Origin of the sequence: Flavobacterium sp., assembly GCF_043778725.1 — a bacterium.
GTDB lineage: Bacteria > Bacteroidota > Bacteroidia > Flavobacteriales > Flavobacteriaceae > Flavobacterium.
In genome coordinates this window covers 1-57,671 of record NZ_JAYWFT010000108.1, presented here as the reverse complement: position 1 = coordinate 57,671, position 57,671 = coordinate 1, and the positions used below count along the sequence as shown (strand labels likewise).

At 30.8% G+C, this 57,671-nt stretch carries 63 protein-coding genes (1 of these 63 running past the window's edge); 8 read left to right on the top strand and 55 right to left on the bottom strand.

Translation table 11 applies throughout. From position 1 onward, the window contains the following. The 23 genes from ACH2CG_RS10370 to recR all read right to left on the bottom strand — a co-directional run. Positions 1–772, bottom strand: partial view of an EpsG family protein gene (locus ACH2CG_RS10370; protein ID WP_395064869.1) — the 5' portion only. The gene continues 323 nt to the left of window position 1, outside the view; 772 of the gene's 1,095 nt are visible here — the first part of the coding sequence; its start codon is at positions 770–772; the stop codon falls past the left edge of the window. Beyond that, positions 772–1,341, bottom strand: coding sequence for a serine acetyltransferase (locus ACH2CG_RS10365; RefSeq protein ID WP_395064867.1), 570 nt, complete (start codon positions 1,339–1,341; stop codon positions 772–774). Before ACH2CG_RS10365 ends, ACH2CG_RS10370 begins: the two co-directional genes overlap by 1 nt. Continuing rightward, complete coding sequence (locus ACH2CG_RS10360) at positions 1,338–2,438, bottom strand: glycosyltransferase (RefSeq protein ID WP_395064865.1); 1,101 nt, start codon at positions 2,436–2,438, stop codon at positions 1,338–1,340. Before ACH2CG_RS10360 ends, ACH2CG_RS10365 begins: the two co-directional genes overlap by 4 nt. Next, positions 2,435–3,529: a glycosyltransferase family 4 protein gene (locus ACH2CG_RS10355; RefSeq protein WP_395064863.1), complete on the bottom strand. Its 1,095-nt coding sequence runs from the start codon at positions 3,527–3,529 to the stop codon at positions 2,435–2,437. Before ACH2CG_RS10355 ends, ACH2CG_RS10360 begins: the two co-directional genes overlap by 4 nt. 75 nt (positions 3,530–3,604) lie before the next feature. Next, positions 3,605–4,549: a glycosyltransferase family 2 protein gene (locus tag ACH2CG_RS10350; RefSeq protein ID WP_395064861.1), complete on the bottom strand. Its 945-nt coding sequence runs from the start codon at positions 4,547–4,549 to the stop codon at positions 3,605–3,607. A 1-nt stretch (position 4,550) separates the two neighbouring features. After that, complete coding sequence (locus ACH2CG_RS10345) at positions 4,551–5,198, bottom strand: acetyltransferase (RefSeq protein WP_395064859.1); 648 nt, start codon at positions 5,196–5,198, stop codon at positions 4,551–4,553. Next, entirely contained in the window at positions 5,192–6,268 is a 1,077-nt protein-coding gene (locus tag ACH2CG_RS10340; RefSeq protein WP_395064857.1) for a DegT/DnrJ/EryC1/StrS family aminotransferase, read from the bottom strand. The genes ACH2CG_RS10345 and ACH2CG_RS10340 overlap by 7 nt, the downstream gene beginning before the upstream one ends. 2 nt (positions 6,269–6,270) lie before the next feature. Further along, positions 6,271–7,536 carry an ABC transporter ATP-binding protein gene (locus ACH2CG_RS10335; RefSeq protein ID WP_395064855.1) on the bottom strand — a complete coding sequence of 422 codons (1,266 nt, stop codon included), beginning with the start codon at positions 7,534–7,536 and terminating at the stop codon, positions 6,271–6,273. Between the two features lie 4 nt (positions 7,537–7,540). After that, a complete protein-coding gene (locus tag ACH2CG_RS10330; protein WP_395064853.1) occupies positions 7,541–8,392 on the bottom strand; it encodes an ABC transporter permease in 852 nt (283 codons plus the stop codon). A gap of 196 nt (positions 8,393–8,588) precedes the next feature. Continuing rightward, positions 8,589–9,761, bottom strand: a complete 1,173-nt coding sequence (locus ACH2CG_RS10325) for a glycoside hydrolase family 88 protein (protein ID WP_395064851.1) — start codon at positions 9,759–9,761, stop codon at positions 8,589–8,591. Positions 9,762–9,766: 5 nt separating this feature from the next. Then, on the bottom strand, positions 9,767–10,333 hold the full coding sequence (locus ACH2CG_RS10320) for an acyltransferase (RefSeq protein ID WP_395064849.1): 567 nt from the start codon (positions 10,331–10,333) through the stop codon (positions 9,767–9,769). Beyond that, positions 10,330–11,235 carry a glycosyltransferase family 2 protein gene (locus ACH2CG_RS10315; protein WP_395064847.1) on the bottom strand — a complete coding sequence of 302 codons (906 nt, stop codon included), beginning with the start codon at positions 11,233–11,235 and terminating at the stop codon, positions 10,330–10,332. Before ACH2CG_RS10315 ends, ACH2CG_RS10320 begins: the two co-directional genes overlap by 4 nt. Beyond that, the gene (locus ACH2CG_RS10310; RefSeq protein WP_395064845.1) at positions 11,222–12,421 is read right to left on the bottom strand and encodes a glycosyltransferase; all 1,200 of its coding nucleotides are present in this window, start codon (positions 12,419–12,421) and stop codon (positions 11,222–11,224) included. The genes ACH2CG_RS10315 and ACH2CG_RS10310 overlap by 14 nt, the downstream gene beginning before the upstream one ends. Positions 12,422–12,427: 6 nt before the next feature. Beyond that, positions 12,428–13,606, bottom strand: a complete 1,179-nt coding sequence (locus ACH2CG_RS10305) for a glycosyltransferase (RefSeq protein WP_395064843.1) — start codon at positions 13,604–13,606, stop codon at positions 12,428–12,430. Continuing rightward, on the bottom strand, positions 13,607–14,764 hold the full coding sequence (locus ACH2CG_RS10300) for a polysaccharide pyruvyl transferase family protein (protein ID WP_395064841.1): 1,158 nt from the start codon (positions 14,762–14,764) through the stop codon (positions 13,607–13,609). A 97-nt stretch (positions 14,765–14,861) separates the two neighbouring features. Then, positions 14,862–15,893, bottom strand: coding sequence for a glycosyltransferase family 2 protein (locus tag ACH2CG_RS10295; RefSeq protein ID WP_395064839.1), 1,032 nt, complete (start codon positions 15,891–15,893; stop codon positions 14,862–14,864). A 191-nt stretch (positions 15,894–16,084) separates the two neighbouring features. Then, the gene (gene rfbB, locus ACH2CG_RS10290; protein ID WP_395064837.1) at positions 16,085–17,131 is read right to left on the bottom strand and encodes a dTDP-glucose 4,6-dehydratase; all 1,047 of its coding nucleotides are present in this window, start codon (positions 17,129–17,131) and stop codon (positions 16,085–16,087) included. A 3-nt stretch (positions 17,132–17,134) separates the two neighbouring features. Next, entirely contained in the window at positions 17,135–18,412 is a 1,278-nt protein-coding gene (locus tag ACH2CG_RS10285; protein WP_395064835.1) for a nucleotide sugar dehydrogenase, read from the bottom strand. Between the two features lie 32 nt (positions 18,413–18,444). Further along, on the bottom strand, positions 18,445–19,836 hold the full coding sequence (locus tag ACH2CG_RS10280) for a UDP-glucose 6-dehydrogenase (RefSeq protein ID WP_395064833.1): 1,392 nt from the start codon (positions 19,834–19,836) through the stop codon (positions 18,445–18,447). A gap of 7 nt (positions 19,837–19,843) precedes the next feature. Next, on the bottom strand, positions 19,844–20,824 hold the full coding sequence (locus ACH2CG_RS10275; protein WP_395064831.1) for an SDR family oxidoreductase: 981 nt from the start codon (positions 20,822–20,824) through the stop codon (positions 19,844–19,846). Positions 20,825–20,827: 3 nt separating this feature from the next. Further along, complete coding sequence (locus ACH2CG_RS10270; RefSeq protein ID WP_395064829.1) at positions 20,828–23,293, bottom strand: polysaccharide biosynthesis tyrosine autokinase; 2,466 nt, start codon at positions 23,291–23,293, stop codon at positions 20,828–20,830. Positions 23,294–23,305: 12 nt separating this feature from the next. Further along, positions 23,306–24,088 (bottom strand): polysaccharide biosynthesis/export family protein, encoded by a 783-nt coding sequence (locus ACH2CG_RS10265; RefSeq protein ID WP_395064827.1) that lies wholly within the window; start codon positions 24,086–24,088, stop codon positions 23,306–23,308. Positions 24,089–24,162: 74 nt separating this feature from the next. After that, positions 24,163–24,783 (bottom strand): recombination mediator RecR, encoded by a 621-nt coding sequence (gene recR, locus ACH2CG_RS10260; RefSeq protein ID WP_395064825.1) that lies wholly within the window; start codon positions 24,781–24,783, stop codon positions 24,163–24,165. Between the two features lie 142 nt (positions 24,784–24,925). Between recR and ACH2CG_RS10255 the strand changes: the two genes are divergently transcribed. Genes ACH2CG_RS10255 through ACH2CG_RS10240 form a run of 4 tightly spaced genes read left to right on the top strand, consistent with a single transcriptional unit; the run spans position 24,926 to position 28,489 of the window. Next, positions 24,926–25,819 (top strand): hypothetical protein, encoded by an 894-nt coding sequence (locus ACH2CG_RS10255; protein WP_395064823.1) that lies wholly within the window; start codon positions 24,926–24,928, stop codon positions 25,817–25,819. Between the two features lie 13 nt (positions 25,820–25,832). Then, positions 25,833–27,329 carry a sodium:solute symporter gene (locus ACH2CG_RS10250; protein WP_395064821.1) on the top strand — a complete coding sequence of 499 codons (1,497 nt, stop codon included), beginning with the start codon at positions 25,833–25,835 and terminating at the stop codon, positions 27,327–27,329. A gap of 17 nt (positions 27,330–27,346) precedes the next feature. Next, positions 27,347–27,991: an alpha/beta hydrolase gene (locus ACH2CG_RS10245; RefSeq protein ID WP_395064819.1), complete on the top strand. Its 645-nt coding sequence runs from the start codon at positions 27,347–27,349 to the stop codon at positions 27,989–27,991. A gap of 39 nt (positions 27,992–28,030) precedes the next feature. Further along, entirely contained in the window at positions 28,031–28,489 is a 459-nt protein-coding gene (locus ACH2CG_RS10240) for a VOC family protein (protein ID WP_395064817.1), read from the top strand. A 4-nt stretch (positions 28,490–28,493) separates the two neighbouring features. Here the strand turns inward: ACH2CG_RS10240 and ACH2CG_RS10235 are convergent, their stop codons facing one another. Beyond that, complete coding sequence (locus ACH2CG_RS10235) at positions 28,494–28,859, bottom strand: CoA-binding protein (protein ID WP_395064815.1); 366 nt, start codon at positions 28,857–28,859, stop codon at positions 28,494–28,496. 215 nt (positions 28,860–29,074) lie between these two features. On the opposite strand from ACH2CG_RS10235, the gene ACH2CG_RS10230 reads away from it, so the two are divergent. Beyond that, positions 29,075–29,698, top strand: a complete 624-nt coding sequence (locus tag ACH2CG_RS10230; RefSeq protein ID WP_395064814.1) for a MarC family NAAT transporter — start codon at positions 29,075–29,077, stop codon at positions 29,696–29,698. A gap of 46 nt (positions 29,699–29,744) precedes the next feature. Continuing rightward, a complete protein-coding gene (locus tag ACH2CG_RS10225; protein ID WP_395064813.1) occupies positions 29,745–31,181 on the top strand; it encodes an SDR family oxidoreductase in 1,437 nt (478 codons plus the stop codon). Between the two features lie 220 nt (positions 31,182–31,401). Here the strand turns inward: ACH2CG_RS10225 and ctlX are convergent, their stop codons facing one another. From ctlX to eno, 7 genes are all read right to left on the bottom strand, one after another. Further along, positions 31,402–32,340, bottom strand: coding sequence for a citrulline utilization hydrolase CtlX (gene ctlX / locus ACH2CG_RS10220; protein WP_395064811.1), 939 nt, complete (start codon positions 32,338–32,340; stop codon positions 31,402–31,404). 49 nt (positions 32,341–32,389) lie between these two features. Then, positions 32,390–33,304 (bottom strand): dimethylarginine dimethylaminohydrolase family protein, encoded by a 915-nt coding sequence (locus ACH2CG_RS10215; protein WP_395064809.1) that lies wholly within the window; start codon positions 33,302–33,304, stop codon positions 32,390–32,392. Between the two features lie 104 nt (positions 33,305–33,408). Further along, the gene (locus ACH2CG_RS10210) at positions 33,409–34,203 is read right to left on the bottom strand and encodes an FkbM family methyltransferase (RefSeq protein WP_395064807.1); all 795 of its coding nucleotides are present in this window, start codon (positions 34,201–34,203) and stop codon (positions 33,409–33,411) included. A gap of 71 nt (positions 34,204–34,274) precedes the next feature. After that, positions 34,275–35,558: a citrate synthase gene (locus tag ACH2CG_RS10205; RefSeq protein WP_395064805.1), complete on the bottom strand. Its 1,284-nt coding sequence runs from the start codon at positions 35,556–35,558 to the stop codon at positions 34,275–34,277. Between the two features lie 293 nt (positions 35,559–35,851). Next, positions 35,852–38,800, bottom strand: coding sequence for a type III restriction-modification system endonuclease (locus ACH2CG_RS10200; protein WP_395064803.1), 2,949 nt, complete (start codon positions 38,798–38,800; stop codon positions 35,852–35,854). Between the two features lie 2 nt (positions 38,801–38,802). Continuing rightward, positions 38,803–40,797, bottom strand: a complete 1,995-nt coding sequence (locus tag ACH2CG_RS10195) for a site-specific DNA-methyltransferase (protein WP_395064801.1) — start codon at positions 40,795–40,797, stop codon at positions 38,803–38,805. A 371-nt stretch (positions 40,798–41,168) separates the two neighbouring features. Continuing rightward, on the bottom strand, positions 41,169–42,461 hold the full coding sequence (gene eno, locus ACH2CG_RS10190; protein WP_395064799.1) for a phosphopyruvate hydratase: 1,293 nt from the start codon (positions 42,459–42,461) through the stop codon (positions 41,169–41,171). Positions 42,462–42,958: 497 nt separating this feature from the next. Here eno and ACH2CG_RS10185 point away from each other — a divergent pair, with 497 nt between their 5' ends. Continuing rightward, the gene (locus tag ACH2CG_RS10185; protein WP_395064797.1) at positions 42,959–43,855 is read left to right on the top strand and encodes a hypothetical protein; all 897 of its coding nucleotides are present in this window, start codon (positions 42,959–42,961) and stop codon (positions 43,853–43,855) included. Positions 43,856–44,102: 247 nt separating this feature from the next. Then, the gene (locus tag ACH2CG_RS10180) at positions 44,103–45,182 is read left to right on the top strand and encodes a hypothetical protein (RefSeq protein ID WP_395064795.1); all 1,080 of its coding nucleotides are present in this window, start codon (positions 44,103–44,105) and stop codon (positions 45,180–45,182) included. Between the two features lie 31 nt (positions 45,183–45,213). Here the strand turns inward: ACH2CG_RS10180 and carA are convergent, their stop codons facing one another. The 24 genes from carA to rplV all read right to left on the bottom strand — a co-directional run bounded on the left by carA (position 45,214) and on the right by rplV (position 57,601). After that, positions 45,214–46,332 carry a glutamine-hydrolyzing carbamoyl-phosphate synthase small subunit gene (gene carA, locus ACH2CG_RS10175; RefSeq protein ID WP_395064793.1) on the bottom strand — a complete coding sequence of 373 codons (1,119 nt, stop codon included), beginning with the start codon at positions 46,330–46,332 and terminating at the stop codon, positions 45,214–45,216. Positions 46,333–46,630: 298 nt separating this feature from the next. Next, positions 46,631–47,128 carry a 50S ribosomal protein L17 gene (gene rplQ / locus ACH2CG_RS10170; RefSeq protein ID WP_395064791.1) on the bottom strand — a complete coding sequence of 166 codons (498 nt, stop codon included), beginning with the start codon at positions 47,126–47,128 and terminating at the stop codon, positions 46,631–46,633. 29 nt (positions 47,129–47,157) lie between these two features. After that, entirely contained in the window at positions 47,158–48,150 is a 993-nt protein-coding gene (locus tag ACH2CG_RS10165) for a DNA-directed RNA polymerase subunit alpha (protein WP_395064789.1), read from the bottom strand. A 22-nt stretch (positions 48,151–48,172) separates the two neighbouring features. Then, positions 48,173–48,778, bottom strand: coding sequence for a 30S ribosomal protein S4 (rpsD, locus tag ACH2CG_RS10160; RefSeq protein ID WP_395064787.1), 606 nt, complete (start codon positions 48,776–48,778; stop codon positions 48,173–48,175). 82 nt (positions 48,779–48,860) lie between these two features. Beyond that, on the bottom strand, positions 48,861–49,244 hold the full coding sequence (rpsK, locus tag ACH2CG_RS10155; RefSeq protein WP_395064785.1) for a 30S ribosomal protein S11: 384 nt from the start codon (positions 49,242–49,244) through the stop codon (positions 48,861–48,863). Between the two features lie 8 nt (positions 49,245–49,252). Next, the gene (gene rpsM / locus ACH2CG_RS10150; RefSeq protein WP_395064783.1) at positions 49,253–49,627 is read right to left on the bottom strand and encodes a 30S ribosomal protein S13; all 375 of its coding nucleotides are present in this window, start codon (positions 49,625–49,627) and stop codon (positions 49,253–49,255) included. Positions 49,628–49,629: 2 nt separating this feature from the next. Beyond that, positions 49,630–49,746, bottom strand: coding sequence for a type B 50S ribosomal protein L36 (ykgO, locus tag ACH2CG_RS10145; protein WP_081932050.1), 117 nt, complete (start codon positions 49,744–49,746; stop codon positions 49,630–49,632). Between the two features lie 12 nt (positions 49,747–49,758). Beyond that, the gene (infA, locus tag ACH2CG_RS10140; protein WP_007136545.1) at positions 49,759–49,974 is read right to left on the bottom strand and encodes a translation initiation factor IF-1; all 216 of its coding nucleotides are present in this window, start codon (positions 49,972–49,974) and stop codon (positions 49,759–49,761) included. 6 nt (positions 49,975–49,980) lie between these two features. After that, positions 49,981–51,324, bottom strand: coding sequence for a preprotein translocase subunit SecY (gene secY / locus ACH2CG_RS10135; protein WP_395064781.1), 1,344 nt, complete (start codon positions 51,322–51,324; stop codon positions 49,981–49,983). 12 nt (positions 51,325–51,336) lie between these two features. Further along, on the bottom strand, positions 51,337–51,789 hold the full coding sequence (gene rplO / locus ACH2CG_RS10130) for a 50S ribosomal protein L15 (RefSeq protein ID WP_395064779.1): 453 nt from the start codon (positions 51,787–51,789) through the stop codon (positions 51,337–51,339). 11 nt (positions 51,790–51,800) lie between these two features. Further along, positions 51,801–51,983 (bottom strand): 50S ribosomal protein L30, encoded by a 183-nt coding sequence (rpmD, locus tag ACH2CG_RS10125; RefSeq protein WP_395064777.1) that lies wholly within the window; start codon positions 51,981–51,983, stop codon positions 51,801–51,803. Between the two features lie 12 nt (positions 51,984–51,995). Continuing rightward, positions 51,996–52,520 carry a 30S ribosomal protein S5 gene (gene rpsE / locus ACH2CG_RS10120; RefSeq protein WP_395064775.1) on the bottom strand — a complete coding sequence of 175 codons (525 nt, stop codon included), beginning with the start codon at positions 52,518–52,520 and terminating at the stop codon, positions 51,996–51,998. 6 nt (positions 52,521–52,526) lie between these two features. Continuing rightward, on the bottom strand, positions 52,527–52,880 hold the full coding sequence (gene rplR, locus ACH2CG_RS10115) for a 50S ribosomal protein L18 (RefSeq protein WP_395064773.1): 354 nt from the start codon (positions 52,878–52,880) through the stop codon (positions 52,527–52,529). Between the two features lie 11 nt (positions 52,881–52,891). Then, positions 52,892–53,434: a 50S ribosomal protein L6 gene (gene rplF / locus ACH2CG_RS10110; RefSeq protein WP_395064771.1), complete on the bottom strand. Its 543-nt coding sequence runs from the start codon at positions 53,432–53,434 to the stop codon at positions 52,892–52,894. A gap of 14 nt (positions 53,435–53,448) precedes the next feature. Continuing rightward, a complete protein-coding gene (rpsH, locus tag ACH2CG_RS10105) occupies positions 53,449–53,847 on the bottom strand; it encodes a 30S ribosomal protein S8 (protein ID WP_395064769.1) in 399 nt (132 codons plus the stop codon). 140 nt (positions 53,848–53,987) lie between these two features. Beyond that, entirely contained in the window at positions 53,988–54,257 is a 270-nt protein-coding gene (rpsN, locus tag ACH2CG_RS10100) for a 30S ribosomal protein S14 (RefSeq protein WP_035125659.1), read from the bottom strand. Positions 54,258–54,260: 3 nt separating this feature from the next. Further along, complete coding sequence (gene rplE / locus ACH2CG_RS10095) at positions 54,261–54,812, bottom strand: 50S ribosomal protein L5 (RefSeq protein ID WP_395064766.1); 552 nt, start codon at positions 54,810–54,812, stop codon at positions 54,261–54,263. Positions 54,813–54,814: 2 nt separating this feature from the next. Then, positions 54,815–55,129 (bottom strand): 50S ribosomal protein L24, encoded by a 315-nt coding sequence (gene rplX, locus ACH2CG_RS10090; protein WP_395064914.1) that lies wholly within the window; start codon positions 55,127–55,129, stop codon positions 54,815–54,817. A gap of 11 nt (positions 55,130–55,140) precedes the next feature. Continuing rightward, positions 55,141–55,509 carry a 50S ribosomal protein L14 gene (rplN, locus tag ACH2CG_RS10085; protein ID WP_007803649.1) on the bottom strand — a complete coding sequence of 123 codons (369 nt, stop codon included), beginning with the start codon at positions 55,507–55,509 and terminating at the stop codon, positions 55,141–55,143. 2 nt (positions 55,510–55,511) lie between these two features. Further along, on the bottom strand, positions 55,512–55,772 hold the full coding sequence (gene rpsQ, locus ACH2CG_RS10080; RefSeq protein ID WP_395064764.1) for a 30S ribosomal protein S17: 261 nt from the start codon (positions 55,770–55,772) through the stop codon (positions 55,512–55,514). 11 nt (positions 55,773–55,783) lie between these two features. Beyond that, positions 55,784–55,972, bottom strand: coding sequence for a 50S ribosomal protein L29 (rpmC, locus tag ACH2CG_RS10075; protein ID WP_395064762.1), 189 nt, complete (start codon positions 55,970–55,972; stop codon positions 55,784–55,786). 12 nt (positions 55,973–55,984) lie between these two features. Beyond that, positions 55,985–56,410, bottom strand: coding sequence for a 50S ribosomal protein L16 (gene rplP / locus ACH2CG_RS10070; protein ID WP_395064760.1), 426 nt, complete (start codon positions 56,408–56,410; stop codon positions 55,985–55,987). A gap of 19 nt (positions 56,411–56,429) precedes the next feature. Further along, positions 56,430–57,185 carry a 30S ribosomal protein S3 gene (gene rpsC, locus ACH2CG_RS10065; protein WP_395064758.1) on the bottom strand — a complete coding sequence of 252 codons (756 nt, stop codon included), beginning with the start codon at positions 57,183–57,185 and terminating at the stop codon, positions 56,430–56,432. A gap of 5 nt (positions 57,186–57,190) precedes the next feature. After that, the gene (gene rplV / locus ACH2CG_RS10060) at positions 57,191–57,601 is read right to left on the bottom strand and encodes a 50S ribosomal protein L22 (RefSeq protein ID WP_395064756.1); all 411 of its coding nucleotides are present in this window, start codon (positions 57,599–57,601) and stop codon (positions 57,191–57,193) included. Positions 57,602–57,671: the final 70 nt, after the last annotated feature.

Sequence of the window (57,671 nt, the reverse complement as noted above, 5' to 3'; positions counted from 1 at the left end):
CTTTTAACTCAACTCCCTCTGCAGCTTGATTAAATTCTCCCAAATATCCTGCTATTTCTTTCTCATCTATTATTCCTATTCCTAAGAAGAAACTTGTAAAAAAACCACCCAAGACCAGCGAAAGCGGAACTGACAGCATCCAGAAATAAATAAAAGATTTAGGTTTGTTATAAAAAAGAGTTACAATATAAGCGCCAAGTGGCAAGAACATTGACTTGTGCAAAAAGGTACTTGCTATTATTATTGCAAAAACGGTGGTTTTTCTTGTTCTAGTAATTCCGTAAAGGAATAAACTTGATGCCATTCCGTTTCGTATTCCATTTGTTCCATAAGACCAAAACGAGAAGGAAATAATTAGCATAAAAAAGCCATAAAACCAATAGTCTTTAAACATTTTTTTGGTGGCAAAATATAATGAACCAACATAAATTAAAGCACAGAAAAAGAAAAATACAGCCGAGGTAGCAAACCTAGAAAACATAAAAAGAAAAAATTCAAATAATACATCCTTGGTATAATGTGCTTCGCCTACATTTAAATAAGCTTGAAACATTCTATCATAAATTATCATGTCACCAAATCTATAATTTAATGGTCGCAAACCCATGTACAGAACAAGTAAAAATAAAACTATAACACCCAATACATTTTTACCTTTTAAGTTGGTAGTACTTTCAAGTTGTTGCTTGCTTCCCAATAAAACAAAAAGAGTTATTATCAAAATAAATTGATAATAAAAGGTGGTATAATATTGAATTGGTATTAAATTCATTATTTTTTTCTTTCTATTATTCTAGAAGGATTTCCTACAACTATTGAATTGGGCGGAACATCTTTTACAACAACTGCACCGGCACCAATTATAGCATCATCACCAATATTTATTCCACCAATAACCATACAAGCTGCATGCAATTGCACTCTATTTCCTATAGTTGGTCGAAGTCCGTTTTTTTCTCCTATAGTAACCAAATGATTTATATATACATTATCGCCAACAGCGTTAGCATTAATAATTGTAGCATAAGGATGTGCCAAATGCAAACCAGTTCCAATTGGTGTGGTATTATCAATGATAAAGGAATCATTTTTTGGATAGAAAACCCGAAGTACTTTTGACAAAAAACTATTTTTAGTTCTAAAATAAAACAACGTTCTAAAGTAGTTGCTCAATAACAAGCTACGTGTTAAATCATTTAATTGATTAATTGCACCTGTTTTAATAGTTTTTCCTGCATAGACATCGGTAATTATAATTTCTTTTTGTGATGTTGTTAAAAACAGAATTACATGAGGAATAAACAATAGCTGTCCAATAAAATAATATAATTTTCTTGTCATGATTTAGCAAATATAACATTATTCCAAAGACTCATCACTTTTTGAATGGTATAATTCTTTCCGTTTTTAATGGCATTTATTGAAAGAGACTTTAGAATTTCCTCCTTATTAGAGAGTTTTTCTAAATATGCTACAAAAGCATCTTCATCGGTCGGATTAACAAGAAAACCATCAATTTCATGATGTATAATATTTCTTGGACCAGTTGGACAATCAAAAGAAATGACTGGAATTCCTACAGCATTTGCTTCTAGAATAACCATGGGAAAACATTCTTGCTGTGATGTTATCAACAAAACTTTAGAATTCATCAATGCATTGGAAACGTCATTGGTTTGTCCTTTAAAAATAATGGAATTTTCTAATTGTTTGTCCTTAACTATATTTGAAATTTTAGTATAATAATCATTTCCTGTTGTTCCATAAATGTGCAATTTCCAAGAAGTATTAATTTTTGAAAATTTCTCCCAAATAGAAACCATAATTTCTAATCTTTTTACTGGTGCAAATCGTAAAACTGCTACTGCAATATTGGGTCTTTCTAGAATTGGAATAATAATTTCTACTTCTTTTTCGATAGGATTAGGAATAACAACTGTATTTGTAGAAGGATAAAAATTTTGTTCTTCTTGGCTCAAAACTACTAGAAAATTGTATTTAGATTCTATATAATTTAATATTTTATTTTTTATTCCCGAACTGGTATCATAGAATTTTGTAAAATGAAATTCTTTAATTGTTTTTGCTTTTTTTAATCTTAAGAAAGGTAAAACATAGGTCATAGGAATATGCGATGCCACTAAAATAAAGTCAGGTTTATTAGTAGAGATATTTGATTGAAGTTGAAAAATATTCTTTATTAATTTTTTTATATTTACAAAACTAAAATAGCTTATTTCTCTTTTATAATTTATGTCTAAATCTACAAATTTTACCTTTTTATCCAATTCATAAATTAACGTTTCATTATTTTGCTCAGTAGAAATAATAGTAACGTCATGTCCAAAAACAGTTGTCCAATAATTGGCTTTTAGTGCAACTAATTTCTCAATTCCGCCATGAGAATGAAGTTGATCAACAAGGATAACAATTTTCATTTTGTCATTGATTTAAAAAGGTCGTCCCATTGTTTACAAATAACTTCGGGCAAGAAACGTTTTACATTTTCTTTAGCATGATTTCCCATTTGTTTTCTTAAATTTTCATTTTCTATGATGGTTCTTATTTTATTTGCTAATTCATTTACATCACCATTTTCTACTAGAAAACCATCTTCCTTATTTTTTATTATATCACTTGGACCAAAAGGACAATTAAACGAAACACATGGCACGCCGCAGGCCATTGCTTCAATTAACACCATTCCGAAACCTTCATATCTTGATGACATTACATAAATTGAGGCTTCAAGATATTTTTCTTGAATGTTTTTTACTGGTTCAAAAAAATGTACGTTATTAGTAATATCTAAATCATTTGTGATTGCATTTAAATTTTCTTTTGCATCAAATTTTCCGTAAATTTCTAAATGCCAATCTTGATGCTTTTCTATTACTTTTTTCCAGGATTTCAATAGTAAATCATAGCCTTTTTGATGGCTTTGTTTTCCTACTGCAATTACTTTTTTATTGTCTAATGTTGCAACTTCTATTGGATAAAACGAAAGTGGATTGGAAAGTACTATTAAATTCTTAAGGCGCCATTCTTTGTGATTCTCTTGAGTTAGCACTACAAATTTATCATATTTTTTTGCTAAAATATCCATCAATAAAAACTGAAAATTAGCAATAATTTTCTTCAGTAAATTGGGGTTTTTTCCAATGGAGATTGTTTTAGAAACATGGCGTTCATAAATCATCTTTCCATATTTTTTTAGAAAAAAAGGCAGAAAAAAAGCTTTTAAACCATCGTCGCAAACTAAAATTATATCTGGTTTAACCTTTGCAACTACTTTCTTTAATCCAGAAATATATGCTTTTACATAAGAGAATGGATTTCCTGTAACCGCTATATCATGCAAGATTATATTAGCACTAAAATTATAAAATAAATTAGTACAAGAATTGTTTAATGAAACAATATGAACTTCATAATCTAATTTATCTGCAAGGAAACTCGCTTTTATAGAAAGTACACGTTCCAATCCGCCAGCACCATTCAATCCGTTAGTTATGTATAATAGTTTCATTTCTTTTATAAATGTTGTTAACTAAGTAAACTCTAATACATTTTAGCTTTTAACTTAAACAAGAATTTCATTATTTTAGAAATTTTTCGTTTTATTTTTAATTATAGTAAGGTAATATTTTAAAAAAAATATTCTAGCAAAAATTACTGATTTTAAAGGCGGTTTGTACTTTGCTAATATTTTAAAATAAATTTGTGTGGCTTGAACTGGTTTAGAAATAAATGAGAAATGTATGTCTTTTATAATCCTTAAGAAAAGTTGCTGTTTTAAAACATTAAACTCTTTTTCATCGTTGGCAATAATTTTATAAAATTTTAAAGATTCGTCAATATGTAAAAATTGTTTTTCAAAATAGTCTAATTTAGACCAAATACCTAATCCATTACTTCTATAAACTGCTGTAATATCTGGAATAGATTTCAACTTACCGTGTAAAGAATAAAAATAACTATATATTTTATCTGCTCCAAAACTGCCCTTATGTTTTTGATAAAAAGTTATAAACTCTTTGGATAAATTTTTTGAAATTATAGTTTGCATTGGCGGAATAATTCCATTTAAAATATCGTTAGTATTCCAATCCTTAAACTCAAAATTATCAGTAGAGATTAAATTAATATCATTATCAATTGTATTTCTTGATGAAAAGCATAAAGAATAATCGGGATTTTTTTCTAAAAAATCAATTTGTTTTTGTACTTTTTTTTCGTCTATCCAATAATCATCACCTTCACAAATTGCAACATACTTTCCTTCACATTCACTTAAAGAAAAAAAGAAATTAGAAATAGCTCCAATATTAATTTTATGATTAAAATACCTAATTTGCTTGGCTTTAGGATGATTTTTTAAAATATTTTCTATAACATTGTTGGTATTATCTGGCGAACAGTCATTGGACACGATTACTTCAATTGGAAAATCACATTCTTGGTTAAGAATGCTGTTTATGGATTGTTCAATAAAATGTTCATGTCCATAAGTGATTACACAAACACTAACCAACGGCTTTTTTTCCATTTTAAAATTCAAGAGGTGGAACTTCTTTTATAATTTTAGCAGGTATTCCTACAGCAATACAATTATCTGGCAAATCTTTAGTAACAACCGAACCTGCACCAACAATTACATTTTTTCCAACATTTATTTTAGGCAATAAGGTTGCATTAGTTCCAAAAACCGAATAATCGCCAATAGTACAATTACCAGAAATATGAACCCCAGGCGACAATTCTACATAGGCTCCAATAGTACAATCATGACCAACAGTACAATTTAAGTTAATCAACACGCCTTCATTAATAGTCACATCATTAGTAATAATTGTGCCTGTCATGATGTTACAACCTTTGCCAATTGTATTATTAAAATTACCAATACGAGCGAAAGGACTAATTGAAGAAGTAAAAACGCCTCCAATTGCTATAAATTTTTCGGCCATTTTTTTCCTTAAAACAGGATTTCCTATTCCAATTGTAAATTGGTTATGGGTTTCTTGAAAGAATTTAGCTGCTTCGTCTTCACTAGTAATTATAGAAAATTGATTATAGAGTTTGCTTGGTAAATCGTTACTAACATCATCATAAAAAGCAATAGTATTTACTTCATTATTTTGAAAGAAAACTTCTAATACTTCTTTAGCAAAACCTTTAGCTCCAATAATTAACATAATTGTTTATTTATTATAGTTGTAATTTTCTGTAAGTCAATAACTTCTAAACCCACATAAAGCGGTAAACACAAAACTCTTGATGCTATACTTTCTGCTAATTCCATTGGTGCTCCGTTAACGTAATTTATTGTATTTAATGAAGGATAAAAATAGCGTCTAGGAAAAATATTTTGGTCATTTAAATCTTTTTGAACTTTTAATAATTGCTCTTCCGATTTAAAAATTACTGGATAATAACTGTAATTCCATTGCGTATTTTCTCTAATTTTTATTCTTTTTAGAATTGAAAAATCCAATGTAGCGTTGTAGTAATCGACAACTTTTTTTCGTTCTTCAAGTATTGTATCCATGTATGGAAAAACTGCCAATCCCATAGCGGCTTGCAATTCGGATATTTTTCCGTTTATTCCCAAACCATAAAAATCTAATGGCCCATTGTGACCAAAATTATGACTATAATATAATTTATGAAATAAATTGGCATCATTTGCAATCATCGCGCCGCCTTCTCCTGTGTGAAACAATTTGGTAGCATGAAAACTACAAGTACTTACATCGCCATAATTAAAAATTGATTGTCCGTTGTAGTTCACTCCAAAAGCATGTGCCGCATCATAAATAATTTTAAGATTGTGTTTTTCGGCAATTAATTTTATTGCTTCAACATCACATGGATTTCCAAAAACATGAGTTGCAAGAATTGCTGTTGTTCGTGAAGTAATTGCTTGTTCAATCTTGGATTCATCAATTGTTAAATAATCGGGATTTATATCAACAAAAACAGGTGTGCAATTTTCCCACAGTATGGAAGCAGTTGTTGCAACATAACTAAAAGGAGTTGTTATAATTTCGCCTTGATTTCCTAGTAATTTTAGTGCTATTTGCAATGGAATTGTACCATTATTAGTAATAATTATTGCGTTAATGTTTAAGTAATCCTTAATCTTTTGTTCCAATTCTTGCACCAATTCTCCTCTATTGGTTAACCAAAGATTGTCAAAAGATCGTTTTACTTGCGCAGTATATTCTTCTAAAGTTGGTAAAAATGTTTTGGTAACGTTTATCATAATTAGCTATTAATCCAGTTAAAAACTGGTCTTATAAAACCTGGCTCTCTGCCCATAAACTCTCCTAATTCTTTATTTCCGTTTACAATATTAAACGAAAATATACTTTTCTCAACAAATACTAATGTTCGTTTATCATAGACTATAAAAAGAGACAAAAAGAAATTACCTGATTGAAAAAAGGATTTTGGAAAAACGCATGTCAATATATTCATTCCTTTTTTAAGAGGAACTAAACCTAAATGTGTAAATGAAAATAAAGTTTCACCAAACTCATTAAGGAGATGATAAGTAAGATGATACTTGGTAAACTCATCAGAATAAATAAGAATTTCTGTATTGATTTTTATTTCTTCATTGTCATATAATAATTCTTTATTAGAATCATTTGTACCTTGAACAGAAATTTTTAAAAGTTTGAAAATATTTTTTAATCCGATAGTATCAAAATCATATGAATTTATTTTTTTTTCTGTACCTCCGTTTAAATATATGTTAACACATTGATCTACATTTCCTATCGTTTCTATCTGACCTTTATTTAATAATATTCCATTGTTGCATAGCGTTTTAACTGCTCCCATGTTATGACTAACAAATAAAACAGTCCTGCCTTCTTTGTCGCTTATATCACCCATTTTACCGAGACATTTTCGTTGAAAATCTGCATCTCCAACAGCCAAAACCTCGTCGACAATTAATATTTCAGATTCTAAGTGTGCAGCTACAGCGAAAGCCAATCGAACATACATTCCAGAAGAATAGCGTTTTACAGGAGTATCAATATAACGTTCTACACCAGAAAAATCAACAATTTCATCAAATTTTCGATTAATCTCTTCTTTGCGCATTCCTAATATTGCTCCGTTCAAATAGATATTTTCTCTTCCAGTCATTTCAGGATTAAAGCCTGTGCCAACTTCAAGTAACGAGGCTATTCGTCCGTTTACTTTAAAACTTCCTGTAGTTGGTTTTGTAACTTTACTAAGTAATTTTAATAACGTACTTTTTCCTGCGCCATTTCTTCCTATAATTCCAACAGCATCGCCTTGTTTAATTTCAAAATTTATATCTTTTAAAGACCAAACATAGTCATTTGTACCTTTGGATGCTCTGTCATTTTCTTCTCCAATTGTTAAATACGGATCTTCTTTACCTCTTATTTTACTCCAAAAACGATTCAAATCATGAGAAATAGTACCTGTACCAACTTGTCCTAATCGATATTGCTTAGAAATATTTTCTGCTTTAATTGATAATTTACTCATATTATTAAACGGTATCCATGAAATTTTTCTCAATTTTATTGAATATTACTACTCCAAATATTAAGACAAAAAATATTACTATTGTACTAAAAATTAAATCGTTAGGATTAAAACCCTTTGACCCTAAATATCCATGTCTAAAACATTCAAAAATACTTGACAAAGGATTTATTTTACTAACAAAGGCATACTTAGTTGGCAATGCCGAAATTGGATAAACAACTGGCGTAGCATACATAAAAAGCTGAATACCAAATGTAAGAAGAAATGTTAAATCTTTATATTTATTAGTTAAAGAAGAAAAAATCATACCCAAACCAAGTGCAAAAGTTGCCATTAAAAGAATTAAAAAAGGCGTTGCTAAAATCCAGTAATTGGGATGTAATTGTTTGTCTATAAATGTAAAGTATAAAACTACAAGAATAAAAATAAAAAACTGTATTGCAAACTTCACTAAACCTGAAAATACAATTGACAATGGCATTATCAATCTTGGAAAATATACTTTTCCAAAAACAGACGCGTTATCTTTAAATACTGTTGATGTTTTATTTAAAGATTCCGAAAAATAATTCCAAACTGTAATTCCACATAAATAAAAAGCTGTTTGAGGAAGTCCATCAGTTGAAAGTTTAGCAACTTGACCAAATAATAAAACATAAATTAACATGGTAAGCAGAGGCTGAATAATAAACCAAAGTGGTCCTAAAATTGTTTGTTTGTAAAACGTAATAAAATCTCTTTTTACTAACATAAATAATAAATCCCTATAATTCCATACTTCAGTTAAATTAATTGAAAATAAAGATTCATTGGATTTAATTTCTTCTGTCCAAATTTGATTTTGGTCTTCCATACAGTTTGTTCTTGTAAATAAATAAATTGTTAATTTTTTTTAGCTTTAAACTAAAAAACAATCAATAAATCAATATTTTATGTTTCTATTAATAATGAATTGCGAATATACAATTAATACTTTTTAAAAGTATATTTTTTAACTTACATAAAAAAAGGAAGCTGAAACATCAACTTCCTTTTCTAATTTTATGTAATCAAATTATTTTTTTATTATAAATTGTTCTTAAACAAAAACCTTGGGTAAATGGTAAAATATCAAATTGTTGCGAGTGCACTCCAATGGTTTTAGTATCGCCTTGAGAAAAATCTACAACTCCTGTTCTTCTTGTAACTTGTTTTAAATAATGCAATGCTTTTTCCTTGGCTTGTAGAGATTGTTCTGCAATAGTATTTATTGCTGCGGCATTTGTAAAAAACCAAGCCAAAGTTGCAGTTGTTGATGAATCTTTTTGAGATTGTTTGTTTAAAATTAACCAGTTCCAGCTGCCATCTTCGTTTTGAAAAGTCACTGCCATTTGTCCAAAATTAATTACCATCTGTGTCAATTCTTCTTTATTGGGATGGTTTTTAGGTAATTCGCTCCAAGCATCAATTAAACCTATTGCATACCAACCCAAACCTCTACCCCAACCAAATAATCCTACTGGCAGGTGCGTTTTAACTTTGTAGGTGTGGCACGGAATGTATTTATTTAGTAACATGCCATATTTATTAAATTCTCTAATTTGATTGATGCCAAGTTGTACTGCTACGTCGTCGTTAAAAAGTAAACCATAGCGCACTAAAAAAGGAGAAATAAATCCAATTGTGTCAACATAGCGGTATTCTGGATTGTGTTTTCTGTAAGCAATTGTTCCGTCTTCGCCTTTTAGTTGGTTTATTAAAGTTAATAAAATTTCAAAACATGGTTTGTATTTTTGGTAATTAAAACCATCAAGTTTTAAAAGTGCATATCCTAAAATTACGGCATCAATTTCTTTTGGAATTACTTTCCAAGTTCCATCACTATTTAATTTTGAATTGATGTAATTATCAATTTCTTTTTTAATTTTTACATCATTAGTATGTTTTAAATATTCATTTATGCCAAGCAATAAAGAAGCTTCTTGCCAGCTTTGTATTGCATTACGCTTGTAGTTACCTTTTAAAATATCTATAATAACAAGACGGTCGTTATCTGTAACTTTAATTGTTGGCGTTTTGTTTAACCAATTTACAGCAACACGAAGCACTTTTTGTTTCCAAACTTGATCATTAGAAAACTGTCCTATTTTGATACGACTTTGCCAAGTATCAAATTTCTGAATAAAATCGATTCCTAGAACAATAAGTACAAAACCCAATACTAAAATAAAACTATATATCATTTTTTTTATTTAACATATCCTATTCCGTTTTTCATTTTTTCAATCATTTCCTGTTTCATATTGTCCGAAATAGCTGAATCTAAAGTATATTTCTCATCAAATTTAGGAGAACTGTCAAAGCTTTTTTCAATTTTTTTATGATACTCTTCTACAGTACAAATTACCTTAGCAGGATTTCCAACGGCAACAACATTGTCAGGAATAGATCTAGAAACAACGCTTGCAGCACCAATAATTGAATTATCACCAATGGAAACACCTGGCATTATAAAAGCTCTAGCACCAATAAAGCAGTTATTACCAATTTTTATTTTTCCAATTTTAGTATATTTTACTGTTCTTTTTGTGCTAGTATCATGCGCTAAAAGGTAAACTTGTGGTGCAAAAATAACGTCATTACCAATTTCTATAAGCCAAGAATGTGCGAAATCTATGGTGCATCCTATAAGTCCATAGCAATTTTTACCCACTTTCATTCCTGCTTTTAGATTGGCCTCGAGTGTTAATTGCTCTGGCGTAATTCCTTTAATCTTGTACAAAACTGCTAGGAAAATTCTTTTAAAAATACTCATTTTATGACTTTATTTTTTAATTTAAAATAAGTGAAACAAGCTCTAGGTAAAGAAAAAATATAGTACATCTTATTTTTAATTCCTTTCATTTCCCAAAAATAGTTCTCATTAGACAATAATGAATTTACTGCAAGGTATAAAAAATTACTTTTGTGATGTATTGGATATTTTGCAATTGGGTAGGTGTCATTTTCTATCAATTTAAAAAATGAAAAAGCCATAGATTTTAAATACCATAATTTATAAGAACTATCAGACAAGCCTCCGTCTAAATATTCTTTGTATTGAATTACATCATTTAAACACAAAACATCATATTTTTTTGCCATTTCGTGCCAAACTACTGCTTCAAAAACATATTTCACACCTTCTTTTTCTGGAAAAGGAAATTCCTTCATTATTTTGGTTTTAAAGGCTACCGATTTATCACCTTTTAAATTATATTTTAGATAATAATCTGCGAAAGAAATTTGCCAATAGTCATGCAAAAAATTATCACCAACTACTGCACCATTAGTAAATTGTGACAATCCAATTATACCTCCTATTTTGTCATTATCTTTAATTTTAATAAAGGCATCATTGGTGATTTTTACAGCATCATTAGATAAAAAATCATCACTATCAACGATAAAAAATAAAGTTCCGTTGGCTTTATTAACCCCAACATTTATAGCCGTGTGTTTTCCTCCATTAGGTTTATAATGGTAGTGTATAGGGAATTTATTTTCTAAAATAAACTGTTCAATAACTTGTTTAGAATTGTCTGTACTGCCATCATCTACAATAACCCATTCAAAGTTATGGCTAGATTGACTAACCAAACTTGCATACAATTGAGGCAATAACGAAGCTCTATTGTAGCATGGAGTAAAAATGGTTATTAAATTATGATTGTCCATTGTTTATTAAATTATAAAATTTTAACACTTCTTGTTCGGTTCCAATTACACTATTTTTTAAATTATCTTTAAATGATAATTGCAACTTTTCATCAGAAATTAATTGTTCTAACTTACTTGCAATTGCATTAGCGTCCATTGCAGCAATTAGACCCGTAAACCCATCTTTTATTTGGTCTTGTGCCGAACTAAAATTGGTAATTACAATTGGTTTATGCAACAGTTTAGCTTCTTCAAGAGAAATAGATTTTCCTTCATAAAAAGAAGGCAGTAAAAAACAGTCTGCATTTAAAATATAAGGATATGGGTTGCTTTTTAAACCTAAGAAAAATAAACTGTTGGCAACATTATTTTTATTTGCAATATCTATAAGTTGCTCTTTTTGGTTTCCTTCACCAATGAGGTACCATCTAATTTTAAATCCTTTTTTAACTAGAAGAGTTACTGCTTCTAATCCCATAAAAAGACCTTTTTCTTGCGCAATTCTACCTACATAAATTATATTAAAGTAGTCATTATCAAACTTAAAATTGATTGCTTCTTTACTTAAATCGTTTATAATTCTAGATGAAATAATATTTTCAATTGTTGTAATTTTAGATGCAAATTGAGGTAATTTCATTTTTAATCGATCACTCAATCCATCAGAAACTGTTGTAATATAATTTAATTTATCAAAATAATACAGTTCGTTGTCTAAATCTATTTCTAATTTTTCTAAATCGGTGTGAATCCATCCTATTTTGAGAGATGCAGTAACTTTATCAACGCAAAAATAAATTGGATTTTTTTCTTGAAAACCAATTGCTACATCATAACTTTTATTCAATTTTGGTAATGCTTTGGCATAGTGTTTCCAAAAATATTGTTCTATTATGACGCCACTTTTATATTTTTTTGACAAGAAAAACAAGGCAATTCTAAGATAAATAGCTTTAAAATTAAGGTTTTTTATTGCTCTAGAAAGTGCACTTTTTGTACTTGAATATAAATAAGAAACGATTTTTTCTTCTTTTAAAATGGTAACTTCTTTGGGAACATTTTCAAAGAAGACGCCTTCATGTCTAAAAACAAATAAATCAACATTATATTTAGAATAATCAATTGATTGTAAGAGTGATATAAGCGCTTTTTCGGCACCACCACAATTTAAATTATTGCATATAAAAAGGATTTCTTTTTTCATGTTACTTTATAAAAAGCTATACAATTTATCAATTTCTGACTCGGTTCCTAATTCTTCCTTTTTTAAATTGGAACTTAAAGTGTGTCTTAAGGTTTCATTTTCTAACAGATGTTGAATTCCGTTAGCAATAGAAACGGCATCTATTGCTACAATTAATCCATTTAAAGTATCGCTTATTTGATCTTTTGCAGTAGAGAAATTGGTTACTAATATTGGTTTATTCAAAATTTTGGCTTCATCAATTGCAATTGACTTTCCTTCATATCGAGAAGGCTGAACATAAATTGTTGCCGCTTTTAGATAGGGATACGGATTTTCTTTCAATCCTAATAAAATAAAATTCTCTTTTAAATCTTTTTCATGTATCGCTTTTTCTAGAGAAATTCGTTCTGCGCCTTCTCCAATAATCAACCATTTGAAAGGTACTTTATTTTGTTTTAAAATTTGAGCCGAATCAATTGCGAAATCAAAACCTTTTTGTGCATGCAATCTTCCAATTGAAAGTAGGATTGGTTGCGATTGATCGATTTCAATTTTATCGTTTGCCAATTTAGTGATGATAGCCGAGGAAACGATGTTGTAAATAACCTCAACTTTGTTAGATTGACTGGGAAATGTCTTTTTTAAAACGGCAGCACATTCCTCTGAAACAGTAGCAATAGTTGTTAAAACATGAAAATATTTAGCATCAAATGAGGCGTCTAAATCTAATTTAGTATAATCGTTGTGAATGAATCCGATTTTCTTTTTTGCACTAGCGCAATCCACAGCAAAGTAAATGGATGATTTTTCTAGAAAACCAATGGCAGTGTCGTATTGTGTTGGTAATTTAGTTATTGATTTAGATAGATATTTCCAGCTTTTCTGCTCGGATTTTCCTAAGTTTTTAATAAAATTATTGTTGATAGTAAATAGAATTCGGGAAATTGCCAAACTAATTTTGCCTTGTTTAATAAAACCAATTACCGATAAAAAAATACTCTTTACAAACGTATTGTAGTCGTCATTTAATGTAATTATAGTAACTTGACTTGGTACCAATTTTAGAAAAATACCTGATTTGTTTAATAAAACTAGATCTACTTTAAATTTATTAAAATCGATGGTATGGAGCAAATTAATTAAGCTCTTTTCGCCACCACCAGCTTGCAGACTAGGAATTACAAATAGGATTTTTTTCTTCATTTAAATAATTTCGAATAGATAATGGGCTGCTTTTTTAGCATTATTTTTTATTTCAGGAATTTTATTGGCTAAGATGGTTATAATTTCTTTTTCTTGCGCAACCATTTCGTCGAATTTTGCAATTAATTTTTGACTATCCGATATTTCGGTAATGCTTAAAACCAATTTTTCTTCGCCAAAAATATCTTTGGCAATTCCTTTAGATTTAATGCTATAACCCAAAACCATTGTTGGAATTAAAGTAGAATAGGCGGCAATTGTAGCATGAGTTCTAGCGCCAATAAAAAATCTCATTTTAGAAATAAACGCTTTGTATTGAATGGCGTTCAAATTATTTGGTAATAATAAAACCCTGCCGGTAGCTTTAAATTCGTTGTAAAATTCTTGTAAAACTTCATAATCATCATTTCCCGGCACCATTACATGTGGCGTAAATGCAATTGTCATGGTTGTTGATGAAATTATATGGTGTATTAAATTGAAGGCCGCTTTTTTAGACTCTTTATTCTTTTTCCAAACCAATGGACTGTAATTAAACCCTATTGTGTCGCCTATTTTCCAATCACTAGGCAATGGCATTTCTTCTTTTTGCATATTAAAAGCGCCGTCTGCCACTAGTTTAATATTTTTTATTCCTTTATTTTTTAGAATTTCATACGTTAGACTTTCTCTTGCTAACACTAAATCGAAAGATTGCAAGTCATTAATTTTGGGTTGAGACAAATCTTCATCACCAATGGATGCACCCCAAAGTACTAGTTTTTTACCAGCTTTTTTTATCAATCGATCTATTTCATAAATCCATGTTTGTTCGCCATAACAATAATTGTCGCCACCAATAGAAAGAAAAACATCGTGTTGAGGTATTAAATCTATTATTTTCTTGAATTTAGCGCGTTCTAAAAATGTTTCGTCTTTTTGGAATTTCACTTTTAATGCAGAAATAATTCCATTGAAAGATAGTAAAGGAATTTCAAATTCTGTAGCATCAAAAATTTTATCAATAGTAGGAATTAGTTGATCTGATTGTGGATTAAACGATGCTAGATTTATTGTAGCATTTGGATTTTTAGCTTTAATTAAATCTACCGCAGAACGCACTATTGCTTCGCAACCACGATTTAAACTTCCGGCATGGAAAAACATTAATATTTTCATAAAGTAAAAATTTATTTTTTAGAGGTAATATGTTGTCTCGCCTTTTATTTACTTGTATTTATTTTCAATAAACTAATTATTAGTGGCAGTTTGCTATTTATTTTTTATTTCTAAAATTACTGTATTTTATTGCACTATAAATTAAGATTGGACATTTATATTTTAATCCAAATAAAATGATTTTCTCGTATTTAGATTTTTGCGAAAATAGAACGTTATAGTACTTATTTAATAGGGCTATTGTTGTTTTATTGTTAAGAATTTCTGCTACTAATTTCTTTATTTGATCTTTATCCAATTTATTATCAGAATTGTAATATTCATGAAAAAGAGAACTAATTTTAGTAATGAATTTTTTGGCTTTTAAAAAATCTATGGTATCAAATGATAAAAATGTGGTGTCTAAAGAAGCATAATCGTATTGATATTCTTGTTCAATTCTATTAAAATAATTTTTAGTTTGAAAGTCTCTTGTGGCACTTCCTGCAACTTCTAGATAGTGATAACCTGTATAATTTAAAAAAAAAACTTTACTTGATTTTGAAAAGCAATTGGCATTAAATAATCCGTCTTCACCCAGAGCAATTCCTTTTGGAAACTCAATTTTATTATCAATAATGAGTTCTTTTTTATATAATTTATTCCATATTGAATTCAAATTTTCATTTCCAATAAAATAGGGTATAATTTCCTTTTGAATAAACTGTTTTTCTAAGATTATATTTTCATCAAATGGATGACTGGATATAAATTGGTGTGTGCCTTGTGATGAAAAATATTTACAAATTACAATATCAATTTCGTGATTTATAGCACTAGAATACATTTTTTGATAGTAGTCATTTTCTATAAAATCATCGGCATCGACAAAACCTATGTAGTTACCTTGAGCAATTTTTAATCCGTTGTTTCTTGCTACGCTTACACCTTGATTTTTTTGATTTATTATTTTTATTCTATCGTCTTGTACTTTATAGGATTCTAGTATGTGCTGACTATTGTCTGTAGATCCATCATTGACAAAAATAAATTCGCATTGTTTTTCTGTTTGATCCAAAAGCGATTGTATGCATTTATCAAGGTGCAATTGGGCATTAAAAACAGGAATAATTACTGAAATTATTGTCATGAAAGTATCTTCTTTTTATGGTATCGCAACTGGTTGTTTGGTTTTTATGCTACTTTATGTTTGTATAAAAAACAAGGTTTCAATATTAAAGATACAACTATCATTTGTATTGTTGTTTATCTATAAAAAATATTTTTAAAAATAAGTCTATTAACGATTGCTCTACTAATTTTTAGTTGAAAAAATTGTGCCTAATTGTATTGTTTTTGATAGTATTTTTGATATTCGCCTGAGGTTACATTTTTTAGCCATTCGTCATTAGATAAATACCAATCTATTGTTCTTTCTAGACCTTGTTCAAATGTTACTGAAGGTTTCCATCCTAATTCTGTATTAATTTTAGAGGCATCAATGGCATATCTTAAATCGTGTCCTGGTCTATCTTTTACATAGGTAATTAATTGCAATGATGTTTCTGGAGCACGACCTAGTTTTTCATCCATTATTTTACAAAGTAATTTTATGAGGTTGATGTTTTGCCATTCGTTAAATCCGCCAATATTGTAGGTTTCATGATTTTTTCCTTGATGAAAAACAAGATCAATTGCAACGGCATGATCTTCTACAAAGAGCCAATCTCGGGTATATTTTCCGTCACCATAAACTGGTAAAGGCTTGTTGTTTATAATATTGTTTATAAAAAGCGGAATTAATTTTTCGGGAAAATGATTGGGTCCATAATTATTAGAACAGTTGGTAATTACATAAGGTAATCCATAGGTTTCACCATAGGCACGAACAAAATGATCTGAACTGGCTTTGGATGCAGAATATGGCGAATTGGGATCGTAACTTGTGGTCTCGGTAAACAATCCTGTTGCTCCCAAAGAGCCATAAACTTCGTCTGTAGATATATGATAAAAGCGTTTTCCTTCATAATTATCTTTCCAGATGGTCTTGGCTGCATTTAACAAATTCATTGTTCCTATAACATTTGTTTTTACAAAACTCAACGGATCTACAATAGAACGATCAACATGAGACTCTGCCGCTAGATGAAGTACACCATCAAATTGATGTTCATGAAATAAATTGTTTATAAAAGTATCATCTACAATATCGCCTTTTATAAAGGTATAATTGGGTGCTTTTTCTATGTCGGCAATGTTTTCTAAATTTCCTGCATAGGTTAGCGCATCTAGATTAACTATTTGACAATTTGGATATTTAGTTACAAATAGTCTTACAACATGAGAACCTATAAAACCTGCTCCTCCTGTAATTAAAATTTTTTTCATAAGTTATAGTTTTCCGTCTATTGGACAAGTAAGTACTCCTTTAACATCATACACAACGGTATTTTCTTTTTTAAATTGGTCTAAATCTAGGTTTAAAAACTCATTGTGAGCTACGCCTAAGACAATAGTATCATATTTATTGTTCGGAATTTTATCTGTTGTAATTAATTTATATTCGTGTGCTACTTCACTAGGATTAGCCCAAGGATCATAAATAGAAACTTCAATTCCATAATCGTTTAATGCTCTAATAACATCAACAATTTTAGTGTTTCTTACATCGGGACAATTTTCTTTAAATGTAATTCCGAGCATTAATAACTTGGAGTGATTAACAGGAATTGCTTTTTTAATCATAAGTTTTACAATTCTAGAAGCCACATATTCGCCCATGCTATCGTTTAATCTTCTTCCTGCAAGAATAATTTCTGGATGGTAACCTGCTTCTTGTGCTTTTTGGGCAAGATAATAGGGATCAACACCAATGCAATGACCGCCAACTAATCCTGGTTTAAAATTTAAAAAATTCCATTTTGTCCCTGCTGCTTCTAAAACGGCATGTGTGTCTATATCTAAAATATTAAAGATTTTTGCCAGCTCATTTACAAAAGCAATGTTTATATCTCTTTGCGAATTTTCTATTACTTTGGCAGCTTCGGCAACTTTAATGGATGGTGCTAGATGTGTTCCTGCTGTGATAACAGATTTATAAAGTTCATTTACTTTAATTCCTGTTTCGGGAGTTGATCCGGCAGTGATTTTTAAAATTTTATCTACTGTATGTTCTTTATCTCCTGGATTAATTCGTTCTGGTGAATATCCTGCAAAGAAGTCGGTATTGAATTTTAGCTTGCTTATTTTTTCTAGAACAGGCACACATTCTTCTTCTGTTAACCCAGGATATACCGTAGATTCATAAATTACAATATCGCCTTTAGACAATACTTTGGCAACTGTTTCACTAGATTTGTAAAGTGGTGTTAAATCGGGTCTGTTGTTTTTATCAACTGGTGTTGGAACCGTAATTATGTAGTAATTACATTGTGCAATATCGTCAATATTAGTAGAACAATAAAGTCCTATTTCTTCTAGCGGTTTGTTTACAAGTACTTTTTGAAGTGTTTCTTTATCTACTTCTAGTGTTGCATCAATTCCTGAGTTTAAATTGTCTACCCTATTTTGATTTATATCAAATCCTACAACAGCATATTTTGTTGCAAAAAGTCGTGCCAATGGCAAACCAACATATCCTAATCCTATTATTCCAATTTTTGTTTTCATAAAAAAAATATCGAGGTAAACTTATGCGTTTATTATGATCCTATTTCTTGGTATTGAAATCCAATAGCTTTCAATTTTGCACCATCAAGTAGGTTTCTTCCGTCAAATACGAAGGCAGGTTTTAACATGCTATCATATATTTTTTGCCAGTCGTATTCTTTAAATTCGTCCCATTCGGTAAGAATTGCAATGGCATGAGCATTTTTGCACGCTTCATAAGGATCATTGAAAGAAGTTATGAATTTTTTATTTTGATCTGTAGTTCTAGTTTCTAGATAATCTAAATCTGAAAGTATTTGAGTGTGGGTAACTTTAGGATCATATACGGCAATATTTGCTTGTTCATTTATTAAATCATCGGCTACATATATTGCTGCAGATTCTCTTGTGTCGTTGGTATCTTTCTTAAATGCCCAACCTAGAAATGCAATTTTTTTATCGGCAATGGTATTGTATAAAGTGCTTACAATATTTTTGGAAAATCTTCTTTTTTGATGGTCATTCATTATTATAACTTGTTCCCAATAATCGGCAACTTGATGCAATCCAAAAGATTTAGAGATGTACACTAAATTCAATATATCTTTTTGAAAGCATGATCCACCAAAACCAACAGATGCTTTTAAAAATTTAGATCCTATTCTGCTGTCCATTCCTATTGCTCTAGCCACTTCATTTACATCGGCACCTGTTTTTTCACACAGTTCAGACATTGCATTTATTGAAGAAACTCTTTGAGCCAAAAAGGCGTTGGCAGTTAGTTTAGACAATTCAGATGACCAAACGTTGGTTGTAAGTATTTTATCATTTGGAACCCAATTGGCATAGATATCGACTAATGCTTTTATGGCTTTTTGTCCTTCGGGTGTTGTGTCACCACCAATTAAAACTCGGTCTGGTTTTAATAAATCTTCAACTGCTGTTCCTTCTGCAAGAAACTCAGGATTAGATAATATTTGAAACTGTACACCATTACCGGTATTGTCCAAAATATTTTTTATAGCTTCGGCTGTTCTTACAGGCAAGGTAGATTTTTCTACAACAATTTTATCGTCCTTGGATACTCTAGCGATTTGTCTTGCACAAAGTTCTATGTATTTTAAATCGGCTGCCATTCCTTTTCCAGAACCATAGGTTTTTGTAGGTGTGTTTACAGATATAAATATTATTTGTGCTTCATCAATTGCTTTATCTACTTGGGTAGAAAAAAATAAATTTTTACCTCTTGATTCACCAACAATAGTACCCAATCCTGGTTCATAAACTGGAATATTATCTAGGTTTGTATCATTCCATCTAGCAATTCTATCTTCGTTTAAGTCAACAACAGTTACTTTAATGTGAGGGCATTTTTGGGCTATAATTGCCATAGTTGGACCTCCAACATAACCAGCACCAATGCAACAAATATTTGTAATTTTCATTCTAATTTTATTTTAAATTTTCCCAATACCATTTTACAGCTTCTTTAAGTCCTAACTGAAATGAGTATTTTGGTTCATAATTTAGTTTTGTTCTTGCTTTTTCTATGCTTGCCAATGAGTGTGCAATATCGCCTACTCTTTTTGGCCCATAGATAATTTCAACATTTTCTATTGAAGGATCAAACTCCGACAAGTATTTTTTTATTAAAACTACCATATCATTTAGTGTAATACTATCGCCATAAGCTGCATTGTACACTGTATTTATTGCCGTTTTATCTTTAGTATTCATTGCCAATTCATTGACTTGAATAATATTATCTATGTAGGTAAAATCTCTTGAATAATTTCCGTCACCATTAATAATAGGACTTTCTTTTTTCATCAATTGCATTACAAATTTCGGAATTACTGCGGCATAAGCACCGTTTGGATCTTGATTTCTACCAAAAACATTAAAATATCTAAGTCCTATAGTTTCCAAACCGTATGTTTTGCTAAAAACATCGGCATACAATTCGTTTACGTATTTGGTAATTGCGTATGGTGATAATGGTTTTCCTATACTATCTTCCTTTTTTGGTAACTCCTGAGAATCACCATAAGTAGATGAACTGGCAGCAAAAATAAATCGTTTAACGCCGTTGTCTCTAGAAGCCATTAGCATGTTTAAAAATCCAGAAACGTTTACATCATTGGTTATAATAGGATTTTCTATTGACCTTGGCACAGATCCGAGTGCTGCTTGATGCAATACATAATCTACATTGCTCGTAGCTTTAATACAATCGTTTAAGTTTCTTATATCGCCTTCTATCAATTTGAAATTATCATTTGCCAACAAATGCTCAATATTATAACGATGACCAGTAGCAAAATTATCTAAACATACTACATGATTTCCTTTACTTAAAAAGTAGTCACATAAATTGGAACCTATAAATCCTGCTCCGCCAGTTATTAATATTTTAGTTTGGTTATCTTGCATTCTTTAGTCTCTTCTTGCCTTTTTAAAAAATTGATTGTACAGTTTTATAAAGATATTTTTGGGTGCATCTTCTTCATGATATCCATTAGAATATGCTCCATAGCCATAGCCATATCCATAACCATAACCTGCACCATATTTGGCTTTATTTTCAAATCCGTTTAGTATAATACTTACATTATTAAGTTCGTCTCTTCGCACTCTATTATTTAACAAGTTTACCATTTCTTTTTTGGTGAAATTTTGTCTCATTACATAAAGTGTTACATCTGCAAAAGCCGATAATTCTACCGCATCTGTTACTAATCCTACTGGAGGTGTGTCTAATATTATATAGTCGTACTTTTCTTTTAGGGCATGCATAAAATCGGTCATACTATCGCCCATAATAAGTTCTGATGGATTGGGTGGAATTGGTCCAGATGTAATTACATCTAAATAAGGAATTTTCGTTTTTTGGGCAATTTCATCAAGTGACATTTGACCAATTAAATAATTAACAACACCCGAATCATTTTTAAGGTTAAAGTCATCAAATATTTTTGGCTTTCTTAAATCCAATCCTACAATTACCGTTTTCTTTTCGCTCATTGCGAATACGGTTGCAATGTTAATAGAACAAAATGTTTTACCTTCTCCACTTACTGATGATGTTAACATTAATGTCTTAGTGCCCATTAAATTCTGCTTTTTATATAAGAATTGAAGTGACGATCGAATTGCCCTAAAGGATTCCGACAAAGCCGATTTAGGTTTTTCAAAAACGGCTAAATTTGTATCTGTATGCTTTAACCCTACTACTCCAATAAGCGGAATACTAGTTAAAGAGCTAATGTCGTCTGTATTTTGGATAGAATTATTTATAAAAAACACTAAAAACACTACCAATAAAGGTATCAATATTCCGGCAAATATTGCAATAACATAGTTCACTCCTGTTCTTGGACCAATTAATCCTGCACCTATATCTTTAGCAGGATCAATAATTTGAATGTCCGAAAGATTAGCTGCTTTTACAATCTGGGCTTCATTTCTTTTTTGTAAATAGGCATCAATAACACTGTTGCTAAGATTAAATTTCCTCATTATTTTAAGGTAATCTTGACTTTCTTCTGGCAATCTTTTTATTTTATTTTCTGCTTGATTTATTTTTCCGTTAACTTGACTAGATTCAAATTGAATGGATGCTTTTGCTGCGCTAATGTTTTCTAACAAAACTTTTTTAAGTGCTGTAATTTCGTTATCAATGGCATTAAACATTACTTCACTCTTTACAGAATACGACATTTCTGATCTTCTTACAGAAAGCTGAATAAGTTTAGCAACATTACCTATTACATTTCCATCTTCTATACCTGCAACAGATGGCGCAGGAAGTCTTGAGTAGTCATTACTGCTTCTTAAATAATTACTTAAATTGTTGTAATAATTTATTTTTCGCTCTACAACATCCTTGGCAACATCAAGTTCAAGAATTTGCCCTTGATAGGTTTCGCCTCGCTTCTCTATTTCTACAATATTTTTATCTTTACTAAAATCTTTTAAATCATCTGTCGCAACTTTTAAGCTGTTTTCCATTAAAGTTAGCGTAGTATCAATATATTTTATTGTGTTTTCTGCAAATAGATTTTTAGTTTCAAGTTGTCTTTTCATTAACATCTTAACCGTTTCATTTAAATAATCAACTATTCTTGCTTTGTTTGTTCCTTGCATAGAAAGTCTAATTATTGATCCTGCTTTTTCATCAATAACAACGCTTACATTTTTATAATTGGAGACTACATCATCAAACGAATTCATTTTAACAATATAGGCCTCATTTACATAATTTCCTGGTGCGCCTTTAATGTCTAATGTCCAATTTAAAAAAGGAAGATTTACTGGTTGACCTACTTTAAAACGTTTTACAAATTCACCAGTTGCTACCGATTGAGAATCGCTAACATTGGTAGAATAATTAATTACTGGCGTAGTATTGTATTTAAAACTAATTCTAATTTCATACACAGATGGCGAAATAAAAACTATGTTTATAGGCACACCAAGAATTTGATTTTTAGATTTATCTATATTTACAACAAACGGAGTACTACCATAAACATCTTTGGTAAAATATTTTTGTTCTTGAAGATAATCAATATAAAACTGAATTTTATCTACAACCAATTCATTATGAGAACGAGATCTAATAGATGTTGCAATAGTTTGAACTTGATCTGAAGTTCCGCCCCAATTAAAAACCAAACTTGTATTTGATGTAAAAAGTGGATTCTCTTGTTCTTTTATTGCCATTGTGGTTTCAAGGGCATATATTTTTTGTTTTCTAATATTAATTTGATGCGCAATTACTAGAGAAACTACCAATCCTAAAATAAACCATTTCCAATAACTACCAGTTTTTATCAAAAATCCTTTGAAATCGAAGCTATTTTGGTTTTCAAAAAAAGAAAAATCTTTTATATCTAACATTATTGAAAATTTTTAATTTTTAAGTAATAAAAAAGTTGTAGTAGCCAGTGAAAGTAAGGTAATAATAGTTCCAAGTGATTCTATGCCTGTCTTTCCTGTGCCCCAAGTTTTTTGTTTAAGTGGTTTTACATAAATATAATCGCCAGGTTGCAAGTAATATACATTAGATTTCATAGCGTTAATATTGGTCAGATCAATGCTAAAAGTTTCTGCACCTTGAGGAAATTGTCGTATTACTTTTACATCTTTTCTATCACCAGTAATTGTTATATCACCAGAGTTGGCAATAGCTTCAAGAATAGTAACTTTATCTTGATATAAAATTTTAGATCCAGTAATACCAACCTCACCATTAACAGTATATCGAAAACCTGCCAATTTAACACTTACAAACAGTTGTGCCTCTTTTTTAAAATAATCGGTTAGTAATTGTGTTTCAATTTTTTTTCTAACGTCTTCTACCGTAAACCCTAAAACATTTACCTCACCCAATATTGGAATTCGTATGTTACCATGGTCATCTACCGTGTATCCTACAAAATACATAGACTCTGCTGTGGGTGTTAATTGCAATTTACTTCCCGAAAAAATTTCAACTAAACGTTCATCAAGTGCTTTTATACTCAAATTTAAAACGTCATTTGTTTGCAATCTGTAAGGTTTAATATTAGTTTCAACAACAGCATCTTGACTTGCAGTTCCATTGTCTTGTAAATAAATTAAATCTTTGGTAGGCACGCATGAAGTAAATAAAATTCCAATTGCAAGCAGTATGTAGAAAATTCGATTGTTCATTCTATAAAATAATTTTAGCAAACAAAGATAGTTTTTCAAATCTAAAAACAAAAAAGTTGTTATAGAATATTGATTTAATTATTTTTAAGTGAAATTTCAAATGGTATTCTGTGCAAAATACTGCGTCCTAGGGTTACTTCATCTGCATATTCCAACTCATCGCCAACTGCTATTCCTCGTGCTATTGTTGATGTTTTAATATTAAATTCTTTTATTTGTTTAAAAACATAAAAATTAGTTGTATCGCCTTCCATAGTTGAGCTTAAAGCAAATATAACTTCTTCAATTGCACCAGATTTAGCCTTATCTACTAAGGTTGTAATATTTAATTGACTTGGACCAACGCCATCTATGGGAGATATTTTTCCGCCTAGAACATGGTACAATCCTTTAAACTGATTGGTATTTTCAATAGCCATAACATCGCGAATGTCTTCTACAACACATATTATTTTTTGATTTCTAGATGTATTTGAACAAATTTCACATACTTCAACATCGGAAATATTGTGGCAATTTGCACAAAACTTTACATCATCGCGCATTGTAGTTATTGCTTGCGATAAATAATGGGTTTGCTCGGCTGGTTGTTTTAATAAATGTAATACCAATCGCAATGCTGTACGCTTGCCAATTCCTGGTAATTGCGCCATTTCATTGACCGCTTTTTCTAATAGTTTTGATGAAAATTCCATTTTACAAAGTTAGTCATTTAGAAAATTTAAAAAAGTGATAATCAAATAATATTGATTTATTTTAAAATTAGAATTCCATATTTTAATTCCTTTTTTATATAGATAAAAAAATTATATTTGTTATCTATTTCAACCAACTTAAATGAACAATAGCTACAAATTGCTCTTTTTATTACTATTTTCAATATCTTACGGTCAATCCTACAAACCACTTTTGGATGCACCAACACAATGGCATTTTACAACTTGTTATTTTGGATGCATTTCAGATGTTTATTATACAGATGGCGATACAATTGTAAATGGAAAAAACTATAAAATATTAGATGGTTATCACTATAATTCAAGAACTTTTTTATTGCGCGAAGAGATAAATACAAAAAAAGTGTACCTGTCTAAAATTAATGAAAATTCAATTTCCGAATATTTATTGTATGATTTTTCTCTTTTAGAAGGTGCCCAATTTAATATGGCAAATCCTTTAAGTCCTTTTCCTCAAAACGGCGGAAAATATGTTCTAGACTCCATTAGAATGAAGCCATTAGAAAATAACATAAAGTATAAACATTTTTATTTTTCTCCAGCATCAAACAATCAATTATCTAACGGAAATCCAGTATGGATAGAAGGAATTGGATCTAAATCTTTAATAAATGCACCCGGAGGAAATCCAGATATAAATAGCGTTGGTCAATTGAGTTGTTTTTTTAAAGATAAAAAAGTAATCTACTCGCAACTAGACTCTATCTCGAACTGTACTTATCTAGAAATCAAAACTAAACACCCTAAACAATCTTTAGATAATTTAAAAATATATGCTTCTAATGAGCGTAATGTTTTTTTTCTTTCTAATGCCGAAATGGTTTACTCCATAAATTTAATAGACATATATGGAAAATCAGTCAAGGAATTTAAAATAATAAATTCTAAAGCAATTGAACAAATTAGTCTAGAAAATTATGCCGCCGGAATTTATTTCTTACTAGCTTTTGACGAGAATTTAAACCGAAAAACATTTAAAATTATATTAAAATAAAAAACAACCAATTATGTCGCCAATAGGAATTCTAACTTTAATTGCAATTTATTTCGGATTATTAATCTTTATTTCGAGAGTTGTAAGCAAGAAAAGTTCTGATAATGATACTTTTTTTAAAGCCAATAAAAACTCCAAATGGTATTTGGTTGCTTTCGGAATGATTGGTACAGCCATTTCTGGAATTACTTTTATTTCGGTTCCTGGCGAAGTTGGAAATCCCGATTTACAGTTTAAATATTTTCAATTTGTTATTGGTTGCGCTATTGGTTTTATTATTGTTGCCAAAGTTTTGCTTCCGTTGTACTACCGCATGAATTTAACTTCAATTTATGGATATATTGAACAACGATTGGGAATTGTTAGTTATAAAACTGCCGCAACAATTTTCTTAATTGGACGAACAATTGGCTCAGCTTTTAGATTATATTTAGTAGTTTTTGTATTGCAAAAATATGTATTTGATGCGTTGGGAATTCCGTTTGCGATTACCGTTTTAATTTCGCTTGCGTTGATATTTGCTTACACCTATCGTGGCGGATTGAAAACCATAATTATTACCGATACATTGCAAACTTTTTTCTTAATTTCTTCTGTTTTCCTAACGATATTCTTCATTTGCAGAAGCTTAAATTTAAATGTTATTGAAGCATTTGAAGCTGTAAAAAATAGCAATTATTCTAAAGTATTTTTCTTTGAAGATTATTTAAAAGGCACTTATTTTTGGAAACAAATTTTGGGTGGAATTTTTGTTACCATTGCAACCGTTGGATTGGATCAAGATTTAATGCAGAAGAATTTAAGTTGCAAAAACATTGGTGAAGCACAGAAAAACATGTTTACTTTTACAGGCGTTTTTGTGCTAATTAATATTTTCTTTTTAAGTGTTGGCGCCTTACTTTACATCTATGCTGATAAAAACGGAATTCAAGTTCCTATGGTTAATGACGTTGCAAGAACCGATTTGCTATTTCCAGAAATAGCCATAAATCATTTAAGTATTATTCCAACTATTGTATTTTTATTAGGATTGACAGCTGCAACTTTTGCAACTACAGATAGTGCTTTAACTGCCTTGACCACTTCTTTTTGTGTTGATTTTTTAGGCATGGATAAATCTGAAAATCAAAACAAACCCAACATTGTAAGAACTAGACATTTCGTTCATGTTGGATTTTCAATTTTGATGTTTTTGGTAATAATTGTTTTCAATGCGATCAATGATGATTCGGTTGTGAAAATGGTTTTCAAGATTGCTTCCTACACTTACGGACCACTTTTAGGATTGTACGCTTTTGGATTGTTTGTAAAATCTAAAACGGTTCATGATAAATTGGTTCCGTTTATTTGTTTAATTTCGCCAGCAATTTGTTTCTTGATTTCTCAAAATTCAAAATTACTTTTAGGAGATTATGTAATTGACAACGAGCTAATTATATTAAACGGAATGATTACATTTCTAGGATTATGGGCAATTAGCAAACCGGCAACTAGCGAAACTAGATTTTAGAGAATAACATAGAAAACATGAAAAATATTTATATCTTTAGCGGACTTGGAGCTGATAAAAGAGTCTTTAAATATTTAGATTTTTCAAACTATAATGCAACTTTTGTTGATTGGATTGTTCCAAATAAAAAGGAAACAATTGAAAAATATGCTAAAAGATTGTCTCAACAAATCACAACTAAAAACCCAATTTTAATAGGGTTGTCTTTTGGCGGAATAATGGCTGTAGAAGTTGGAAAATGTATTGAAGCCGAAAAAATAATTATAATTGCTTCAGTAAAAACTAAAAATGAATTGCCTTTTTATTATCGGTTTGCAGGATTTTTCAAATTTCATAAATTACTTCCAACAAAATTCATGAAGAAAGCAAATTTCTTAAGCTTTTGGTTGTTCGGAATTTCAAATAAAGAGGACAAAAAACTGTTAACTGAAATTTTGAAAGATACCGATGAAAACTTTTTAAAATGGGCAATTGCTATAATTGTCAATTGGAAGAATACATTTGTGCCTAACAACATAAAACACATTCATGGAACATCGGATAAAATTTTACCAATTCAATTTGTAAAATCTGATGTAAAAGTAAATAATGGAGGTCATTTTATGACAATAAATAAACATCAAGAATTGAATATAATTCTCAATAATTGTATAAAAAGCTAAAAAAATCAATAGGATAATTACACATAAATTTTAAATAAAATGAAAAAAAACGCTTTTATAATTGCATTATTTATTATTACTATGGCTTCAAATGCGCAAGTAAATAACAATTATTCATTAAAATTAGACCACATTGCTATCTCGGTTAAAGACGTAGAAAAATCGGTTGCTTTTTATAAAAACATTCTTAATCTTGAAGAAATAACAAACAAAACCAAAAAAGAAGGAATTCGCTGGATGAGCCTTAACGACGGAAAAGAACTTCATTTAATATCAACAATTAAAGGAGAAGTTGTACTAAACAAAGCCGTTCATATTGCATTTACAATTTCTAATATTGACGCATTACTAAAAGAATTAAATGCCAAAAACATCATTTACTCCGATTGGTCAGGAAAAATTAACACCATAACAACCAGAGCAGATGGCGTTAAACAAATTTATTTTCAAGATCCAGATGGCTATTGGATTGAAATAAATACCTCAACAACAGAATAATTCTCTAATATTGATTGGTCGTCAATAAAACTAAGGTACAAGCTTCTTCAATTTTTATATTATTAACTTTTAGCAATTGATAAAACTCCGGATTTTCGGTTCCTGGATTAAAAATTACTCGCTTAGGTTTGGTTTCTATAATGTAATTGTAATAATCACGTTGACGACCAGGATTTAAATATAAAGTAACCGTATCAATATTAGACAAAGGAATGTTTTTGGTTCTAATAGAAATTCCGGCAACTTCGCCTTGATTTTGACCTATCGCAAGTACCGAATGTCCTTTTTCTACAAGCATTGTAATGGCTTTAAAAGCATATCTTTCTGGCTTAGTTGATGCACCAAGAACTAGTGTTTTCTTATTTTTCATAAATGTAAAAGTTATTTTTTAGAGAACATTTACCTCTTTGCCGTCTGGCAGGTAGTGTTGCTCCATTTGAAATTTGTTTTCAACAAAAGTAGTGTTGTTGCAATTTCATAATACAAAAGTACAAAATTAAGTGGTTTTTAGAGCAGAAATTAACTTTACGTTGTTTTTAATTTTAACTTTGTTATAATTGAGCAAACTACATTTACTGAAAAATTATGGAAGTATTTATTTTTTTATTAGCGGCATTATTTTCGGTTTTAAACCCAATTGGCACTGTACCAATTTTTGTAGGATTAACTCAAGATTATACAAAGCAAGAACGCTCAAGAGTTGCCATTTGGACTGCCATTAATGTTTTTATTATTTTAATAATTTCTTTTTTTATTGGTCAATATGTGTTGAAGTTTTTTGGAATAACGATTCCAGCACTTAGAATTGCTGGAGGAATTATCATTGCAAGTTCGGGTTTTTCATTGCTTAATGGAAAATTCAACAAGAATAAAGGAATCAATAAAAAAGTTGAAGAAGAAATTCAAACTAGAAACGATATTGCACTTACGCCATTAGCAATGCCCATGTTGGCCGGCCCAGGCTCTATTTCGTTATTGATCGCTTACTATCAAGAACATCATACTACTGCAGAAATTATATCTTCTTGCTTGGCCATTTTATCTGTAGCTTTTTTAATTTTCATAATTTTGAGAAGCGCTCATTATTTAGCTAAAATTTTAGGTTCGTCGGGAATTGTTGCTATTTCAAGAATCATTGGATTTTTGACCATTGCAATTGGAATTCAATATATTATAAGTTCTATTTTAAGTATTGTTAGAGGAATTTAACTAGTGTTGAAGTGTTTTTTTGTTTAACTTTATATAAATTAAACTTATGAGAATACTTTTAACTGGTGCCAATGGCTATGTTGGACGAAGGTTGTTGCCCGAACTTTTATCGCAAGGTCATCAAGTTGTGTGTTGTGTTCGCGACCAAAACCGACTTGGACTTGACAAAGCAACGCTCAACGCAATCACCGTTTGGGAAGTTGATTTTCTAGAAGAACTAAACTTTGAAAATCTTCCAATGCACATAGACGTTGCTTATTATTTAATACATTCCATGTCTTCTTCTACATCCGATTTTGACACTATGGAAGCTTCTTCTGCCGAAAATTTTAATCTTTACATGAATAAAATTGGTGTAAAACAAGTGGTTTATCTAAGCGGAATTGTAAATACCGAAGTACTTTCTAAACATTTGCAATCGCGAAAAAACGTAGAAGATATTTTATACCAAGGAAATTTTAAAACTACCGTTTTACGAGCAGGAATTATTGTTGGTTCTGGCAGTTCATCGTTTGAAATTATTAGAGATTTATGCGAAAAACTACCTGTAATGATTACACCTAAATGGGTTTTAACCAAGTGCCAACCTATTGCAATTCGCGATGTAATTCAGTATTTAATTGGTGTTTTATTACGTGAAGATTGCTACAACGAATCGTTTGATATTGGTGGTCCAAATGTGATTACTTACAAAGAAATGATGTTACTGTATGCCAAAACTAGAAAAGTAAAATTATGGATTTTCACAATCCCAATAATGACGCCCAAGTTGTCCTCTTATTGGCTGTATTTTGTAACCTCAACATCCTACAAACTTGCGATAAACTTGGTAAACAGTATGAAAATGGAGGTTGTTTGCAAAGACAATCGACTTCAAAAAATGCTTAAAATTAAACCAATTACGTATGTCGATGCCATCAAATTGGCGTTTATAAAAATAGAGCAAAATCTAGTCATTTCGAGTTGGAAAGACAGCATGGTAAGTGGTCGATTTGGACATAATTTTTCAAAATTTGTACAAATTCCGAAATTTGGCTGTTTGAAAGATCATCAAACAAGGAAGGTTGTAGATGTTGAACGTGCTTTACAAAACATTTGGACTATTGGTGGCGAACGCGGTTGGTATTATGGCAATTGGATGTGGCAACTTCGCGGCTTTATTGATAAATTATTTGGTGGTGTTGGCACAAGACGAGGACGAACGCATCCCAAACAATTGGACAATGGCGATGCCTTAGATTTTTGGCGCGTTCTATTGGCAAATAAAGAAGAAAAACGATTGTTATTATTTGCCGAAATGAAAGTTCCTGGAGAAGCATGGTTAGAATTTAGAATTGACGAAGATAATACGTTGCACCAAATTGCAACTTTTAGACCAAGAGGTTTATTTGGAAGATTGTATTGGTATGCTATGCTTCCGTTTCATTTTTTTATTTTTGGAGGAATGATTGATGCCATTTTAAAGAATGAACCGATGAAGTGAAATGAGGTACGAGGTACGAAGTTTGAAGTACGAAATACGAGGTACGAAGTTTGAGGTACGAAATACGAGGTACGAAATACGATGTACGAAGTTTGAGGTACAAAGTTTGAGGTACGAGGTACGAGATAAAAAAACGAAAAAAAATCCAAATTCCAATAAATTTTCATTGGAATTTAGATTTTCTTAAAGTTTTCCAGACTGCGCTCGAAATGACAAAAAACTACTTTTTAGGAAGGAAAATTTCTGCCATCATGCATCTTGCGCTTCCGCCGCCACAAGCTTCAATTGTATCTAGGCTTGAACTTAAAATGGTGATGTGTTCTTCCAGTTGTGCAATTTGTTTTTTGGTTAAACTTTTGTGTGCTGATTCGCTCATTACCAAATACCTTCTTTCGTCTGATCCTAAAACTTCTAGCATGTTTCCTGCAAAGTTGTTCATTTGATCTTCGGTAATAAGTATGATTTCTTTTTCGTCTGATCTTAAACTGTCAAGAACCATTTTGCGTTCTTTTTTGTCATCAATACAATCAGCACAAATCACTGCAAAAGTATCGCCAATACACATCATTACATTGGTATGATAAATTAGTTTACGTTCGCCATTTACGGTTTGATAAGCTTCAAAAATAATTGGATTTAAATCGAAATCTTCGCAAAATTCTATAAATAATTCCTCGTCTGCTCTTGGTGAAAGTGCACAATATCCTTTTCCGTTTTCTCTGTCAAGGACTATACTTCCTGTTCCTTCAAGGTAGAATCCATCATCTTCAGCTTCGGTATAATCCATAATGCCATCGTTAATTTGGAATCCGTTGTCTTCTAGAATATCAAGAATATCTTCTCTTCTTTCGGCACGACGATTTTCGGCAAACATTGGATAAAAAACTACATCACCATTTTCGTGAAAAGAAATCCAATTGTTAGGAAAAATACTATCCGGAGTATCTGGACTTGCAGTATCATCAACTACATTTACATCGACACCAACCATTCGGAGTTTGTTTACAAAAGCATCAAATTCTTGTTGTGCTTTTTCATTTACATTTTCTGGAGTTAATCCGTCAAGGACTTTTTGATAATAATTGTTTACCGCCGTTTGCTCATTCATTCGGAAAGCAACTGGACGAATCATTAAAATTGAGTTTGTTGTTTGGTTCATTTTATTGCTTATTTAGTTTGCACAAAAGTGCGTTTTTATTATTTATGAATTAATCACGAATTAAGGGCAACGTTGAACATCTTAAAAGTCCTTCTTGTTTAGCAATTTCGGCATACGGAATTTCTTCTACTGTAAAACCTTGGTCGCGCAACCAATTGTTTAATCTAGTAAAATTCTTTTCAGAAACTACTACGTTTGTATCAATTGAAAATACATTAGAATTCATGTTATACATTTCATCACGCGTAATGTGAAACAGATTTTCTTTTCCGAATAGTTGTACTAAATAGACATAATCTGCTTCTTCACGGAAACCACTTTTGTAAATAATTCCTTTGTTTGTTCCAACTGGTTGAAAGCAACAATCTAGATGTAATGCATTGTCACGCGCTTCTAGTTTAGATTTTACTAAATCAAATTCTTTTACAATTTTATTTGGAAATAAATTTCTAATATATTCAACACCTTGCATATTGGTTCGTGCTGTGATATAATCTTTATAATCTGAACCTTTGTAAGTACCTATAAAAATGTAATCGTTCCACAACATAACATCGCCACCTTCAATATGAACTTCCTCTGGCGGACGAACGATTTTTGCAGGATTTATTTGATCAAGAACATACTGAATTGCATCTAGTTCTCTTTCTCTATCGGGAAGGATATTGGCTTTTATAAAAGTATCATCAATTACAAATCCGATGTCACGCGTAAAAATTTGATTGTAATTTTCAATCATTTCTGGTCGGAAAACTTGTACATCATATTTTTGAAAAACCTTATTAAAAGCTTCCATTTCTATAATCATGTTTTCTTCTAGAGGGTAAGTTCCTGCAAGAATGTGCTCTAATGATTTTGGATCATACGCTTCTTCAATAGTTGGTGATGGCCCATTATTTATGGCTGAACCTAACACAACTGCTCGTAGCCGTGATGATTCGTTTTTGACATTTAATTGTAGCATAAAATAGCTTTTTAACATTTACATCATCATTTGGTTGATGATTGTGTAGCAAATATAAAAAAAGCTACTCGATTTAAAGAAGCTTTTGTAACTATAAAAAAATATTATATTTTTCCGGCAAAAGTTATAATTTCGGTTTTATTGAACTTCACGGTTTTATATGGATAATTCATTTCTTCAAACATTTTTTCTAGCTTGATGTAAGTTTGCTCTCCATTAACCCAATGATAAGAAGCAATTGCAAAATTTGGTTTTAAGGTTTTTATAGTTTCCAAGCAACCTTCAATAGCCTCAATCTCGGCACCTTCAATATCCATCTTTATAAAATCAAGTTTTTTAATATTATTTTCTTGAACCCAACTATCAATTGTAATGGCTTTCTTCTTTACTAAAATAGCATTTTCAGGAATCCATACTGCCGATGAGCCTACAGTTCCTGCTTCATAAAAATCTATTTCTGTATTTTTATTCCAAATTAATAAATCTTCAATTACAATAGTATTCTCTAAATCGGAATTAAGATTTATATTTTCTACTATACAATCAATGTTAAACTTATCTGGTTCAAACGCAAAAACTTTTCCGTTTTTACCGGATAACTTAGAAAACAAAAGTGCTAGATATCCACAATTAGAACCTGCATCAATAATAACATCATTATCTTTTACTTTATAGAAATTTTGATAAAAATCAAAATCTGGAACTACATTATACAAAGGATCTACAGATCTAAACTTCAAGTCATTGTAGGTTGTAGAAAAGTATTTTATTGGTTCAAAATTAATACCAAATACTACATTTTTCTTTGAAAAAAAATTATAATATTTTAACTTTATTATGTCTTTATAATGTCCTTTTGGCACAAAAAAGCTAATTATTTTTTTTATTTTCTTCTTCATTTACTATAATTTTCTATAAATATAAAAAAGCTTCGCTAATTAGCGAAGCTTTTATTTAAAAGTATATAAGTTTATCGTTTTTCCATTGCAACAAAATCTCTTAACGGATGACCCGTGTAGATTTGTCTTGGTCGCCCAATAGGTTCTTTGTTAACACGCATTTCTTTCCATTGTGCTATCCAACCTGGAAGACGTCCTATTGCAAAAAGAACTGTAAACATATCTGTAGGAATTCCTAATGCACGGTAAATAATACCCGAATAAAAATCTACGTTTGGGTATAATTTTCTTGATACAAAATACTCATCAACCAATGCCGATTCTTCTAGTTTTTTAGCAATTTGAAGAATAGGATCGTCAACACCAAGGGTTTTTAAAACCTCATCGGCTGCTTTTTTAATGATTTTTGCTCTTGGATCGAAATTCTTGTAAACTCTATGTCCAAATCCCATTAAACGGAATGGATCATCTTTATCCTTAGCTTTGGCCAAATATTTATCGGCATCACCACCATCTTTTTGAATATCCTCTAACATTTCTAAAACGGCTTGGTTTGCTCCGCCATGTAATGGACCCCAAAGTGCCGAAACACCAGCAGAAATTGAAGCGAACAATCCTGCATGAGATGAACCTACTATTCTTACTGTTGAAGTTGAACAATTTTGTTCATGATCTGCATGAAGAATAAATAATTTATCTAAAGCAGCAACAACAGATGGATTTGCAGCATAAGGAGAAGTTGGAAGTTTAAACATCAATTGCATGAAATTTTCAACATATCCTTGTGTATTATCATAATAATTTAAAGGATAACCCATCATTTTTCTGTAAGTCCAAGTTGCAATAACAAGAAATTTTCCCATTGTTTTACAAACTGCTTCATACATTTCTTTTTCATTTTCTACATTAACAACTTTAGGATTAAAAGCAGTTAATGCCGAAGTTAGAGAAGACAATACACCCATTGGATGTGCAGTTTTAGGAAAACCATCAATGATGTTTTTCATTTCTTCATTAACCAAAGTGTATTTGCGAATGTCGTTTTCAAATTGAACTAATTGCTCTTTGGTAGGCAATTCGCCAAAAATAACCAAGAAAGAAACCTCTAGGAAGTCTGCTTTATCTGCTAAATCTTCGATGGCATAACCTCTATAACGAAGAATTCCTTCTTCACCATCAAGAAATGTTATTTCACTTTTACAAGATCCTGAATTTTTATAACCTGGATCAAGAGTTATTGCGCCTGTTAAATCGCGAAGTTTGTTAATATCAATGGCTGGTTCATTTTCGCTTCCTACAATTACTGGAAACTCATATTTTTTGCCATCATATTCTAATATTGCAGTTTTTGACATGATATAAATTGAAAATTAAGTCTGATAAATTAATAATTTAACAAATTTATGGAATTCCAAATGAATTAAAAAAGAAATAGGATAACGTTTTCGTTAATTTTATTATAAAAATTGCAAGATTGGTATAGATTGTTTAAAACTGTAGACGATAGTAATTTATAAAATTAAAAAAAGGCGCACCAAAGTATGCCTCAATTAACTACTTAACCCAAATTATTCTTTAACAATTTTTTCTACTTTACTTCCAGTATCAGAAGTGATTTTTAAAAAGTCTATTTAGTTTTAAGTTGAAATTACATAAGAACATCATCGACAATTTGTTTCATTTTTGTATGACCAATTTGCTCGTGAAATGCTACAGAATATCCGTCAATTGTTAATTGTTTGAAAAACTCTTTTGCACAATTAATCTTTACTTCTTCAATTTTTCTTAAATCAGATTCGTTTTTTACGTCTTTTGTTTCAACAATAATATTTAAAATTTTATTTCCATCTGATTTTTTTACGACATACATAAAATCTGGACTATATGATTGTCCTGTGATTGTTGGTATAGAAATACTTCTTCTTGGAATTTTACCATAAACAACAACTTCATTTATCGAATCTTGAATATTTGATTTTTCTAAAGGAGAATCATAGGCAAAAGTATCATACAAATATTTTTCAACTGGTGTGCCTTCAACAAAATTTGTTCCGATAACTCCTTGTGTTATCTCAAGTTTTGGTGTTCCATTTGCAAAAGTTAATGCTGTTGCATTAATTTTAATATTTGATTTGCTATAAGAAAACTTTCCTTGCAAATTATTAATTTTCCAATCATTGAATTTTGACACAAAATTTGCAACGCTAAATTCATTTATTTTATCCTCTTCAATTTTGTTGGTTTCTGAATATTCAATTAATGCTTGGTTTAACAATTGAATTGGAATATTTGTTTGTTTGTTTATTCTTTTTAGAAATTCTCCGTAGGCTAATTTTTTAATGATTTTATATTGATTTCCGCTACTTTCATTCAATATCATTAAACCATCAGAAGTATTTAATATTTCTCTTTTACTTGAAATAATTACATCTACAAAAACATCATTTTTAAAAAGCAAAACCAATTCATTTTTTAAATAATTATCATTCTCAATTTTCTCATAAAACAATAAATATTTTTGATTTATAGCTTCCCAAAGTGTTTTTATTTCGCCGTATTGAGCCACACGAATTTTTACTTTTCGTTCTTTAACTTTGTTTCTATCTGTTACTTTATTATTGCTTAGTCCTGTTGCAAAGTCTGGATATTCTTCAAAAAAACGATTTGATTTTTCAATAGTAATATTTCTATCCATATCAATATAATCATTGATAAGTAATTGCTTGAACAAATCGTTTTCACTTATATCAAGTTTCTTAGCAACTCTAATAATGTCTTCCTTACTAATATTAAATCCTTTAGGCAACTCATCATTAATTTCTTTAACCAATTTTTCTGCAAAATCGGCTTCGGTAAAATCAATAATATAATTTAGTTTAAAATCTTCGTTAGAAATTCTATTGCCGTTTTCATCAACTGGCAAACGCAAACCTCTTCCAACTTCTTGTATTTTACTATTTTCACTTCCGCTTGAACGAAGTTTTGCAATTGTAAAAACATTAGGATTATCCCAGCCTTCTTTTAAAGTCCATTTAGAAAACAAAAAACGTCTTGTATTGAGTTTTCCATCTTCTGTTTTTATTGATAATAATTTCTTTTTGTCAAACAAAATTTCATTTATTTGGCTCGCAATTTCTTCATCAGAATTAGTATTGTCTTGCGAAAAATAACCAGCATGACAAGCCGAAATATCTAATTTAGATGCTTTTAAATACTCAATATAATCGCTATCATTTTCATTTGAAAGCTTTGGTAAAACCTCATTTATCTTTTCTAATAATAGTTTTTCAAAAGTATTTTTTAGATAGGTTTCTTTTTCGCTTTTTTCATCTTTTCTATACGAATGAATATCATCAATAAAAAAAAGCGCCAATGTTTTTATCTTAAATTTTCTATCAAAATTAATTTTCTCGGTTTCAAAATGTCGGTCAATAGCCAACCGCAACATTTGTTCTTGATATGAAGAAGAATAAATATCGTTTATAAATTCTTCACCTTGAAATTTGGTTTGACCATTTGACAATTCAATATAATTAGAACCAATTGCTTCGATAACAATTCCTTCTAATTCTGTTGAAATTAGAGATAAACTATCGCCTTTTTTCAGTTCAAAAGATTTAGTATTGTTTCCTTTTTGAATGTAATTCAATTTAACTGCTGTTTTGCTTTGAACCGACATAATTTTTACCTTATCTTCTTTATTTGATAATGGTTCAAAATGTTCCTTCGCAATTCCTTTTATTAAATTTTGATTAAACGCATCACAAGCCGTTAGGTTGTAAAGCAAATTATGATAATCTTTAAATGTAGTTTTCGCCTTTGTAATTGTTGGAAAAGTAGCACCAAAGCGAATGATACATTGTGGTTGAATATCATTAACAATAAAGTCAAATGTTTTTTGCTCTTTCGAAAAACGATGCGGTTCATCAATTATTAAAAATGGTTTTGTGGCTTTCAATGCTTCAACTGGACGATGAAATCCTTCTGGACCATAATCATAATCGTTACGATTTAGCATCGCATCTTGCCTAGTACTAAATAATGCCATATTGGTTAGCAAAACATAAATTTTATTGGCGTTTTGACTAGAACCCGAGACAAATTCTCTAACCGTGCTCGGAAAATATTTTTTACCTTTTTTAGTTTTACTCGCTTCCAGAACTTGTAATTCTATTTCTGTGCCATAACCACAAACGTCTTTAAAATGTTTTTTGGTATAACTATCTTGAATAAATTGTTTTGTTCCAGCTTTAATTGCCAATGTAGGCACCACAATTATAAATTTATTTATCTTAAACTTTTTATGAAGTTCAAAAATAGTAGCCACTTGAACATAGGTTTTCCCAGTTCCTGTTTCCATTTTAATATCTAAATTCAAATAGTTTTCAATACCATTCAAATTGATATATTCGGAATCAACTGTATTTCCTTTTTGAACTTTTTTTATTTGTTCTAAAAGTGTTTCTTTATCTTCATCTAACTTTGGATTTGCAAAATAAAAGGTGTTTTTCTTAAAACTATCTTCGGCAAACACATTACTGATCGCATGAACCGCTTTCTCCTGATGAGGCAAACCATTTTTTAAAATTAACTCCATAATTAATACCTTACATCAATATTAATTTTCAAATTCTTCTCGCTGTCGTTCAAGATTTTCAAATTCTTTTCTAACATTTCGGTTACCGACCATTCGTTAAAACTGTAACCAAACAGCACAATATTTTCAGGATTAAAACCAGCAATGGTATCATATTTTTCAAAAAGAACGACCATAGCTTCTTGTGTAAAATCGGGATTTATTAAATACAAATGTTTTTGACAATAATAAGCCGTATAACCTTTTAAATCTATGCTTTCTACTTTTGCATTCAATCCATAACCATCATTGTTTAGCCAAGTTGTTAAAACAGTTTCTGTACCAAAATCGTCTAAAATTGTTGCATCACCAAGCAAACTCGCTTTATCAAAAGTGTCGCATTTGTCTAATGTGTTTTGATTGGGTTCGTTGAGAATAAAATGCTTGAAACCGTAATCTCCTTTTATTTTACCATCTTCATTAAATAGATTAGGCTTTTCAGTTTGGATTTTCTTTGATGCTCTGATAATTCGTTCCATTCCAACATAATCTAATGTTGTTGGTCTGTTTATTTTAGTTAGGAAATCAAATGCAGGTTTTTGGGTTGGGTTTTTAATATCTAAAATTTCAGGTAATTGGATAGCAATGAATCTTCTGTTACCACTATCCTCTGAATTTAACTTCAAAACAGCATTTGCAGTTGTTGCAGAGCCTGAAAAGAAATCTAATACAATATCATTTTCAGAACCAATTTCTATAACTCTTTTTATTAATTCTAATGGTTTTGGATGGTCAAATAGTGTTTCATTAAAAATCTCTCTTACTAATCTTGTACCATCTTCAGTTCTCATTCCACTTTCATCCCAAATAGATTTTACTTTAGTTGTTGATTTTCTGTTTTTCTCATAAATATTCCAACCTCCGTTACTTTTTTGTCTCGCTACAACTTGGCTTTCAAAAGGATTGTTTATAACAATATTTTCATTAGACTTTGGATGACCCCATCTCCAAACACTTTCTTTACCAATTGAATTATATGGTCGCACTTCAATATTAAAATTTTCAGTTTTGTCCAAACTGACAGCACAACATCCATTATAATCTAACATATTTGGATTTACATAAAATGGATAAAATAAATTTGGCCTATTACCACTATGGAATTTAGGATTACGATTTCTCAATTCTCTTAATTCATATCCTCCTTTTTGGTCTTCAATTTTAAATTTAACGACTTTATTTATTTCATTTAGTTCAGAGCTGTCAGATTTTGCAAAACAAAGTAAATATTCGTGAGTTACAGCTATTTGATTATAGTCTCTGCCTCCTGGATTTGCAACTACCATTATTTGAGCAATAAAATTTTCCTCACCGAAAACATCATCACAAAGTAATCTTAAATTAGCTATTTCATTATCATCAATCGAAATAAAAATAACTCCGTCGTCTTTTAATAAATCTTTTGCCAATTGCAATCTTGCATACATAAACATAAGCCAAGCCGAATGCGAAGCGGAATTTCTTTTGGTTAAATCTAAAATTCGTTTGGCTTGGGTTTCGTCAACGCTTAATTTGTCTTGCAATTCATCAACCGTAAAATCGAAATTATCATTATACACAAATCCATCACTTCCTGTATTGTATGGTGGATCTATATAAATACATTTCACACTTTTGGCATACGATTTTAATAAATGCTTCAATCCATCAAGATTGTCACCACTAATATAAATGTTTTCGCTATCCTTATTTTCGGGTAAATTGTTGTGTTCTAAATTTGGAGTAATTACGGTTATAGTATCTAAAGATGCTAAAAGTTTGGCATAACTTTTACCAAGAAATTTAAGTTCATAACCTTCGTGAACAATATCAACTTTATCTTTTAGTTCTTCCTTAAATCGTTCTAAATCGAAACTGCCATCTTTTTTAAAACAAGAAGGAAAGTGTTCTTTGAGAACAGCAATTTCTTTATCGTTTATAGAAACATTTTCATTATTATGGGTTATATTTTTTATCATGCTTTTGTCATGGCGACAAAAAAGAAGTGCAGGCAAATTACAATGCTTGAATTCTGAGGTGGTCGAATACCCTATCCACAAAGCAAAGTAACGCCCACACCTTTTGGCATGAACGTTAGCTTTAAACTCTCCTGTGGATATTTTGAAGTTCGACCTTTCAGAATACAGGAATTTTCGCTAAACGCTAATTTTTATATGTCTTTAGTTTATATCTATAAATTTATTTTTTGTTCAATAGCAAATATAGGATTTTCAATGATACTAAAAATATTGTTTTTGCAAAATGTTTTGATTTAGAATTCGCATATAAAAACAAAAAAACCTTTCAGAGTTTAACTTCTGAAAGGTTTATATATCAATAAATTGATTATTTATTTTTGTTTAAAAGCTTTCAAACCAGGAAAATAAGCAGTATCTCCAAGTTCTTCTTCAATTCTTAATAACTGATTGTATTTCGCCATTCTATCTGAACGAGAAGCTGAACCAGTTTTTATTTGCCCACAGTTTAATGCAACTGCTAAATCAGCGATTGTATTGTCTTCTGTTTCTCCAGAACGGTGTGACATTACTGATGTGTATCCTGCATTTTTAGCCATATTTACAGCTGCAATAGTTTCTGTTAAAGTACCAATTTGGTTTACTTTTACCAAGATTGAATTGGCAATTCCTTTTTCAATTCCTGTTGACAAACGCTCAACATTCGTTACAAATAAATCATCTCCAACTAATTGTGTTTTATCACCAATTAATTCTGTTAAGTATTTCCAACCGTCCCAATCGTTTTCCTGCATTCCATCTTCAATAGAAATAATAGGATAGTTAGCTGCAAGTGAAGCCAAATATTCTGCTTGTTCTCTAGAAGTTCTAATTTTTCCGGTTGCACCTTCAAATTTGGTGTAATCGTATTTTCCGTCCACATAAAATTCAGAAGCAGCACAATCTAAAGCAATCATAACTTCGTCACCAAATTTATATCCTGCGTTTTCAACTGCAATTTTAATAGTATCTAGAGCATCTTCTGTTCCGCCAGCTAAATTTGGTGCAAAACCACCTTCATCACCAACAGCAGTCGAAAGATTTCTATCGTGTAATACTTTTTTTAAATTATGGAAAATTTCAGTTCCCATTTGCATTGCATGTGTAAAAGAAGTTGCTTTTACTGGCATAATCATAAATTCTTGAAACGCAATTGGCGCATCAGAATGTGAACCACCATTGATAATATTCATCATTGGAACAGGCAATGTATTAGCAGAAACACCTCCAACATAACGGTATAATGGTAATCCTAATTCATTAGCAGCGGCTTTCGCAGCAGCCAAAGAAACACCAAGAATAGCATTAGCACCAAGATTTCCTTTGTTAGCAGAACCATCCAATTCAATCATTAATTGATCAATAAGGTTTTGTTCAAAAACAGAAACTCCTAACAATTCTGGAGCAATTTTAGTATTTACATTTTCAACAGCTTTTAAAACGCCTTTTCCCATGTATGCTTTTCCTCCATCGCGTAGCTCAACTGCTTCATGTTCTCCAGTTGATGCACCACTTGGAACTGCTGCACGTCCTAAAACGCCATTTTCTGTTACAACATCTACTTCAATTGTAGGATTTCCTCTAGAATCCAATATTTGTCTTGCGTGTACTTTAATAATAATACTCATTATTGTGTTTATTTATAGTTAGCTATTTGCATATTTACCAAAAAATGGCACACAAATTTAAGCATAAGTCAAAATTAAATCATTCATTTTTAAAAAAACTTATAAACTCAAACGTTTTAGTAACCAATATAATTTGGTTTTATAAAATTGTAAGTAATTACTAATAAAATAGTGTCGGTAATTTTTTAATTGTAGTATTTTATTTGTTTATTTTTAATTTACATGTAGTTAATCGTAATAATTTGCACTTAAAAGATAATAACGCTTTGTGAATCTAAAAGTTATGACTATTTTTATGGTGTCAAATTATCATTTTGTTATATCTCATGAAAAATTGTATCTTTTTTCAAAAATCTACAGTGCAATCATTTTATTATAAATTTTGCCTTGCCCTATTTTTTTGTTTTTGTTCAAATGCAAATGCTCAAAATTATAGAAATGCTAAAGCATACATTAATGACTTTGGTAAAAACGAACTGTTTGTAAAAGAATCGTTAATGGAATATTCAACTTCAATTATTGATGCAAGTCCAGATGATAGAATTCAAAACACATTAGAACGAATATATTTAAAACTAGAGGACATCAATGTAAATTTAATGAGCAATGATCGTGGCATTAATAACGACACAACTTTAAGAGATGCCTTCATTAAATTGAACACTAAAACCATAACACTTTTAAAAAACAAGTCATTAAAACTTAATGATTACAATGCACAAAGCGGCTTAGACTACTCTGAAATATTTAAAAATTTTTCTTATAAAGAATATGAAATTTCTAAATATTATTCTGAAATACTTGGTTATGAGAATGCAAAAAAAGAATTTGGACTTAAATACAAAATTAACATTCGCAACTTTAATAAAATAAATGTCTTTGAATACAATGCTTATCAAAATTTGATTTTCTATAAATTAAATGTTCTAGATGATAAATTAGTTCAGTTATTAAAATACAGAAAAGAAGATGATGTTGTTGAATGTATTAATTTCATGACAAATGTAAGTCAGGAATCATTGATCAAAACCGATCTTTTTAAAGACGATTTCACCGATACTTCTCTTAACGATGCCAATATTGAGCTTATCAATTTTATGCTTTTACAAAACGAAAAATTACTTCCGTTATATCAAAAATACGTAACAGTTTATGATGATTTTCAAAAAACGAAAGCAACGTTTATGGAACCAAATACTGTTATGAAAATTGAGGATTACAATGCAGAAGTAAGGCGCTATAATGAAATCAAAAATAATTTTTTTAATGCGTTATATGAAATTCAAATAAAAAAGAAAGAACTACTTAACCGTTGGTATTTTACAAACAGTCAGTTTTTAAAAAACAATATTGAATTTGAAAATCTCTATGAAAAATTCACCAATCTAGATTAATAACAAAAGGATTTCTAAATAAGCAAGAAACCTTTTTTAATTGATAATTTTATGTTTTTAACATTATTAAAAACAACCTTTTACTATTTTTTATCGTACATATTAGGCTAGCTAATATTAAAATTTGGATTGTGAAATTTAAAAAGTCACAATAAGAATTTTAATTATGTAAGTTTAAAATGTTTATTTGTAACATTTTAGATCAATGTTGCTGGTAATTTTACATTAAATATTAAAAGTTATTATCATGAAAAAATCTATTACTACAATCCGTCAAAAAAACTATTTACTAACCCTAAATTGGTTTGTACTATTTCTTTTCATTTTACCAACATTTTCTCATTCGCAAGAAATAAAATCTGCTGGATATAGAACTCTAAAAGCCTATATAGATGATTTTGCAAAGAATGAACTTTTCATAAAAAAATCATTAATTGAATATTCAAATACCATAATAGAAAATCAAATGGAGAGTAGGTCTTTAGCCACATCTACTAGGATTACTGAAAAATTAAAAAGTATTAATGCAAACATTAAGCAAAATGATAAAGGGTTTGAGAAAAATACTTTGTTAAGAGATAGCTTTTTAAAAATGAATGAAAAAACTATTGAATGCTTAAGCAATGGCACTTTAATTATGAATGACTATACCTCACAATCGCAAAATAGTGTAAGTGAAATAAGTGCAAATCTAAAAGAAAGAGATCTTGCTTTAATAGGATATTTTGAAGAGCTAAAACGATTCGAGATAAGCAAAAAAGAATTTGCAAAAATGAATAATTTCAATTTTAAAAATCTTGGCAGTAATACTATTTTAGAGTATAATGCTTATCAAAATGTGCTTTTTTATAAAATTAATGTAATTGACGAAAAACTAAATGCTTCTATAATAAACGTTAGCAAAGATGACTTTACAGCATGTATAAATGCATTAGACAATGTTTACCAAGAAGTACTTTTAAAAACAAGTCAATATAAATCTATTTTTAATGACACTTCACTTAATAGTGAAAACATTGCTTATTCAAATTTTATCTATTCACAGAAAAAGAAAATAATACCTTTATTTAATGATTTTGCAAATGAATATACTAGTTTACAAAAACTTAAAAAAATGCCAAACAACAATTCAAAAGAAAGCATAGACCGTTACAACTTGGCGGTAAAATCATATAATTTAAAGAAAAATGCCTTGTTTGATATGCTTGATGTGATTCAGAAAAATAAAAAAATTATGTATAACAATTGGTTTGTTGTGAACAGAACTTTCTTAAAAAACAATATTAAATTCACTGATATTTATGAGAGTTATACCTTTAATGACTAAACAAAAAACGGATGCAATTGCATCCGTTTTTTTATACTGTTTGTAATTTTTCTTTCTTAATGTTTTCTATAAATTCATCAAATAGGTAAGCTGAATCATGCGGACCAGGACTTGCCTCTGGATGGTATTGCACAGAGAAACAATTTTTAGATTTCATTCTCATTCCAGCTACTGTATTGTCATTGATATGATAATGAGTGATTTCTAAATCATGATGATTCTCTAGCTCTTCTCTGTTTACAGCAAAACCATGGTTTTGAGATGTAATTTCACCTTTACCGGTTTCTATATTCATCACTGGATGATTAATTCCACGGTGACCATTAAACATTTTATAGGTTGAAACTCCATTAGCCAAACCGATAATTTGATGCCCAAGACATATCCCAAAAACTGGTTTATCTGAGGCAATAATTTGTTTTGCAGTTTCTTGAACTTGCTCAAGTGGTTCTGGATCGCCTGGACCATTTGATAAAAAATATCCATCTGGATTGAAGGCTTTTAAATCTTCAAATGATGTGTTGTATGGGAATACTTTTATGTAGCAATCTCTCTTAGCAAGATTTCTTAATATATTTCTTTTTATTCCTAAATCTAGAGCTGAGATTTTATAAGTTGCATTTTCATTTCCATAAAAATAAGGTTGTTTGGTAGAGACTGTAGAAGCTAATTCTAATCCTTCCATATTAGGAACATTTGCCAATTGTTTTTTTAATTCTTCTATTGAAGTTCCATCGGTTGATATTACCGAATTTTGTGCTCCATTATCTCGAATATAACTTACTAAAGCTCGTGTATCTACATCTGAAATGCAGATTAGATTTTGCTTTTTAAAGTAATCAAAAAGATTGCTTTCAGAATCGGGACGCGAGTGATTGAAGCTAAAGTTTTTACATACTAATCCAGAAATCATTATTTTATCGGATTCTACTTCGTTGACGTTAACTCCATAATTTCCAATATGTGGATTAGTTGCTACCATTATTTGACCGAAATAAGATGGATCGGTAAAAATTTCCTGATAACCTGTCATTCCTGTATTGAAGCAAACTTCACCGAAAGTTGTGCCTGAAATTCCGATAGATTTTCCGTAGAATATTGTTCCGTCGGCTAGAAGTAGGATGGCTTGTGGTTGTGTTGTGTATTTCATTAGTTGTAGTTAGTGAAAAGTAGTTTGTTGTTGTGTTGCAAATTTAAGATAAACTTTTATAATTCTAAAGTTGATTTAATAAAGTTTATAAACATTCCAATAGATACCTTTTTAGCCCTGATTGGAGTGGAAATCCTCACCTTTTTTTGGTGAGATTGGAATGGAAAGCAGGAATATGGTTTGCTAAAGATGCCCTAACCATTCGCTCAACCTACATTCTCGATAACAAATTTAGATTAGACATAAAAAAAAGGATAAACTAGAAAGCTTATCCTTTATATTTATGAAATTGAATTCATTATTCTGCTGAATCGGTAGTTTCTTCTGCAGCAGCTTCAGGTGCTGAAGTTTCAGTTGCAGGAGTTTCAGATTTTTTAGCTTTACCACCACGACGGCTTTTAGCTTTTTTCTCTTCTTTTTTACCACCGTTGTAAATTTCATTGAAATCTACTAATTCGATCATAGCCATATCAGCGTTATCACCTAAACGGTTTCCAACTTTGATGATACGAGTATATCCACCTGGACGATCACCAACTTTAGCAGCTACTTCTCTAAAAAGTTCAGTAACGCCATATTTGTTACGTAGGTAAGCGAAAACGATACGTCTGTTGTGAGTAGTATCTTCTTTTGATTTTGTTATAAGCGGCTCAACGAATTGTTTAAGTGCTTTTGCTTTGGCAACAGTTGTGTTAATACGTTTGTGCTCAATAAGTGAACAAGCCATATTAGCTAACATAGATTTTCTATGTCCAGTCTGTCTGCTTAAGTGATTGAATTTTTTTCCGTGTCTCATTTTAAATGCTATTTAACTTGAATAAAGAACTAGTCTTTATCTAATTTATATTTTGACAAATCCATTCCGAATGTTAAATTTTTAATAGCTACTAGTTCGTCTAGTTCTGTTAAAGATTTTTTACCGAAGTTACGGAACTTCATTAAGTCGTGTTTGTTAAAAGAGACAAGGTCTCCTAATGTATCAACTTCAGCTGCTTTTAAGCAATTTAATGCTCTTACAGATAAATCCATATCAACAAGCTTAGTTTTAAGCAATTGTCTCATATGTAATGATTCTTCATCATAAGAATCTGTTTGAGCGATTTCGTCAGCTTCTAGCGTAATTCTCTCATCTGAGAATAACATGAAGTGGTGAATTAATACTTTTGCAGCTTCGGTAAGAGCGTCTTTTGGATTAATAGAACCATCAGTTTTAATTTCAAAAACTAATTTTTCATAATCTGTTTTTTGCTCTACACGGAAGTTTTCAATAGCGTATTTCACATTTTTCACAGGAGTGAAAATAGAATCTGTAAAGATTGTACCAATAGCTGCGTTTTGTTTTTTATTTTCTTCTGCAGGAACATATCCTCTACCTTTTTCAATTGTTAATTCCATATTGAAATTAACTTTTGGGTCAAGATTACAGATTACTAATTCAGGGTTCAAAACTTGGAAACCAGAAATAAATTTTTGGAAGTCACCAGCTGTGATTTGCTCTTTACCTGTTAAAGAAATAGTAACAGATTCATTATCTATGTCTTCTATCTGACGTTTGAAACGTACTTGTTTAAGACTTAGGATAATTTCTGTAACATCTTCAACAACACCTGAGATAGTTGAAAACTCGTGCTCAACACCTTCTATTCTTATAGATGTAATTGCGTAACCTTCTAAAGCAGAGAGTAAAACTCTTCTTAGCGCATTACCAACTGTCAATCCGTATCCTGGTTCTAAAGGTCTGAATTCAAACTTACCTTCAAAATCGGTTGAATCGATCATGATAACCTTATCGGGTTTCTGAAAATTAAATATTGCCATAATTTTAGACTGGTGTCAATTATTATTTGTTGTACAACTCTACGATTAATTGTTCTTTGATGTTTTCAGTAATTTGCAATCTTGCAGGAACTGAAACGAAAGTACCTTGTTTAGTGTCATTGTTCCAAGTGATCCACTCGTAAACGTGACTAGAATTAGATAATGAACGCTCGATAGACTCTAAAGATTTAGATTTTTCACGAACAGCCACAACATCACCTGGTTTTAAGTGATATGATGGAATATTTACTAATTCACCATTAACAGTAATGTGACGGTGAGAAACAATTTGTCTTGCTGCTCTTCTAGTAGAAGCAATTCCCATTCTATAAACAACGTTGTCCAAACGAGCTTCGCATAATTGCAAAAGGATTTCACCTGTTACACCTTTAGAAGCAGCTGCTTTTTCGAATAAGTTTCTAAATTGTTTTTCAAGAATACCGTAAGTGTACTTAGCTTTTTGCTTTTCCATCAACTGCACTGCGTATTCTGATTTTTTACCTCTTTTTTTAGACATACCATGTTGCCCAGGAGGATAATTTCTTTTTTCGAATGCTTTATCAGCTCCGAAGATTGCTTCGCCAAATTTACGAGCAATTTTAGTACTAGGACCAGTATATCTTGCCATTTTAAATTGTTTTTAGATAGAGATTATGAATTCAGGTCTAAATCCTTCGATAATCTTAATTCTATCTTTGTTATACTATAAATTATACTCTACGTCTTTTAGGAGGACGACATCCATTATGTGGCATTGGAGTAACGTCAATAATTTCTGTTACTTCAATTCCGCTATTATGTAAAGATCTGATAGCAGATTCTCTTCCATTACCTGGACCTTTTACATAAACTTTTACTTTTTTCAAACCAGCTTCTAATGCTACTTTACCACAATCTTCGGCTGCCATTTGAGCTGCGTATGGAGTGTTCTTTTTAGAACCTCTAAAGCCCATTTTTCCTGCAGAAGACCAAGAAATTACTTCACCTTTCTTGTTAGTCAAAGAAATGATGATGTTATTGAAGGTAGCACTAATATGAGCTTCGCCTGTAGATTCAATAATAACCTTACGTTTTTTTGTACTTGCTTTAGCCATATTACTTACTATTTAGTTGCTTTTTTCTTGTTAGCAACAGTTTTTCTCTTACCTTTTCTTGTTCTAGAATTGTTTTTAGTTCTTTGTCCTCTTAATGGAAGACCAGATCTATGACGAATTCCTCTGTAACATCCGATATCCATTAAACGTTTAATGTTTAATGAAGTTTCTGAACGAAGTTCTCCTTCAATTTTGTAATATGATACAGCCTCACGAATTGCTCCGATTTGGTCATCATTCCAATCTTGAACTTTAGTATCTTGGCTTACTTGAGCTTTTTCTAAAATCTCAATAGCTCTACTTTTTCCTACTCCGAAGATATAGGTAAGTGCTATAACACCTCTTTTGTTTTTAGGTATATCTACCCCAGCTATTCTTGCCATAATTATCCTTGTCTTTGTTTAAATCTAGGATTCTTTTTGTTAATAACGTATAATCTTCCTTTTCTACGCACAATCTTACATTCTGCGCTTCTTTTCTTTACTGATGTTCTTACTTTCATTTTTTAATAACTTTAGTATCTGTAAGTGATTCTTGCTTTAGACAAATCATAAGGACTCATTTCTAGTTTTACTTTGTCACCAGGTAACAATTTAATGTAATGCATACGCATTTTTCCAGAAATGTGTGCGATAACGATATGTCCGTTTTCTAATTCTACACGGAACATTGCATTTGATAATGCTTCAATTATTGATCCGTCTTGTTCTATTGCTGATTGCTTTGCCATAAAAGATTAAGCTACTGCTTTTCTATTTTTACCACTTTTCATCAAACCATCATAATGCTTATTCAATAAATAAGAATTTATTTGTTGAATAGTATCAATTGCAACTCCAACCATAATGATTAAAGAAGTTCCTCCATAGAACATAGCCCAAGATTGTTGTACATCTAAACTTACTACAATTGCTGGGAACACAGCTATTAAAGCTAAGAATAACGAACCTGGAAAAGTTACTAAAGACATGATTTTATCAAGAAAATCTGCTGTATCAACTCCTGGTTTTATACCTGGAATGAAACCACCGCTTCTCTTTAAATCATCAGCCATTTTATTAGTTGGAACTGTAATTGCCGTATAAAAGAATGTAAAGACAATGATTAATGTAGCAAATACTAAATTATACCAAAATCCGAACATATTACTAAATGCTCCTGCAATAGTTTGGGAAGTTTCAGATTGAGACAAACCAGCTAGAGCTGCAGGAATAAACATAATTGCTTGAGCAAATATGATAGGCATAACACCTGCTGCATTTAATTTTAATGGAATCCATTGTCTGTTTCCACCCATCATATCTTGTTCAAAATCACCAGAAGTAGTTCTACGAGCGTATTGTACAGGTATTTTTCTAATTGCCATTACTAAAAGTACACAAGCAATAATTACTAATAACCAAACAATAATTTCTAAAACTAAAATCATCGGACCACCATTATTATTGGTAACTCTTGAAGTGAATTCTTGAATCAAAGCTTGTGGTAATCTTGCTAAAATTCCGACCATAATTAATAGAGATATCCCGTTTCCAATCCCTTTATCAGTTATTTTTTCTCCCAACCACATAGCAAAAATTGTACCTGTAGTTAAAATTAAAACTGATGAAAATAAGAATGAAAAAGAATCAAAACCTAACAAAAATGCACTACTTGGGATTGTTCTATACAAATTATAAATATAACCTGGACCTTGAAGCAAAGTGATACCAATTGTTAACCAACGTGTAATTTGGTTTAACTTTTTTCTACCACTTTCACCATCCTTTTGTAATTTTTGTAAATAAGGAATTGCAATACCCATTAACTGAACAACAATTGAAGCAGAAATGTAAGGCATAATACCTAATGCAAAAACTGAAGCTTTAGAAAAAGCACCGCCAGTAAACATGTCAAGAATTGAACCAATTCCTTTATTAGTTTGACCAGCAAGCCCTCCAAGCTGTGTTGCATCTATACCAGGAAGAGTTACGTGAGCACCAAATCTATAAACTAAAAGTAAACCTAAAGTAAACAAGATTCTGTTTTTCAATTCCTCTATTTTCCAAACATTCTTAAACGATTCAATAAAATTCTTCATATAGTCAGAATATTATAATAATACAACTTCTCCACCAGCAGCTTCAATAGCAGCTTTTGCAGTAGCAGTAAATTTGTGAGCAGATACTTTTAATTTTGCTTTTAGTTCACCTCTACCTAAAATCTTAACTAATTCAGATTTGGTAGCTAAACGGTTCTCAACTAATACTGAAAAATCTACAGTATCCGTAACGATTCCGTTATCAACTAAAGCTTGAAGAGTGTCAAGATTTACACCTTGATGCTCAATTCTGTTAATGTTCGTGAAACCAAACTTAGGCACACGTCTTTGAAGTGGCATTTGACCACCTTCAAAACCAATTTTCTTAGAATAACCAGAACGAGATTTTGCTCCTTTGTGACCTCTTGCAGAAGTACCACCTTTACCAGAACCTTCTCCTCTACCTAATCTTTTATTTTGATTGTGTGTAGAACCTTCAGCAGGTTGTAAGTTACTTAAATTCATAACTATAATTGTTATTTAACTTCCTCTACGGAAACTAAGTGTTTAACTTTATTTATCATTCCAAGGATAGTTGGATTTGAATCATGCTCAACAACTTGTCCCATTTTGCGAAGACCTAAAGCTTCTAAACCTCTTTTCTGAGTGAGTGGACAATTGATTTTGCTTCTTACTTGTTTTACTAATACTTTAGCCATAATTTCCTTGAATTAACCTTTAAAAACTTTCTCTAAAGAAACTCCTCTTTGTTTTGCAACAGTAAGAGCGCTTCTCATTTGTAGTAATGCATCAAAAGTTGCTTTAACCACGTTGTGTGGATTAGAAGAACCTTGAGATTTTGATAATACATCATGAATACCTACTGATTCAAGTACTGAACGAACAGCACCACCAGCAATAACTCCTGTACCATGAGATGCAGGCATTAAAAATACACGAGCACCACCAAATTTACCTTTTTGTTCGTGAGGAACTGATTGTCCACTTAAAGGAATTCTAACTAAATTTTTCTTAGCATCTTCTACTGCTTTCGCAATTGCTTCAGAAACATCTTTAGACTTTCCTAATCCATGACCAACTACTCCATTTTCATCACCAACGACAACAATCGCAGAAAAGCCAAAAGCTCTACCTCCTTTTGTTACTTTGGTAACACGATTTACACTTACCAAACGATCTTTCAATTCAAGACCACTTGGTTTTACTAACTCTACATTCTTGTATTTATTAGACATACTATATTAGAATTTAAGTCCAGCTGCTCTTGCGCCTTCTGCTAATGATTTAATACGACCGTGATATAAATAACCTCCTCTATCGAAAGTTACTGTTTCTATACCGGCTTTCAACGCTTTTTCTGCAACAAGTTTTCCAACTGTTTGTGCAACTTCTACGCTTGTACCTTTACTATCTACTCCTTTATCTCTAGATGAAGTAGCTAATAAAGTAACACCATTTACATCGTCTATGAGCTGAGCATAGATTTCTTTATTACTTCTGAATACAGAAAGTCTTGGTCTAGCAGCAGTACCACTAACAATCTTTCTTATTCTATACTGGATTCTCTGTCTTCTTTCAGATTTTGATAATGACATAATCTTTATTTTTAAGCTGATTTACCCGCTTTTCTTCTTAATACTTCACCTACAAACTTGATACCTTTTCCTTTGTATGGCTCAGGACGACGGAAATTTCTAATTTTCGCAGTAACCTGACCTAAAAGTTGTTTATCATAAGAAGTAAGTTTTACGATAGGGTTTTTACCTTTCTCAGAAATTGTTTCTAAAGTAACTTCTTTAGCGACTTCTAGAACGATATTATGAGAAAAACCTAAAGCTAAATCAAGTTTTTGACCTTGATTCGAAGCTCTGTATCCCACACCCACAAGCTCTAATTCTTTAGTGAAACCAGTCGATACACCAACAATCATGTTATTGATTAATGATCTGTACAAACCATGTTTAGCTCTTTGGTCTTTGTGATCAGAATATCTTTCTACCACAACTTGACCTTCTTCAATTTTAACAGTAACGTCCGAAAACTCCTGTGTAAGTTGACCTAATTTTCCTTTAACTGTAACCACTCCTTCTGCTACTTCTACAGTAACTCCGGCAGGGATTGCAACTGGATTTTTACCTATTCTTGACATCGTTTAGCTTTTAATTAGTATACGTAACAAATTACTTCTCCACCAACATTTAATTGCTTAGCTTGTTTTCCTGTCATCAATCCTTTTGATGTAGAAACAATAGCAATACCCAAACCATTTAAGATTCTTGGTAATTTAGAAGCACCTGCGTACTTACGTAAACCTGGTTTACTAATTCTTTGGATATCTTTAATTACTGCCTCTTTGGTATCTTTATCATACTTCAAAGCTATTTTGATTGAACCCTGAACAGAGTTGTCCTCAAATTTGTAACTTAAGATATATCCTTGATCGAATAAAATCTTTGTGATTTCTTTTTTCATGTTAGAAGCAGGAATCTCAACCACTTTGTGGTTTGCTTTCGTTGCATTTCTAACTCTCGTAAGATAATCTGCAATTGGATCTGTATACATATTTATAAAATTTTGGCTACGGTTTTCAGAAGAACTATTCCGCTGAACCTGAAACCATTAAACTCATTTTTTAAAGCAGATAATTGTACGTTACCTGCAAAAAGCTGGCAAATGTACAATTATCTGCTGAAATAAACTAACTACCAGCTAGCTTTCTTTACTCCTGGAATTAATCCTTGGTTAGCCATTTCACGAAATGTTACACGTGAAAGACCGAATTGACGCATATAACCTCTTGGTCTACCTGTTAATTTACAACGATTATGTAAACGAACTGGTGAAGCATTTTTAGGTAATTTTTGTAAACCTTCGTAGTCTCCAGCTTCTAATAAAGCTTTTCTCTTCTCAGCATACTTTGCTACTGTTTTTTCTCTCTTAACCTCGCGGGCTTTCATTGATTCTTTAGCCATGTCTTAATTCTTTTTAAAAGGTAAACCTAATTCTGCTAATAATGATTTTGCTTCTTTATCGGTACCTGCTGAAGTTACAAAAGTAATATCCATACCTGAAATTTTGTTTACTTTATCAATATCAATTTCAGGGAAAATGATTTGTTCCAAAACTCCAAGGTTATAATTTCCTCTTCCATCAAATCCAGTAGCTTTGATACCACTAAAGTCTCTTACACGAGGTAAAGCTGAAGTAATAAGTCTATCTAAAAACTCATACATTCTTTCTCCACGCAAAGTAACTTTTGCACCAATAGGCATTCCTTTTCTTAATTTGAATGACGCTACGTCTTTTTTGGAAATTGTAGCTAAAGCTTTTTGACCAGTAATTTTTGTTAATTCGTCTACTGCGTAGTCAACTAACTTTTTATCTGATACAGCTGCACCAACTCCACGGCTAATAACGATTTTTTCAAGTTTAGGAACTTGCATTACGTTTTTGTAACCGAACTCTTCTTTAAGAGCAGGAATAACTCTGCTCTTATATTCTTCTTTTAGTCTAGGGATATATGCCATAACTATAATACTTGATTTGATTTTTTAGAAAATCTCACTTTCTTATCTCCTTCTACTCTAGTTCCAGTTTTTGTAGCTTCTTTAGACTTTGGATCTATTAAAGACAAATTAGAAATATGAATAGGAGCTTCTTTCTTTACGATTCCTCCTTGAGGGTTTTTTGCACTTGGTTTAGTATGTTTCGAAACCATGTTAGTACCTTCAACAATCGCTTTATTATTCTCACGGCTCACTTTAACAACTTTACCTTCTGAACCTTTATGGTCTCCAGCAATAACTCTTACAATGTCACCTGATTTTATTTTTAACTTTGTCATCATTAATCGAATTAAAGCACCTCTGGTGCTAATGATACAATTTTCATGAATTGTTTTTCACGAAGTTCTCTTGCTACTGGACCAAAAACACGAGTTCCTCTCATTTCTCCTGCTGCATTCAAAAGAACACAAGCATTGTCATCGAAACGAATATAAGAACCATCAGCTCTTCTCACTTCTTTTTTGGTACGTACAACAACTGCAGTTGAAACGGCACCTTTCTTAACGTTTCCGTTCGGTGTTGCGTCTTTAATTGATACTACAATTTTATCTCCAACAGAGGCATAACGACGTTTCGTTCCTCCTAAAACACGTATAGTCAAAACTTCTTTTGCTCCCGTGTTATCTGCTACTTTTAATCTAGATTCCTGTTGTACCATAACTATTTCGCTCTTTCAATGATTTCAACTAATCTCCAACATTTTGATTTTGATAAAGGTCTTGTTTCCATGATCTTTACTGTATCACCAATGTTACAGTCATTTGTTTCGTCGTGTGCAACGTATTTTTTTGTTTTCAACACGAACTTACCGTATAATGGATGTTTTACTTTTCTTGTCTCAGAAACAACAATAGATTTCTCCATTTTGTTGCTAGTAACTACACCAACTCTTTCTTTTCTTAAATTTCTTTTATCTTCCATCTTTCAGCAGATTACAATTCTCTTTTGCTTAATTCAGTTGCCAATCTAGCCACCGCTCTTCTCATTGTTCTGATTTGAAGAGGGTTTTGAATTGGTGAAATAGCGTGAGCGGTTTTTAATTCAGCATATGTTTTTTTTACTTCACTAAGTTTAACTTGTAACTCAGCTGTAGAAAGACTAATAACTTCTGATTGTTTCATAATTTATATATATTATGCTTCGAAATCTCTAGCAACAACAAACTTAGTTTTAACTGGTAGCTTTTGCGCTGCAAGACGTAACGCCTCTTTTGCAACTGACAAAGGAACTCCTCCAACTTCAAACATAATTTTTCCGGGTTTAACAACGGCAGCCCAATATTCAACGGCACCTTTACCTTTACCCATACGTACCTCAAGAGGTTTCTTTGTTATAGGTTTGTCTGGGAAAATATTAATCCATAATTGTCCTTCTCTTTTCATGAAACGAGTTGCAGCAATACGCGCTGCCTCAATTTGACGTGAAGTTAAAAACATACCATTTTCATGTACAGATTTAATTCCAAACATTCCACTTGAAAGCATATGTCCTCTCTGAGAGACACCTTTCATTCTACCTTTTTGTACCTTACGGTATTTTGTTCTTTTAGGCTGTAACATTTTTCTTTAATTTAAAAAATTACTTTCTTTTACGTGCATCTGGTTTACCACCTTTGTTGTAAGGTTTTCTATCTCCTCTTGGAGAGTCTCCACCTTTTCCACCAGAAGCTTGTTTTTTATCCATTCCAACAAGTGGAGATAAATCACGTTTTCCGTAAACCTCACCTTTCATGATCCATACTTTTATTCCCATTCTACCATAAGTAGTATGAGCTTCACCAAGTGCGTAATCAATATCAGCTCTGAAAGTTGACAAAGGAATTCTTCCTTCTTTAAAACCTTCTGAACGTGCCATTTCAGCACCATTCAAACGACCAGAAATCAAAACCTTAATACCTTCTGCATTCATACGCATTGCCGCTGCAATAGCCATTTTAATAGCTCTTCTATATGAAATACGGCTTTCGATTTGACGAGCGATGCTTGTTGCAACTAAATAAGCGTCTAACTCAGGTCTTTTAATTTCAAAGATGTTGATCTGAACCTCTTTGTCTGTAATTTTCTTAAGTTCTTCTTTTAACTTGTCTACCTCTTGGCCACCTTTTCCGATAATAATACCAGGTCTTGCAGTAGTGATAGTAACGGTTACAAGTTTTAAAGTTCTCTCGATGATTACTTTTGATACACTAGCTTTTGATAAACGAGCATGAATATACTTTCTGATTTTATAATCTTCAGCGATTTTATCACCGTAATCATTTCCACCGTACCAGTTTGAATCCCATCCTCTGATGATACCAAGTCTGTTTCCTATTGGATTTGTCTTTTGTCCCATCTTAATTAATTGCTTTGTGTGTTATCATTAGCTCCTAACACGATTGTTACGTGGTTTGAACGTTTTCTTATTCTATGTGCTCTTCCTTGTGGAGCCGGACGAAGTCTTTTTAACATCATTCCACCATCAACACGGATTTCTTTTATAAACAAGCCTGCTTCTGAAACATTTCCTTCAGTATTTTTCTGCTCCCAATTATTGATTGCAGATAATACTAATTTTTCTAATTTTCTTGAAGCTTCTTTTGAGCTAAATCTTAATATATTTAAAGCTCTTTCCACTTTCTGACCTCTTACCAAGTCTGCTACTAAGCGCATTTTTCTAGGTGAAGTAGGGCAGTTATTCAATTTTGCAAAAGCTATAGACTTATTAGCCTCTTTTCTTGCATCTGCTGTTTCTCTTTTACGAACTCCCATTGCTTCTTATTTTTTACCTTTGTTTTTTGCTCCAGCGTGACCTCTAAATGATCTTGTTGGTGAAAATTCT

What these genes read in the sequence shown, in the direction of transcription:
- rplO (WP_395064779.1), bottom strand. Translation starts at nt 51,789, where the DNA reads ATGAATTTAAGTAACTTACAACCTGCTGAAGGTTCTACACACAATCAA.
- rfbB (WP_395064837.1), bottom strand. Translation starts at nt 17,131, where the DNA reads ATGAAAAAAATTTTAATTACAGGAGGAGCAGGTTTTATAGGTTCTCAT.
- ACH2CG_RS10225 (WP_395064813.1), top strand. Translation starts at nt 29,745, where the DNA reads ATGAGAATACTTTTAACTGGTGCCAATGGCTATGTTGGACGAAGGTTG.
- rpsN (WP_035125659.1), bottom strand. Translation starts at nt 54,257, where the DNA reads ATGGCTAAAGAATCAATGAAAGCCCGCGAGGTTAAGAGAGAAAAAACA.
- ACH2CG_RS10295 (WP_395064839.1), bottom strand. Translation starts at nt 15,893, where the DNA reads ATGACAATAATTTCAGTAATTATTCCTGTTTTTAATGCCCAATTGCAC.
- ACH2CG_RS10270 (WP_395064829.1), bottom strand. Translation starts at nt 23,293, where the DNA reads ATGTTAGATATAAAAGATTTTTCTTTTTTTGAAAACCAAAATAGCTTC.
- ACH2CG_RS10305 (WP_395064843.1), bottom strand. Translation starts at nt 13,606, where the DNA reads ATGAAGAAAAAAATCCTATTTGTAATTCCTAGTCTGCAAGCTGGTGGT.
- ACH2CG_RS10315 (WP_395064847.1), bottom strand. Translation starts at nt 11,235, where the DNA reads ATGGACAATCATAATTTAATAACCATTTTTACTCCATGCTACAATAGA.
- ACH2CG_RS10250 (WP_395064821.1), top strand. Translation starts at nt 25,833, where the DNA reads ATGTCGCCAATAGGAATTCTAACTTTAATTGCAATTTATTTCGGATTA.
- rpsK (WP_395064785.1), bottom strand. Translation starts at nt 49,244, where the DNA reads ATGGCTAAAGCAAGTACAAAAAAACGTAAGGTTATTATTGAATCTACA.
- ACH2CG_RS10345 (WP_395064859.1), bottom strand. Translation starts at nt 5,198, where the DNA reads ATGTTAATTATTGGAGCTAAAGGTTTTGCTAAAGAAGTATTAGAAGTT.
- ACH2CG_RS10300 (WP_395064841.1), bottom strand. Translation starts at nt 14,764, where the DNA reads ATGAAAATATTAATGTTTTTCCATGCCGGAAGTTTAAATCGTGGTTGC.
- rpsC (WP_395064758.1), bottom strand. Translation starts at nt 57,185, where the DNA reads ATGGGACAAAAGACAAATCCAATAGGAAACAGACTTGGTATCATCAGA.
- carA (WP_395064793.1), bottom strand. Translation starts at nt 46,332, where the DNA reads ATGAAATACACAACACAACCACAAGCCATCCTACTTCTAGCCGACGGA.
- rplQ (WP_395064791.1), bottom strand. Translation starts at nt 47,128, where the DNA reads ATGAGACACGGAAAAAAATTCAATCACTTAAGCAGACAGACTGGACAT.
- ykgO (WP_081932050.1), bottom strand. Translation starts at nt 49,746, where the DNA reads ATGAAAGTAAGAACATCAGTAAAGAAAAGAAGCGCAGAATGTAAGATT.
- ACH2CG_RS10330 (WP_395064853.1), bottom strand. Translation starts at nt 8,392, where the DNA reads ATGGAAGACCAAAATCAAATTTGGACAGAAGAAATTAAATCCAATGAA.
- rplF (WP_395064771.1), bottom strand. Translation starts at nt 53,434, where the DNA reads ATGTCAAGAATAGGTAAAAATCCAGTTGCAATCCCTGCCGGAGTTACT.
- secY (WP_395064781.1), bottom strand. Translation starts at nt 51,324, where the DNA reads ATGAAGAATTTTATTGAATCGTTTAAGAATGTTTGGAAAATAGAGGAA.
- rpsH (WP_395064769.1), bottom strand. Translation starts at nt 53,847, where the DNA reads ATGTATACAGATCCAATTGCAGATTATCTTACGAGAGTTAGAAATGCA.
- ACH2CG_RS10215 (WP_395064809.1), bottom strand. Translation starts at nt 33,304, where the DNA reads ATGCTACAATTAAATGTCAAAAACGAATCATCACGGCTACGAGCAGTT.
- rpsD (WP_395064787.1), bottom strand. Translation starts at nt 48,778, where the DNA reads ATGGCAAGATATACTGGTCCTAGTACTAAAATTGCTCGTAAATTTGGC.
- ACH2CG_RS10340 (WP_395064857.1), bottom strand. Translation starts at nt 6,268, where the DNA reads ATGATAAACGTTACCAAAACATTTTTACCAACTTTAGAAGAATATACT.
- ACH2CG_RS10350 (WP_395064861.1), bottom strand. Translation starts at nt 4,549, where the DNA reads ATGGAAAAAAAGCCGTTGGTTAGTGTTTGTGTAATCACTTATGGACAT.
- rplV (WP_395064756.1), bottom strand. Translation starts at nt 57,601, where the DNA reads ATGGGAGTTCGTAAAAGAGAAACAGCAGATGCAAGAAAAGAGGCTAAT.
- ACH2CG_RS10335 (WP_395064855.1), bottom strand. Translation starts at nt 7,536, where the DNA reads ATGAGTAAATTATCAATTAAAGCAGAAAATATTTCTAAGCAATATCGA.
- ACH2CG_RS10365 (WP_395064867.1), bottom strand. Translation starts at nt 1,341, where the DNA reads ATGACAAGAAAATTATATTATTTTATTGGACAGCTATTGTTTATTCCT.
- ACH2CG_RS10355 (WP_395064863.1), bottom strand. Translation starts at nt 3,529, where the DNA reads ATGAAACTATTATACATAACTAACGGATTGAATGGTGCTGGCGGATTG.
- ACH2CG_RS10195 (WP_395064801.1), bottom strand. Translation starts at nt 40,797, where the DNA reads ATGATAAAAAATATAACCCATAATAATGAAAATGTTTCTATAAACGAT.
- rplE (WP_395064766.1), bottom strand. Translation starts at nt 54,812, where the DNA reads ATGGCATATATCCCTAGACTAAAAGAAGAATATAAGAGCAGAGTTATT.
- ACH2CG_RS10310 (WP_395064845.1), bottom strand. Translation starts at nt 12,421, where the DNA reads ATGAAAAAAGAAATCCTTTTTATATGCAATAATTTAAATTGTGGTGGT.
- ACH2CG_RS10275 (WP_395064831.1), bottom strand. Translation starts at nt 20,824, where the DNA reads ATGCAAGATAACCAAACTAAAATATTAATAACTGGCGGAGCAGGATTT.
- recR (WP_395064825.1), bottom strand. Translation starts at nt 24,783, where the DNA reads ATGGAATTTTCATCAAAACTATTAGAAAAAGCGGTCAATGAAATGGCG.
- ACH2CG_RS10240 (WP_395064817.1), top strand. Translation starts at nt 28,031, where the DNA reads ATGAAAAAAAACGCTTTTATAATTGCATTATTTATTATTACTATGGCT.
- rplP (WP_395064760.1), bottom strand. Translation starts at nt 56,410, where the DNA reads ATGTTACAGCCTAAAAGAACAAAATACCGTAAGGTACAAAAAGGTAGA.
- rpmD (WP_395064777.1), bottom strand. Translation starts at nt 51,983, where the DNA reads ATGGCTAAAGTATTAGTAAAACAAGTAAGAAGCAAAATCAATTGTCCA.
- ACH2CG_RS10210 (WP_395064807.1), bottom strand. Translation starts at nt 34,203, where the DNA reads ATGAAGAAGAAAATAAAAAAAATAATTAGCTTTTTTGTGCCAAAAGGA.
- rpsM (WP_395064783.1), bottom strand. Translation starts at nt 49,627, where the DNA reads ATGGCAAGAATAGCTGGGGTAGATATACCTAAAAACAAAAGAGGTGTT.
- ACH2CG_RS10325 (WP_395064851.1), bottom strand. Translation starts at nt 9,761, where the DNA reads ATGATATATAGTTTTATTTTAGTATTGGGTTTTGTACTTATTGTTCTA.
- ACH2CG_RS10180 (WP_395064795.1), top strand. Translation starts at nt 44,103, where the DNA reads ATGAAAAAATCTATTACTACAATCCGTCAAAAAAACTATTTACTAACC.
- rpsE (WP_395064775.1), bottom strand. Translation starts at nt 52,520, where the DNA reads ATGTCTAATAAATACAAGAATGTAGAGTTAGTAAAACCAAGTGGTCTT.
- ACH2CG_RS10185 (WP_395064797.1), top strand. Translation starts at nt 42,959, where the DNA reads ATGGAATATTCAACTTCAATTATTGATGCAAGTCCAGATGATAGAATT.
- infA (WP_007136545.1), bottom strand. Translation starts at nt 49,974, where the DNA reads ATGGCAAAGCAATCAGCAATAGAACAAGACGGATCAATAATTGAAGCA.
- rplN (WP_007803649.1), bottom strand. Translation starts at nt 55,509, where the DNA reads ATGGTACAACAGGAATCTAGATTAAAAGTAGCAGATAACACGGGAGCA.
- ACH2CG_RS10205 (WP_395064805.1), bottom strand. Translation starts at nt 35,558, where the DNA reads ATGTCAAAAACTGCAATATTAGAATATGATGGCAAAAAATATGAGTTT.
- ACH2CG_RS10200 (WP_395064803.1), bottom strand. Translation starts at nt 38,800, where the DNA reads ATGGAGTTAATTTTAAAAAATGGTTTGCCTCATCAGGAGAAAGCGGTT.
- ACH2CG_RS10235 (WP_395064815.1), bottom strand. Translation starts at nt 28,859, where the DNA reads ATGAAAAATAAGAAAACACTAGTTCTTGGTGCATCAACTAAGCCAGAA.
- ACH2CG_RS10255 (WP_395064823.1), top strand. Translation starts at nt 24,926, where the DNA reads ATGAACAATAGCTACAAATTGCTCTTTTTATTACTATTTTCAATATCT.
- ACH2CG_RS10165 (WP_395064789.1), bottom strand. Translation starts at nt 48,150, where the DNA reads ATGGCAATATTTAATTTTCAGAAACCCGATAAGGTTATCATGATCGAT.
- rpsQ (WP_395064764.1), bottom strand. Translation starts at nt 55,772, where the DNA reads ATGGAAGATAAAAGAAATTTAAGAAAAGAAAGAGTTGGTGTAGTTACT.
- ACH2CG_RS10280 (WP_395064833.1), bottom strand. Translation starts at nt 19,836, where the DNA reads ATGAAAATTACAAATATTTGTTGCATTGGTGCTGGTTATGTTGGAGGT.
- ACH2CG_RS10245 (WP_395064819.1), top strand. Translation starts at nt 27,347, where the DNA reads ATGAAAAATATTTATATCTTTAGCGGACTTGGAGCTGATAAAAGAGTC.
- ACH2CG_RS10265 (WP_395064827.1), bottom strand. Translation starts at nt 24,088, where the DNA reads ATGAACAATCGAATTTTCTACATACTGCTTGCAATTGGAATTTTATTT.
- eno (WP_395064799.1), bottom strand. Translation starts at nt 42,461, where the DNA reads ATGAGTATTATTATTAAAGTACACGCAAGACAAATATTGGATTCTAGA.
- rplR (WP_395064773.1), bottom strand. Translation starts at nt 52,880, where the DNA reads ATGTCATTATCAAAATCTGAAAGAAGACAGAGAATCCAGTATAGAATA.
- rpmC (WP_395064762.1), bottom strand. Translation starts at nt 55,972, where the DNA reads ATGAAACAATCAGAAGTTATTAGTCTTTCTACAGCTGAGTTACAAGTT.
- ACH2CG_RS10230 (WP_395064814.1), top strand. Translation starts at nt 29,075, where the DNA reads ATGGAAGTATTTATTTTTTTATTAGCGGCATTATTTTCGGTTTTAAAC.
- rplX (WP_395064914.1), bottom strand. Translation starts at nt 55,129, where the DNA reads ATGACAAAGTTAAAAATAAAATCAGGTGACATTGTAAGAGTTATTGCT.
- ACH2CG_RS10360 (WP_395064865.1), bottom strand. Translation starts at nt 2,438, where the DNA reads ATGAAAATTGTTATCCTTGTTGATCAACTTCATTCTCATGGCGGAATT.
- ACH2CG_RS10320 (WP_395064849.1), bottom strand. Translation starts at nt 10,333, where the DNA reads ATGAGTATTTTTAAAAGAATTTTCCTAGCAGTTTTGTACAAGATTAAA.
- ACH2CG_RS10285 (WP_395064835.1), bottom strand. Translation starts at nt 18,412, where the DNA reads ATGAAAACAAAAATTGGAATAATAGGATTAGGATATGTTGGTTTGCCA.
- ctlX (WP_395064811.1), bottom strand. Translation starts at nt 32,340, where the DNA reads ATGAACCAAACAACAAACTCAATTTTAATGATTCGTCCAGTTGCTTTC.